Annotated in this window: 46 protein-coding genes and 1 pseudogene; 26 read left to right on the top strand and 21 right to left on the bottom strand. The window is 67.5% G+C overall.

The window, feature by feature from the left end:
• The 4 genes from K6V06_RS19545 to K6V06_RS19530 form a co-directional block, all read left to right on the top strand.
• Positions 1 to 1940 (top strand): AMP-binding protein (locus K6V06_RS19545; RefSeq protein WP_222245796.1); only part of this gene is annotated, 1940 nt, incomplete at its 5' end.
• A gap of 79 nt (positions 1941 to 2019) precedes the next feature.
• Positions 2020 to 4233, top strand: a complete 2214-nt coding sequence (locus tag K6V06_RS19540) for a TonB-dependent siderophore receptor (protein WP_255581971.1) — start codon at positions 2020 to 2022, stop codon at positions 4231 to 4233.
• A gap of 65 nt (positions 4234 to 4298) precedes the next feature.
• The gene (locus K6V06_RS19535) at positions 4299 to 5459 is read left to right on the top strand and encodes a PepSY domain-containing protein (protein ID WP_222245795.1); all 1161 of its coding nucleotides are present in this window, start codon (positions 4299 to 4301) and stop codon (positions 5457 to 5459) included.
• A complete protein-coding gene (locus K6V06_RS19530; RefSeq protein WP_222245794.1) occupies positions 5456 to 5650 on the top strand; it encodes a hypothetical protein in 195 nt (64 codons plus the stop codon). Before K6V06_RS19535 ends, K6V06_RS19530 begins: the two co-directional genes overlap by 4 nt.
• Here the strand turns inward: K6V06_RS19530 and fhuF are convergent.
• Positions 5592 to 6446 (bottom strand): siderophore-iron reductase FhuF, encoded by an 855-nt coding sequence (fhuF, locus tag K6V06_RS19525; RefSeq protein ID WP_255581970.1) that lies wholly within the window; start codon positions 6444 to 6446, stop codon positions 5592 to 5594. The genes K6V06_RS19530 and fhuF overlap by 59 nt on opposite strands.
• Before the next feature lie 157 nt (positions 6447 to 6603).
• Between fhuF and K6V06_RS19520 the strand changes: the two genes are divergently transcribed.
• From K6V06_RS19520 to K6V06_RS19505, 4 genes are all read left to right on the top strand, one after another.
• Complete coding sequence (locus K6V06_RS19520; protein ID WP_222245793.1) at positions 6604 to 8283, top strand: cyclic peptide export ABC transporter; 1680 nt, start codon at positions 6604 to 6606, stop codon at positions 8281 to 8283.
• A 24-nt stretch (positions 8284 to 8307) separates the two neighbouring features.
• Positions 8308 to 9306, top strand: coding sequence for an alpha/beta hydrolase (locus tag K6V06_RS19515; RefSeq protein ID WP_222245792.1), 999 nt, complete (start codon positions 8308 to 8310; stop codon positions 9304 to 9306).
• 103 nt (positions 9307 to 9409) lie between these two features.
• Complete coding sequence (locus K6V06_RS19510; protein WP_222245791.1) at positions 9410 to 10477, top strand: GNAT family N-acetyltransferase; 1068 nt, start codon at positions 9410 to 9412, stop codon at positions 10475 to 10477.
• 57 nt (positions 10478 to 10534) lie between these two features.
• Positions 10535 to 11902 carry a lysine N(6)-hydroxylase/L-ornithine N(5)-oxygenase family protein gene (locus K6V06_RS19505; RefSeq protein WP_222245790.1) on the top strand — a complete coding sequence of 456 codons (1368 nt, stop codon included), beginning with the start codon at positions 10535 to 10537 and terminating at the stop codon, positions 11900 to 11902.
• Here the strand turns inward: K6V06_RS19505 and K6V06_RS19500 are convergent.
• Positions 11866 to 12660 (bottom strand): 4'-phosphopantetheinyl transferase superfamily protein, encoded by a 795-nt coding sequence (locus K6V06_RS19500; protein WP_370637514.1) that lies wholly within the window; start codon positions 12658 to 12660, stop codon positions 11866 to 11868. The two genes, K6V06_RS19505 and K6V06_RS19500, sit on opposite strands and share 37 nt — an antisense overlap.
• 198 nt (positions 12661 to 12858) lie before the next feature.
• On the opposite strand from K6V06_RS19500, the gene K6V06_RS19495 reads away from it, so the two are divergent.
• Positions 12859 to 13410: an RNA polymerase factor sigma-70 gene (locus K6V06_RS19495; protein ID WP_370637513.1), complete on the top strand. Its 552-nt coding sequence runs from the start codon at positions 12859 to 12861 to the stop codon at positions 13408 to 13410.
• A 40-nt stretch (positions 13411 to 13450) separates the two neighbouring features.
• Here the strand turns inward: K6V06_RS19495 and K6V06_RS19490 are convergent, their stop codons facing one another.
• On the bottom strand, positions 13451 to 13732 hold the full coding sequence (locus K6V06_RS19490; RefSeq protein WP_222245788.1) for a type II toxin-antitoxin system Phd/YefM family antitoxin: 282 nt from the start codon (positions 13730 to 13732) through the stop codon (positions 13451 to 13453).
• Between the two features lie 159 nt (positions 13733 to 13891).
• Between K6V06_RS19490 and K6V06_RS19485 the strand changes: the two genes are divergently transcribed.
• From K6V06_RS19485 to K6V06_RS19475, 3 genes are all read left to right on the top strand, one after another.
• On the top strand, positions 13892 to 14167 hold the full coding sequence (locus K6V06_RS19485; protein WP_222245787.1) for a hypothetical protein: 276 nt from the start codon (positions 13892 to 13894) through the stop codon (positions 14165 to 14167).
• 119 nt (positions 14168 to 14286) lie between these two features.
• Positions 14287 to 15249, top strand: coding sequence for a tripartite tricarboxylate transporter substrate binding protein (locus K6V06_RS19480; protein ID WP_222245786.1), 963 nt, complete (start codon positions 14287 to 14289; stop codon positions 15247 to 15249).
• Positions 15249 to 16763 (top strand): class I adenylate-forming enzyme family protein, encoded by a 1515-nt coding sequence (locus K6V06_RS19475; protein ID WP_222245785.1) that lies wholly within the window; start codon positions 15249 to 15251, stop codon positions 16761 to 16763. Before K6V06_RS19480 ends, K6V06_RS19475 begins: the two co-directional genes overlap by 1 nt.
• A 13-nt stretch (positions 16764 to 16776) precedes the next feature.
• On the opposite strand, the gene K6V06_RS19470 is transcribed toward K6V06_RS19475, so the two are convergent.
• On the bottom strand, positions 16777 to 17679 hold the full coding sequence (locus tag K6V06_RS19470) for a LysR substrate-binding domain-containing protein (protein WP_222245784.1): 903 nt from the start codon (positions 17677 to 17679) through the stop codon (positions 16777 to 16779).
• A 165-nt stretch (positions 17680 to 17844) separates the two neighbouring features.
• On the opposite strand from K6V06_RS19470, the gene K6V06_RS19465 reads away from it, so the two are divergent.
• Positions 17845 to 18666 carry an enoyl-CoA hydratase/isomerase family protein gene (locus K6V06_RS19465; RefSeq protein WP_222245783.1) on the top strand — a complete coding sequence of 274 codons (822 nt, stop codon included), beginning with the start codon at positions 17845 to 17847 and terminating at the stop codon, positions 18664 to 18666.
• A gap of 10 nt (positions 18667 to 18676) precedes the next feature.
• On the opposite strand, the gene K6V06_RS19460 is transcribed toward K6V06_RS19465, so the two are convergent.
• Both K6V06_RS19460 and K6V06_RS19455 read right to left on the bottom strand, forming a co-directional pair.
• On the bottom strand, positions 18677 to 19663 hold the full coding sequence (locus K6V06_RS19460; RefSeq protein ID WP_222245782.1) for a tripartite tricarboxylate transporter substrate binding protein: 987 nt from the start codon (positions 19661 to 19663) through the stop codon (positions 18677 to 18679).
• On the bottom strand, positions 19660 to 21189 hold the full coding sequence (locus tag K6V06_RS19455; protein WP_222245781.1) for a class I adenylate-forming enzyme family protein: 1530 nt from the start codon (positions 21187 to 21189) through the stop codon (positions 19660 to 19662). Before K6V06_RS19455 ends, K6V06_RS19460 begins: the two co-directional genes overlap by 4 nt.
• A gap of 222 nt (positions 21190 to 21411) precedes the next feature.
• Between K6V06_RS19455 and K6V06_RS19450 the strand changes: the two genes are divergently transcribed.
• The 3 genes from K6V06_RS19450 to K6V06_RS19440 are packed head-to-tail and all read left to right on the top strand — an operon-like array spanning position 21412 to position 23949.
• Entirely contained in the window at positions 21412 to 22578 is a 1167-nt protein-coding gene (locus K6V06_RS19450) for a thiolase domain-containing protein (RefSeq protein WP_222245780.1), read from the top strand.
• A 12-nt stretch (positions 22579 to 22590) separates the two neighbouring features.
• Positions 22591 to 22989, top strand: a complete 399-nt coding sequence (locus K6V06_RS19445; protein WP_222245779.1) for a Zn-ribbon domain-containing OB-fold protein — start codon at positions 22591 to 22593, stop codon at positions 22987 to 22989.
• 54 nt (positions 22990 to 23043) lie between these two features.
• Positions 23044 to 23949 (top strand): SDR family NAD(P)-dependent oxidoreductase, encoded by a 906-nt coding sequence (locus K6V06_RS19440; RefSeq protein ID WP_370637515.1) that lies wholly within the window; start codon positions 23044 to 23046, stop codon positions 23947 to 23949.
• A 28-nt stretch (positions 23950 to 23977) separates the two neighbouring features.
• On the opposite strand, the gene nhaA is transcribed toward K6V06_RS19440, so the two are convergent.
• Positions 23978 to 25189 carry a Na+/H+ antiporter NhaA gene (gene nhaA, locus K6V06_RS19435; protein ID WP_222245777.1) on the bottom strand — a complete coding sequence of 404 codons (1212 nt, stop codon included), beginning with the start codon at positions 25187 to 25189 and terminating at the stop codon, positions 23978 to 23980.
• A 1034-nt stretch (positions 25190 to 26223) separates the two neighbouring features.
• Positions 26224 to 26880: a GntR family transcriptional regulator gene (locus tag K6V06_RS19430; RefSeq protein ID WP_222245776.1), complete on the bottom strand. Its 657-nt coding sequence runs from the start codon at positions 26878 to 26880 to the stop codon at positions 26224 to 26226.
• 80 nt (positions 26881 to 26960) lie between these two features.
• Between K6V06_RS19430 and K6V06_RS19425 the strand changes: the two genes are divergently transcribed.
• The 3 genes from K6V06_RS19425 to K6V06_RS19415 all read left to right on the top strand — a co-directional run bounded on the left by K6V06_RS19425 (position 26961) and on the right by K6V06_RS19415 (position 29960).
• Positions 26961 to 27722: an enoyl-CoA hydratase/isomerase family protein gene (locus K6V06_RS19425; protein ID WP_222245775.1), complete on the top strand. Its 762-nt coding sequence runs from the start codon at positions 26961 to 26963 to the stop codon at positions 27720 to 27722.
• 61 nt (positions 27723 to 27783) lie between these two features.
• Complete coding sequence (locus K6V06_RS19420; RefSeq protein ID WP_370637511.1) at positions 27784 to 28782, top strand: tripartite tricarboxylate transporter substrate binding protein; 999 nt, start codon at positions 27784 to 27786, stop codon at positions 28780 to 28782.
• Between the two features lie 17 nt (positions 28783 to 28799).
• Positions 28800 to 29960 (top strand): CaiB/BaiF CoA-transferase family protein, encoded by a 1161-nt coding sequence (locus K6V06_RS19415; protein ID WP_222245774.1) that lies wholly within the window; start codon positions 28800 to 28802, stop codon positions 29958 to 29960.
• A gap of 54 nt (positions 29961 to 30014) precedes the next feature.
• Here the strand turns inward: K6V06_RS19415 and K6V06_RS19410 are convergent, their stop codons facing one another.
• From K6V06_RS19410 to K6V06_RS19390, 5 genes are all read right to left on the bottom strand, one after another.
• Positions 30015 to 31028: an NAD(P)-dependent alcohol dehydrogenase gene (locus K6V06_RS19410; protein WP_222245773.1), complete on the bottom strand. Its 1014-nt coding sequence runs from the start codon at positions 31026 to 31028 to the stop codon at positions 30015 to 30017.
• Positions 31029 to 31185: 157 nt separating this feature from the next.
• Positions 31186 to 32169, bottom strand: coding sequence for a tripartite tricarboxylate transporter substrate binding protein (locus K6V06_RS19405; protein WP_222245772.1), 984 nt, complete (start codon positions 32167 to 32169; stop codon positions 31186 to 31188).
• Between the two features lie 199 nt (positions 32170 to 32368).
• Positions 32369 to 33760 (bottom strand): type II toxin-antitoxin system HipA family toxin, encoded by a 1392-nt coding sequence (locus K6V06_RS19400; RefSeq protein WP_222245771.1) that lies wholly within the window; start codon positions 33758 to 33760, stop codon positions 32369 to 32371.
• The gene (locus K6V06_RS19395) at positions 33757 to 34095 is read right to left on the bottom strand and encodes a hypothetical protein (RefSeq protein ID WP_222245770.1); all 339 of its coding nucleotides are present in this window, start codon (positions 34093 to 34095) and stop codon (positions 33757 to 33759) included. Before K6V06_RS19395 ends, K6V06_RS19400 begins: the two co-directional genes overlap by 4 nt.
• Positions 34096 to 34205: 110 nt before the next feature.
• Positions 34206 to 35207 (bottom strand): AraC family transcriptional regulator, encoded by a 1002-nt coding sequence (locus tag K6V06_RS19390; protein WP_255581968.1) that lies wholly within the window; start codon positions 35205 to 35207, stop codon positions 34206 to 34208.
• A gap of 303 nt (positions 35208 to 35510) precedes the next feature.
• On the opposite strand from K6V06_RS19390, the gene K6V06_RS19385 reads away from it, so the two are divergent.
• The 4 genes from K6V06_RS19385 to K6V06_RS19370 all read left to right on the top strand — a co-directional run bounded on the left by K6V06_RS19385 (position 35511) and on the right by K6V06_RS19370 (position 40293).
• The gene (locus K6V06_RS19385) at positions 35511 to 36110 is read left to right on the top strand and encodes a (2Fe-2S)-binding protein (protein WP_222245768.1); all 600 of its coding nucleotides are present in this window, start codon (positions 35511 to 35513) and stop codon (positions 36108 to 36110) included.
• Positions 36107 to 37084, top strand: coding sequence for a xanthine dehydrogenase family protein subunit M (locus K6V06_RS19380; RefSeq protein ID WP_222245767.1), 978 nt, complete (start codon positions 36107 to 36109; stop codon positions 37082 to 37084). The genes K6V06_RS19385 and K6V06_RS19380 overlap by 4 nt, the downstream gene beginning before the upstream one ends.
• Positions 37081 to 39198, top strand: coding sequence for a xanthine dehydrogenase family protein molybdopterin-binding subunit (locus K6V06_RS19375; protein WP_222245766.1), 2118 nt, complete (start codon positions 37081 to 37083; stop codon positions 39196 to 39198). The genes K6V06_RS19380 and K6V06_RS19375 overlap by 4 nt, the downstream gene beginning before the upstream one ends.
• 102 nt (positions 39199 to 39300) lie before the next feature.
• A complete protein-coding gene (locus K6V06_RS19370; protein ID WP_222245765.1) occupies positions 39301 to 40293 on the top strand; it encodes a chemotaxis protein CheB in 993 nt (330 codons plus the stop codon).
• 40 nt (positions 40294 to 40333) lie between these two features.
• Here K6V06_RS19370 and K6V06_RS19365 read toward each other — a convergent pair whose 3' ends face one another.
• From K6V06_RS19365 to K6V06_RS19340, 6 genes are all read right to left on the bottom strand, one after another.
• Positions 40334 to 41002 carry a GNA1162 family protein gene (locus K6V06_RS19365; protein WP_222245764.1) on the bottom strand — a complete coding sequence of 223 codons (669 nt, stop codon included), beginning with the start codon at positions 41000 to 41002 and terminating at the stop codon, positions 40334 to 40336.
• A 9-nt stretch (positions 41003 to 41011) separates the two neighbouring features.
• Positions 41012 to 41434 carry a DUF4810 domain-containing protein gene (locus K6V06_RS19360; protein ID WP_222245763.1) on the bottom strand — a complete coding sequence of 141 codons (423 nt, stop codon included), beginning with the start codon at positions 41432 to 41434 and terminating at the stop codon, positions 41012 to 41014.
• Positions 41431 to 41748, bottom strand: a complete 318-nt coding sequence (locus tag K6V06_RS19355; RefSeq protein WP_222245762.1) for a hypothetical protein — start codon at positions 41746 to 41748, stop codon at positions 41431 to 41433. Before K6V06_RS19355 ends, K6V06_RS19360 begins: the two co-directional genes overlap by 4 nt.
• Positions 41749 to 41757: 9 nt before the next feature.
• On the bottom strand, positions 41758 to 42708 hold the full coding sequence (locus K6V06_RS19350) for a CsgG/HfaB family protein (RefSeq protein WP_255581967.1): 951 nt from the start codon (positions 42706 to 42708) through the stop codon (positions 41758 to 41760).
• A gap of 178 nt (positions 42709 to 42886) precedes the next feature.
• Positions 42887 to 44134, bottom strand: coding sequence for a phosphatidylserine decarboxylase family protein (locus tag K6V06_RS19345; protein ID WP_222245761.1), 1248 nt, complete (start codon positions 44132 to 44134; stop codon positions 42887 to 42889).
• Positions 44135 to 44258: 124 nt separating this feature from the next.
• Complete coding sequence (locus K6V06_RS19340; RefSeq protein ID WP_222245760.1) at positions 44259 to 45410, bottom strand: citrate synthase family protein; 1152 nt, start codon at positions 45408 to 45410, stop codon at positions 44259 to 44261.
• A 126-nt stretch (positions 45411 to 45536) separates the two neighbouring features.
• Between K6V06_RS19340 and K6V06_RS19335 the strand changes: the two genes are divergently transcribed.
• From K6V06_RS19335 to K6V06_RS19325, 3 genes are all read left to right on the top strand, one after another.
• Entirely contained in the window at positions 45537 to 46490 is a 954-nt protein-coding gene (locus K6V06_RS19335) for an NAD(P)-dependent oxidoreductase (RefSeq protein WP_222245759.1), read from the top strand.
• 84 nt (positions 46491 to 46574) lie between these two features.
• On the top strand, positions 46575 to 47333 hold the full coding sequence (locus K6V06_RS19330; RefSeq protein WP_222245758.1) for an SDR family oxidoreductase: 759 nt from the start codon (positions 46575 to 46577) through the stop codon (positions 47331 to 47333).
• Positions 47334 to 47422: 89 nt separating this feature from the next.
• Positions 47423 to 48409 carry a tripartite tricarboxylate transporter substrate binding protein gene (locus tag K6V06_RS19325; protein ID WP_222245757.1) on the top strand — a complete coding sequence of 329 codons (987 nt, stop codon included), beginning with the start codon at positions 47423 to 47425 and terminating at the stop codon, positions 48407 to 48409.
• A 45-nt stretch (positions 48410 to 48454) separates the two neighbouring features.
• Here K6V06_RS19325 and K6V06_RS19320 read toward each other — a convergent pair whose 3' ends face one another.
• Together K6V06_RS19320 and K6V06_RS19315 are read right to left on the bottom strand one after the other, a co-directional pair.
• Complete coding sequence (locus tag K6V06_RS19320) at positions 48455 to 49498, bottom strand: DUF2235 domain-containing protein (protein ID WP_222245756.1); 1044 nt, start codon at positions 49496 to 49498, stop codon at positions 48455 to 48457.
• Between the two features lie 241 nt (positions 49499 to 49739).
• Positions 49740 to 49849: pseudogene (locus K6V06_RS19315) on the bottom strand (IS110 family transposase); the annotation flags it as partial.

Raw genomic sequence — 49849 nt, 5'->3', positions numbered from 1 at the left:
CGGCCTATCTGCGCCAGCTGGCCGAGTGGTGCGAGCAAAGCGGCCAGCGCCCCGACGTGTCGCTGTACTCGTTCGGCGGCGAGGCGATGCCGCGCGCCGTGTTCGCGCAGGCATGCCGGGCGCTGGCGCCGCGCACCTTCATCAACGGCTACGGCCCCACCGAGACCGTGGTCACGCCGATGGTGTGGAAGGTGCGCGCCGACAGCCCGCAAGCGCAGTTTGCCGGCACCTATGCGCCGATTGGCCGTCCGGTCGGGGAGCGCCGCGCCTACCTGCTCGATGCGCAGTTGAACCTGGTGCCGCCGGGCGTGGCCGGCGAGCTGTATCTGGGCGGCGACGGGCTGGCACGCGGCTACCTGAACCGGCCCGGCACCACCGCCGAGCGCTTCGTACCCGATCCGTTCTCTGACGACGGCGCGCGGCTGTACCGCACCGGCGACCTTGCGCGCTGGTTGCCCGACGGGCAGCTGGAATACCTGGGCCGCATCGACCAGCAGCTGAAGATCCGGGGCTTTCGCATCGAGCCGGGCGAGATCGAAGCCAGGATCATGGCGCAGCCCGGATGGACCAATGCGGCCGTGGTCGCAATCGAAGGCCCATCGGGTGCGCGGCTGGCGGCCTACGTGGTGCCGGCCTCCAACGCCAGCGCCGATGTCGCGCAGCTGCGCGCCGCACTGAGCGCGGAACTGCCCGACTACATGGTGCCGTCCGCCTTCGTCGTCCTCGACGCGCTGCCGCTGACGCCGAACGGCAAGCTGGACCGGCGTGCGCTGCCCGCGCCCGAGGCGGAAGCCGCCGAGCACCATATCGCGCCGCGGACGCAGGCGCAGCGCGGCCTCGCGCAGATCTGGCAGGAGGTGCTCGGCGTCGAACGGGTCGGGCTGGACGACAACTTCTTCGCACTGGGCGGCGATTCCCTGCTGAGCCTGCGGGTGATTTCACGCGTGCGCGCCGACAAGTCGCTCGGACTGGACCTGAAACTGCGCGACCTGATGCGCACGCCGACCATCGGCCAGCTGTTGCCCGACGGCGATGACAAGCCGGCGGCGGCGCCAGCGACCGCGCTGCGGGTATTGGCCCGTGGGCCGGCGGATGCTGCATTGCCGCCGATCGCGTGTATCCACGCCGCGCTTGGCACGCTGTTCGATTACGACGCCATCGTTGCCAGGCTGGGCCAGCAGCGGACCGTCTACGGCCTGCAATCGCGCGCGCTGACCGATCCGGCCTGGCGTGATGCCTCACTGGCAGCGATTGCGCGCGACTACGTCCGCGAATGGCGCGCCGCACAGCCGCAAGGGCCGTATCTGCTGCTGGGCTGGTCGCTGGGCGCGGCGCTTGCCACGCTGATGGCCCAGGAACTGGAGTCGCAGGGTCAGCAGGTGCAATGGCTCGCGCTGATCGACCCCTTCGTGCCCGCCCCCCGCGCGGCCCTCAGCCCGCCCTCGGTGAACTGGCCCGCCGGGCTCGCGGCCTTCGCCCGCCAGATGCTGCCCGGCGCCGCGCCGCTGACGCCGCCGACGCATCTGCCCGCGGAGCCCGATGCCGACACCGTACGGGCGCTGCTTGCAGGCGTCCTTGCCGCGCAAGCCTCGGGGCGGCCGCCTTCTCCCCTCGGTGCGGACGAACTGACACAGATCTTTCTCGCCGCACACCGGCTTGGGGCACTCGCGGCGGCGCAGCCCGCCTTGCCATCCGTGCAGGCGCCCCGTGCGCTCTGGTGGCGCGCCGGCAGGGATGCGGCCGCTGCACGGCTGGCGGGCTGGCAGGGCCCGCCGCAGGACGAGTCCGTGCTGCCTGACGTCGATCACTACGCAATCGTGCGGGACAGCCGGCTGGTTGCAGCGCTGGAGTCCTGTCTCCGCCGTCTCCCCTCGGTGGCGTCAGGTGATCCGACAGTCGAAAAGTGTTCGTTGCGGTTCTCCAACCAGGTGCTGTTGTAACAATTTATTTAATGCGAATAGGAATGATTGTTATTTAGAATGCTGCAGCCATCACAAAAAGACGAACACAAGGAGAAGTATGAAACGGGGTACAAGGGGAGGATCCGTCCGGGTCCAGGGGAGCCGTCATCCTTTCGCGCTGACGGCGCTGGCGCTGGCCGCATCGATGCAGGCGGCTTACGCGCAAACCGGCAGCGCCGCGCCGGCGGGCTCGACGGCGGCGAACGAAGCCCAGTTGCCCGCAGTCAGCGTGCGGGCGGACAGCATGGACGCACCGACCTATGGCGCGAGGAACGCGACGTCGGCTACCAAGAGCGATACCCCGATCGCGGAGACGCCGCAGTCGATCAGCGTGGTCACCTCGGACCAGATCCGCGCGCAGGGGGCCCAGCGCGTGGAGGAAGCGCTGCGCTACAGCGCCGGTGTCCGCACCGAGCCGATCGTCGACTCGCGCCGCGGCAACTACCAGATCCGCGGCTTCCTGGCGTCGCAGATGGGCCAGTACCTGGACGGCCTGAAGCTGCCCCACTCCGGGGGCTACGGCGGCTGGGAGGTCGATCCCTACAGCCTGCAACGCATCGACATCGTGCGCGGCCCCGCTTCCGTGCTGTACGGCCAGAGCTCGCCGGGCGGCATGATCAATCAGGTCAGCAAACGCCCGCAGCGCTACACCGAGAACGAGATCAACGTCAGCGTCGGCAACTTCGACCGCAAGGAGATCTCGGGCGACTTCACCGGCGCGCTCGACAAGGATGGCAAGGTGCTGTACCGCCTGACGGCACTGGGCCGTGACAGCGGCACGCAGACGGACCATGTCGACGATGACCGCCTGTTCCTGGCGCCGCAGATCACCTGGCGGCCCACCGACGCGACCAGCTTCACCTTCTACGCGCAGGCGTACCGCGACCGCTCCGGCAACAGCGCCAACTTCCTGCCGGCGGTCGGCACCATCTCTCCGCTGGGCAACGGCCGCAAGATTCCGGTGAGCCTGTTCACCGGCGAGCCGAACTTCGACCAGTTCGACCGCGAGCAGTACATGACCGGCTACGAGTTCTCGCACCGGCTCAACGACACCGTGACGCTGCGGCAGAACCTGCGCTATGCGCATTTGCACGTCGACTACAAGGACATCGGCGGCTCCGGTGGCCTGACCAGCTACACCACCGGACCGTACCGGCTGCGCCGCATCGGCCTGATCGCCAACGAGTCCTACGATGTCTTCACCGTCGACAACCAGGCGCAGATCAAGCTGTCGCACGGCATGTTCGACCACACCCTGCTGGTCGGCTTCGACTACCAGCGCACGTCCTTCGACCGCCTGTTCGGCCAGACCACCGTCGCGGCCCAGCCGACGCTGGACGTGTTCAATCCGGTCTACGGCAACTTCGTCGCGCCCAACTTCCAGACCGATACGCACACCTCGCGGCAGCAGGTCGGCGTGTATCTGCAGGATATGGTGAAGATCGCCGACCGCGTCGTGCTGCAGCTCGCCGGCCGCTACGACAAGGCCAAGGTCAGCGCCGACACGCGCAACCTGACCAGCGGCGCGGTGACGCGCACCGATACCGACGATGGCCGCTTCACCGGCCGCGCCGGCCTGCTGTGGCAAGGTCCGTACGGACTGTCGCCCTACGTCAGCTACTCGACGTCGTTCGAGCCGACCAACGCCATCGCGCTCTATGGCGGCGGCATGCCGAAGCCGACCACCGGCCGGCAGTACGAGACCGGTGTCAAATGGCAGCCGGCGGGCAGCCGCAGCTTCGCCCAGCTGTCGCTGTTCAACCTGACGCAGCAGAACGTGCTGACCACGTCGCCAGTGCCGGGCCAGTTCTCGCAGGTCGGCGAAGTGCGCTCGCGCGGCGTGGAACTGGAAGGCACCTGGTCGGTGACGTCCAACTTCAACGTGCTGGCGTCGTACACCTACACCGACGCCGAGGTGACCGAAGCCGGCCCGGGCGCGCCCAACGCGGGCAAGACGCCGCAGTTCGTGCCGAAGCACATGGCTTCGCTGTGGGCCGACTACCGCCTGTCCAGCGGCGTGCTGCAAGGCGTCTGGTTCGGCGGCGGCGTGCGCTATGTCGGCAAGACCTACGATCAGACCAACACCGTGGAAGTGCCGTCGTTCACGCTGTTCGATCTCGCGGCGAGCTACAGCTTCGCGAAGAACTACACGTTGCGCCTGAACGTCAACAACCTCTTCGACAAGGAGTATGTGGCAGCGTGCGACAGCGCGACCAACTGCTACTACGGCCGCAGCCGTACGGTCATCGGCACGCTGACCTACCGCTGGTGAGCGTGGCGGCCCCGTGCCCGCGCCCAAGCGCGGACACGGGGCCGCCCGCCCTTGCAGGAGACCACATGAAAGCCCCCACGCTTCGCTTCTGGTACGCCATCCACCGCTGGACCAGCCTGCTGTGCACGCTGAACCTGCTGGTGCTGTGCGTCACCGGCCTGCTGCTGATCTTCCACCACGACATCGACGCGCTGCTCGGCCAGGAACACCACGGCACGGTCGCCGCCGAGCGTGCCGTGCCCGTGCCGGCGCAACGCCCGGCGCTGCAATCGCTGGTGGACACCACCAGGGCCGCGCACCCGGGCCAGCTGCCGAAGTCGATTTCCTTCGCCGACGATGACGAGGATGCGGTCGGCGTGCGCGTCGGGCCGGCCGGCGAACCGAAACTGCGCAATGGCACCACCACCCATTTCGACGCCGCCACCGGATTGCCGCGCAAGCCGCTGCCACCCGGCGAGACCTTCAGCGGCTTCATCCTCAAGCTGCATCTGAACCTGTTCCTCGGCATGCCCGGGCAGTACTTCATCGGCTTCATCGGCGTGCTGCTGACCCTGAGCCTGATCAGCGGCCTGGTGCTGTACGGACCCTTCATGCGCAAGCTCGCCTTCGGCCTGCTGCGCTTCGGCAAGCCGGTGCGCGTGGTACAGGCGGACCTGCACAACCTGTTCGGCATCGTCGTGCTGGTATGGGCGCTGGTGGTGGGGCTGACCGGCACCTTCCTGTCGTTCTCGCCGCTGATCATCGGCCTGTGGCAGAAGACCGAACTGCAGCACCTTGTCGCGACCCTGCCCGGACAGACGCCGCCCGCGCTGGTGCCGGTGGATCGCGCGCTGGACGCCGCGCAACAGGCCGTGCCCGGCAAGGATCCGGCCTTTGTGTTCTATCCGAATACCGAGTTCTCCACGGGCCGACACTATGGCGTGGTGCTGCGCGGCCATACCGAGCTGCAAAAGCGCGTCTACGCCATCGTCTTCGTCGACGCTGGCGACGGTTCCGTTGCGGCGGTGCGCGGCATGCCCTGGTATCTGCAGGTGCTGCTGCTGTCGGCGCCCTTCCACTTCGGCGACTACGCCGGCCGTCCGCTGCAGATCCTGTGGGCGCTGCTGACGCTGATCACCACCGGCGCCACCGTCACCGGCTTCATCTTCTGGCTGAAGCGGCCGCGGCGCGCGGGCGAGGCGGCGCGTACGCCGGTCCCGCCGCACTTGTCGGGAGACCAGGCATGACGCGAATGGAAGATACGTGGCCGATGCCGATCCTGCTCGCGCTGCTCTCGCTCGGTGGACTCGCCGCTGGCATCTTCGGCGACGGCGCGTGGGACGCGCTGTGCTGGCTCGGGCTCGGCATTCCGGTCGCCGTCACGGCACGGCTGCTGTGGCGCCACTGGCGCCGCCGTAGGGTAGCACGCCCGGACTGAGCCGGTTGCGCGGACACGTGCCGCACAGCCCGCCCGCCGGCAAGCGGTAATTGAGGCAGCAGATGCGCCGCACCGGCGCCACGCCGGGCACGCCCGGTTCGGCACCGGGCCGAAAGGCGCCATGAAAGGGATTGCGCAAGCCGTCGGCCGACCGCGGCTCGCGCATCCAGGCCCATATCTCGGCGCGCGCGGCTTCACCCAGGGCCGGATGCGCCGCCAGATGCCGCGCCACCCCATCCGCCGCCACCCCTGCCGTACACCACAACAGCCGCGGCGCGACACGTGCCGCGTCCGCCAAGGCCGCCGCCACGATCGGCAAGTGCATGCCCAGCAGCGGCGACAGCAGCGCCGGCAGGCGCGGCCGCATCGCTGCACGCAGCCCTTCCCCTGCTCCGGCCCCGTCATGCGGCAGCACGATCCGCAGCAGTCGCCCGTCTTCGTCGCCCTGCCATCGCAGCTGCGCGGCGTCGAACGGCAAGCTGTGCCGATGCCGGGCGGCCGCCACCAGTGCGCTCGGCAGCAACGCCAGCGTGTAGTCGCGAAACCAGGCCGCAGCAAGGGCTGGCGCGTCGCTGCACGCGCGTGCCTGCCCGAACCGATGCAGACAGGCGCTTGCCCACTGTCGATCGAGTCCTGACTGCTGCATGTCCAGGGCTGGCGACACAGCAGCCAAGTACGGCGCATTCGCGAGGGACACCCGCTCGCCGTACGGCCGCAGCGGGCCGGAGAAGAACGGCGCCAGCAAAGGGATCATTGGGCTCCTGACGGTCGCACCGCCACAGGCGACGGTTTCCATGACGGATGACGAACCGGCTGCTGAAGAACTTACGCCACGGCGGCCGCGTGAATGCGCAAGCGCTACGGCATTGCCCTAACTTTCCCGCCGGGCCGCGCGTCTTCCAGGCAGTGCTCCCTTCGCGCAGTGCCGACCCACACCTCCCTCGCCCATCCGCATGACGCTTATCGCCTCCCTGCCGCGCAAGCTGCGGCTCACCATTGCTTTGGCCGCCGTGGCAAGCCTTGCCGCGGGCCTGTGTTCGGTCGGCATGGTGGCGCTGATCAACCGCGTGCTCGCCACGCAGGGCGCGGACGCGCCAACGCTCGCGCTGCCGTTCGCCGCGCTGGCCCTCGCCGTGCTGGGCTGCCGCACGCTCGCTTCCACGCTGTTCGTGCAGGTCAGCCAGAGCGCGCTGGCGCGCATCCGCGCGCAGATCTGCGAGCGCTTCATCGGCGCGCCCTATCCGCATATCGAGCAGACCGGCAATGCGCGGGTTCAGGCGGCGCTGGCCGACGACAGCACCCATGTCGCCAACGGTCTGTCCGTCATTCCGGTCGTGCTGACCAACGCGATGGTGGTGCTCGGTTGCCTCGGCTATCTCGCCTGGCTGTCGCTGCCCACGTTCGCCATCGCCTGCGCCATCCTCGGCATCGGCTCGTGGTTCTATCACCTGAACCACCGGCGCGCGCTGGTGCATCTGAAGCAGGCCGGCATCGCGCAGGACGCGCTGCACGGCCACTTCAAGGCGCTGGTATCGGGTGCGCGCGAATTGAAGCTGCATCACGACAAGCAGCGCAGCTTCCTGCGCGACACGCTGGGCGTCTCGCTCGAAGCGGTCCGCAGCGCGCGCACGCGCGGGCTGTCCATCTTCTTCATCGCACTGGGCTTCGGCAGCTTCCTGTTCTTCGCGGTGATCGGCGGCGTGCTGTTCGCCCCGCGCGCCACGCCGCTGGATCCGGCCGTAATGACGGGCTTCACCATCATGTTCCTGTACATCATGTCGCCATTGGAGTCGCTGCTCAATGCGCTGCCGGCGCTGAGCATGGGCCGGCTTGCCTACGCGCGCATCGTGGCGCTGGGCGCCGATGCCGAACCCGACGCCCCGCCGCGTCCGTTGCCCGCCGTGCCGTTCCGCTCCGTTGCGCTGCATGGCGCCAGCCATCGCTACTTCCACGAAGCGGAGAACAGCTTCTTCGCGCTCGGCCCGCTGGACCTGGAGCTGCGCGCCGGCGAAATCGTCTTCCTGGTTGGGGGCAATGGCAGCGGCAAGACCACGCTGGCCAAGCTGCTTGCCGGCCTGTATCCGCCGCTGGATGGAAACCTTTTGCACAACGGCGAGCCAGCCGATCCTGCCCATCTTGCCGACTACCGCGCGCTGTTCTCCGCCGTGTTCTCCGACTTCCACCTGTTCGATACGCTGCTTGCGCATGATGCACGCGACGAAGCACTGGCCAATCGATTGATCGAACGCTTCCAGCTCGACCACAAGGTCAGCGTGCGCGACGGCCGCTTCTCCACCCAGGCGCTGTCGCAAGGCCAACGAAAGCGGCTGGCGCTGATCGTCGCGTGCCTCGAACGCCGGCCGGTGCTGATCCTCGACGAGTGGGCCGCCGACCAGGACCCGCTGTTCAAGGACATCTTCTATCGCGAGGTGCTGCCCGAGCTGCGCGCGCAAGGCAAGTCGGTGCTGGTGATCTCGCACGACGACCGCTACTTCGCGCTGGCAGACCGCATCGTCAAGATCGAGAACGGGCAGATCGTGAGCGGGCCTGCCGAGCTCGTTCGAAAATCCTCCGCGCCTCTGCCGCTGCGCGATGAGTCCACCGAGATTTCCCCACAGGCCTCCGCCGCCTGAACCCTCCACTGCCCGACTGCGCCCATGCCCCTGCACCCCGACCTCGAAGCGCTGCTCGACATGGTGGAGATTGCCACCGCGACCGGCAAGCGCCCCCTCATCCATCAGCTCACGCCGGAGCAGGCGCGGCGCGAATTCGATCAGGCGTCGGCCGCGCTGGACCTGCCGCCGGTACCGCTGCCGCGTGTCGAAGCGCTGCTGATTCCCACGCGCGATGGTGCGCGCATCGATGCCAGGCTCTACGCGCCCGAACCGCGCGGCGCTGGCGGGCTGTTGCCGGTGCTGCTGCACTTTCATAGCGGCGGCTTCACCGTGGGCAGCCTTGACTCGCATGCCGCCCTGTGCAGCGCGCTGGCGTCGCGTACGCCCTGTGCGGTGCTGTCAGTGGCCTACCGGCTTGCGCCCGAACACCGGTTTCCCACCGCCGCCAACGACGCCGTCGATGCCCTCGCCTGGCTGGGCGCACATGCCCACGCGCTGGGACTGGACCCGAACCGCATCGCCGTCGGCGGCGACAGTGCGGGCGGCACGCTCAGCGCCATGCTGGCGCTCGCCGCGCGCGACGATCCGGCCCTGCCTCAGCCATGCCTGCAAATCCTCTGCTACGCCGGCCTGAGCGGGCGCACCGACACGGATTCGCACCGGCGCTATGGCGAGGGCTACCTGCTCGATACCGTGACGATCGAATGGTTCTACGCGCAGACGCTGCGCAATGAAGCGGACCGCACCGACTGGCGCTTCGCGCCGCTGCTGGCGCCCGACCATCGCGGCGTGGCGCCCGCGCTGGTCGTGCTGGCCGAATGCGATCCGCTGTACGACGAAGGGTTGGCGTATGCAACGCGGCTTGCCGACGCCGGCGTCGAGGTGTCCGTACTGGAATACGCGGGCATGGTCCACGAGTTCCTGCGCATGGGCAATATCGTCGACGACGCGCAGCTTGCGCACGGCGACATTGCACAAGCCCTCGCCAGGCGCTTCGCCGCACTCGGCGTCGGGACCGAGGCTTTCGGCCGGGCTGCCTGAGACCCGCCCCGTAGCCCCGAGCCGCCGCAGTAAATTCGCCACGCCAGTCCACGTCTGCACAAGGAACACAGGCGCTCCGCCTGGCCGACCGACAGGAACTCCGATGCCGAACCCGCTCTCCGCCTTTTCGCGCCACGTCTCGTTCGCTGCGCGCCCCGACCTGCGTTGCGAAAGCCGGTTCGACGGCGCGCAGCTGACCGTCGAGCGCGACGGACAGCGGCTTGCCACCTTCGCCCCCGACGATGGCGGCTTGCGCCTGCTCGACAGCCGGCTGGACAGCGCCGGTCTGGCCCACGCCACCATGGCGGCGCTGGACGCCGTATTCGCGCGCGGCGGACCGTACACGTTGCGCGTGCAGGTGGAATCGCGCGAGGCGCAGCGCCATCTGCTGGAAACGGGCGTGTTGCTCAGCAGCGAGCCCGGGCATCAGCGCCACACCGTCGCGCGCGCCGATCTGCTGTGGCAGCGTCCCGAGCTGTACGTCGCGTCTTCCGCGGTCTATCCGCTGACCTATGCGATGACCGCAGGCAAACGGCATCCGCTGCGTCCGCCCCAGCCGCGCGGCGTGGTCTATGCCCGCTACATTCCCTGGCTCGATCGCACCCTGACGCTGCGCGCCGCTGAAGTCGAATCGGACCTGCCGCTGCTGCACCGCTGGATGAACGATCCCGAGGTCGCATACTTCTGGAACGAGGAAGGCGATGAAGCGAAGCACCGCGCCTATCTGCAGGGACTGGTCGACGACCCGCATATGCTGCCGCTGATCGCCGCGTTCGACGACACGCCTTTCGGCTACTTCGAAGTCTACTGGGCCAGGGAAAACCGCATTGCGCCGTTCTACGACGCGCAGGACCACGACCGCGGCTGGCATGTGCTGATCGGCGAGCCGGCGTTTCGGGGCAAGGCGTTCCTCACTGCATGGTTCCCGGCCATCCAGCACTTCCAGTTTCTCGACGATCCGCGCACGCAGCGCATCGTCGGCGAACCGCGCGCCGACCATGTGCGCCAGATCGCCAATCTCGACAAGGCGGGCTTCTCGAAGATCAAGGAGTTCGATTTCCCGCACAAGCGCGCCATGCTGGTGATGCTGCTGCGCGAACGCTTCTTCGGAGAGCGCCTGCTGTTTCCCGTGCCGGCCCTGAACCCGGTCGCTGGCCCTGCCGCTGCCTGACGCGGACACCGCGCCGCGCACCCTTCTTTCCCTGATTGCTCTGCAAGGACCGACCTCATGACGCTACGCGATCTTCCCCCAGCCACCCATGACCTGATCGGCATCGGTTTCGGGCCGTCCAACCTGGCGCTGGCCATCGCGCTGCAGGAACTGGCCAGCGCTGGCCGGCCGCTCGACGCGCATTTCCTCGAGAAGCAGCAGGACTACCACTGGCACGGCAATACGCTGGTGTCGCAGAGCGAGATGCAGATCTCCTTCCTGAAGGACCTGGTGTCGATGCGCAATCCGACCAGCCCCTACAGCTTCGTCAATTACCTGCACCGCCACGGACGGCTGGTCGACTTCATCAATCTGCGCACCTTCTACCCCAGCCGGATGGAATACAACGACTACCTGCGCTGGGCCGCCGCACACTTCGCCGGGCAGTGCAGCCACGGCGAGGAAGTTGTCGCGATCGAGCCCGATGGACGTGAGGGCCCCGGCGGCCGCATCGATCGGGTGAGGGTGCGCTCGGCCGACGCGCAGGGCCGCGAGCGCGTACGCATGGCCCGCGCCATCGTGCTGTCCACCGGCGGCACGCCGCGCATTCCGCAGCCCTTCGCCGGCCTGCAAGGCGATAGCCGCGTCACCCACCATGGTGGCTACCTGAACTGGATCACGCGCCAGCCCTGCGCCAGCGGCAAGCCCATGCGCATCGCCGTGATCGGCGCGGGCCAGAGCGGCGCGGAGGCCTTCATCGATCTGCACGACTGCTATCCGTCCGCGAAGGTCGACTGGATCGTGCGCGGCGCGGCGCTCAAGCCCGCCGATGACAGCCCCTTCGTCAACGAAATCTTCGCGCCGGCCTACACCGATGTCGTGTTCGAACAGGCGCAGGCCGGCCGCGACCGCCTCATCGAGGAGTACCTGAATACCAACTATTCGGTGATCGATGCCGACCTGATCGAGCGCATCTACGCGATGCTGTACCGCCAGAAGGTCAGCGGACAATTCCGCGTCAACCTGCTGACGCGCAAGTCGGTGCAGGCCGCTCAAGCGGTGACGAACGGCATCGAACTGACCATCACCAGTGCCTCGCCGGGCGACGACGCTTCCACCGAATCGCGCCGCTATGACGCCGTGGTGCTGGCAACCGGCTACGAACGGGAGAACCATCGGCGCCTGCTCGCGCCGCTGGCGTCCTATCTCGGGGACTTCTCCGTCGATCGGGACTATCGCGTAAGGGCCCGCTCCGAGCTCGCGGTGCCGGTGTACCTGCAGGGCTTCTGCCAGAGCAGCCATGGGTTGAGCGACACGCTGCTGTCCGTGCTGCCGGCACGCGCGGAGGAGATCGCCAGTTCCGTCCACGACGCATTGACCGCGCAACGCCGCTGGACCGCGCAGCCGGCTCAGGCCGGTGGCACCCAGGCCATCGCCGCGACGTAGCCAGCCGGCGCCTGCAAGCCGTGCAGGCGGATTCGCGCCAGCTCGCCCGCAGTGATGGCGAGCCGCGCCGATTCGCTCCGTACGGTATCCCCGCTGCGGTTGCCCCTCCCTTCCCCTTCGCTGGCGATGGCCACCGACACATGCTGAAGGTGGTCGGCGATGCCCAGGCCAAGGGCCTTCAGCAACGCCTCCTTTCTGCTCCACAGCGTGTGGAACGCGCCCGGCCACTCTTGCGGTGCGTGCCCCTCCAGCCAGCCGCGCTCGCGCCGTGTGAAGCAATGCGCGGCCATCGCGCGCAGCTCTTGCTGCGCCAGATCGGTATTGACGCGTTCGATGTCGATGCCCACGTCCCCGCTGTCCGCGATCGCAATGGCGGCACAGCCTCCCGCGTGCGATACGTTGAAGCGCGGCGCGCCGGGTTTTGCAAGCAAAGGCTTGCCAAACGCGCTGGTGGCGAAGGCCAGCGACGTCGCGCTGCAATCCATCCGTTCCGCCAGCAAACGCCGTAGCGCCGAGCGCGTAGCGGCGAAGCGAACCCGGTCGGCGGGCCGCTTCAGCGCTGCGCATCGCGCCAGCTCGTCCGCGCTCAACGTAGAAGCTGCCGCGAACACCGTCGCCTCTGCCGTGGCGGCGTCGGCATCCTCCCGCAGCTCAAGCAACCACAGGCCGACCTGCGGCACAGGTGACGGCAACGGCTCGGTCGACCCGAACGCGGTGTGGTTTCGGATTTCCATCCCGGTACCGACGAGTGGCGCCACGGAAAAATTAACAGCACGGTGAGGTTACGCACCGCCGCCAGGACGAATAGCAAGGCGAGAAATTTAATGCTGCCGCCGTGACGATTCGCTGAACAAAATTTCGATGGAATGCAGATCGCCGTTATGTTTTATTTATTTGCAAATCGTTCTCATTATTATTAACTTAGCGACTCTCCCTGACGATGAGGAGCCGCGCCCGTGATGTCCGCCACCCAAACCGGCATCTGTTCCGCCCCGCAACTGCCCGGGGAAACGCTCCTCGAACTATTCCTGCAGAACCGCAGAGCCTTGGTCGGCGCGGCAGCGCGCATCGTCGGCTCGCGGGACCAGGCCGAGGATGTCGTGCAGGATGCGTATCTGCGTCTGTGCAGTGTCGGTGACAATCCGTCGATCCGATGCCGCCTCAGCTACCTGTTCCAGGTCGTGCGCAATCTGGCCATCGACTACTGCCGCCGGCAGACTCTGGAACAGCGCTGGATGGCGCCGGAGGACGACGGCATCAACGTGTCGTCCCCCGGCACGTCGCCTGATGTGATTGCGATGGACCGTCAGGCGTTGTGCGCGCTCGCTGGTGCGCTGGCCGAACTGCCGGAGCGCACGCAGCGCGCCTTCCAGATGTGCCGGCTGCAGGGCATGACCCAGAAGGAAATCGCCACCGCGCTGGGCGTCTCGCCGACGCTGGTCAACTTCATGGTGCGCGACGCCTGCATTCATTGCCGGGCAAGGCTGACGCGGCAGAAGGCGATTTGAGGGGGTGAACTGGGCGGTCCAGATTCGTGTCAGCCAATCACTAGGAAGACGGCGCGTCATTTCGCGTGCCCAGCTCGCCAATTGAACGCGCCGCCAGGTCGCACCGCCGCAACTGCTCGATGGAATCCATGAGATGCGCTGCGTTGGCCGGATTGCCGAGCAGATACATGGTTTCCATCAAGCCGTCGTACTGTTTCTGTGACATGAGGATGGCGTTTCGCCCATCGCGGCGCGTTATCAGGACAGCATCATGATGGTGGAATGCCTGATCAATGACCGCCTCCAGGCTCTTGCGAGCAACCGAGAAGGCAACGGCATGCATGTGTTCCTCTGAAGAACTCGTGAGTGGATGGGCGAGTATGGCCCACGGCGCTCGGATAGACCATCCCCGGCCCTCGGGTATGTCTCTTGCGTCCTCCCGAACGACCCGTCCGCCAACGCGGACACCAGTCTTTCCACAGACCACCAGACGGAGGCCCCCATGAAGCATCAGGAAACGAGCATCAACAATCCCGCGCCGAAGCCGACCACCTCCGAGCGCGGCCAGAACCCAGCGGCGGAAGCGGACACCATGCCGGCTCAGGGCGGCGAAGGTGCAACGCAGCCGTCCGGTCAACAAGGCGGCCAAGGTTCGCAAGGCAAGCAAGGCACGGGCAAGGCCCATCCCACGGCGAACGAGATCATGAACGAGCAGGTGTCTCCGCCGGACGAGCAAGGCAACCGCGACCAGTCGGACAAGCCGCATATCGGAGGGTAAGGTTCCGGGCCGCGGTATTCATTCCTCGAAGCCCACCTTAAAAAAAGGAAAATTGCCTGCCCGGCGGGCGTGCAGCAAAGTCTTCCCCACAAGAACCCGTCCGGGTACAGGAGGAGACCATGCTGCGAATGATGCTCGCCGGCGCAATGCTTGCGCTGATCCAGGGAGCGGCTTCGGCCGAGACCTACCCATCGCGCCCCGTCAAGCTGCTGGTCGGCTACGCACCGGGCGGACCGGTCGATACGGCCGCGCGCATTTATGCCGACTACCTTGGCCGCGTGCTGAAGCAGCCCGTGGTGGTCGAAAACCGGGCCGGCGCCAGCGGCGCCATCGCGGCCGGCATGACCTCGAGCGCCAAGCCGGACGGCTACACGCTCTATTTCGTCGCCAGTCCGACCATGACGATGACGCCGTTGATCCAGAAATCGGTCAGCTTCAAGCCGACGCAGGACTTCAGCTACATCGGGTTGATTACCGACTACACCAACGTGCTGTTGATCAACCGGGACTTTCCGGCGAAGACGGTACAGGAACTGGTGACCTACGCGCGCCAGCATCCGGGCGAAGTCAGCTTCGGCTCGGCCGGCGTCGGCGCTTCCAACCATCTGTCCGCCGAACTGCTGGCGCAGATGAGCGGCGTCAGGATGCTGCACGTGCCCTACAAGGGCAACGCGCCGGCGATGGCGGATGTGATCAGCGGCAAGGTGACCTTCATGTTCGACATCACCGGGACCGCGATCGGCCACATCCACGGCGGCAAGGTGCGGGCGCTGGCAGTCACCTCGAAGACCCGCAACCCGGCGCTGCCGGAGGTGCCGACGCTGGTCGAGTCGGGGCTGAAGCAGTACGACCTGACCGGCTGGTATGCGCTGATCGGGCCGCGCGGCATCCCGGCCGACGTCACCGAGCGTCTGGTCCAGGCGCAGCGGACCGTCGGTCAGGATGCGTCGTTTCGCAACCGCATGTCCGAGGTCGGCTACGACCTGAACATCACGGGTCCCGCTCCGCTGCAGGAGCGCATCGGCAAGGAGCTGGCGCTGTGGGGCAATGTGGTCAAGACGGCGAACATCGCGGTGGAGTGATGCTGGAGCGGATCAGCGATATTCCCCGCTGCTGGGCAGCCCGCGCCCCCGACCACATCGCGGTGATCGAGCGCGGCCGCACGGTCACGTATGCGCAGCTATGGGATCAGGTGCGGCAGGCGCGGCACTACCTGCAGTCGCAGGGCGTGGCAAGCGGCGACCGCGTGCAGATCGTCGCCGAGAATACGCTGGCCGTGATCACGCTGATCTTCGCGCTCGCCGAGCTGGAAGCGTGGCCGGTCGTGACCAATGCGCGCATGACGGCCCGCGAGATCGAGGAGATCCGCGTCCACTGCCAGCCGCGGCTGCTGCTGTTTACCCACGCGGCGTCGCCGGACGCCTTGCGCCATGGCTTGCGCTATCGCGCCCGGGAGATCGAGGCGCCCGGCCTCGGTCCCCTGATGGCAGCCGACGTCGATGAAGCGGGCGAGCGCGAGCCGGCGGCGCTCGCGCGCGAGGTCGCGGCGCTGATCTACACCTCCGGCACCACCGGGCAGCGCAAGGGCGTGATGGTGACTCATCGCGGGCTGCTGCACTATGCCCGCATCACGGTGCAAAGCCGGCGCATGACGCCCGAGGACTGCGCCTATGCGGTGATGCCGCTCTCCCACATCTTCGGCCTGGCCACCCTGCTGCTGGCGACGCTGCACGCGGGCGGCAGCCTCTATCTCGTGGCACGGTTCAATCCCGACGATGCCTGTGCCGCGTTGCAGCGCGAGACCATCTCCATCCTGCAGGGCGTGCCGGCGATGTTCAGCCGGATCCTCGCGCACCTGCAGCGGCAGAACATCTCCACACTGCGCGCGCAGCGGCTGCGCTACCTTTACACCGGCGGCGGGCCGCTGGAAGCGACGCTCAAGCGCAATGTCGAGACCGTGTTCGGCCAGCCGCTGCACCACGGCTATGGCATGACCGAATACGCGGGTTCGCTGTTCATCACGCGCATGGACCGGCCGCGCCAGGACTGTGCCGCCGGCGAGATCGTCGAGGGCGCGCAACTGCGGCTGGTGGGACCCGACGGAGAACCGGCACCGCCAGGCATGCCGGGCGAGCTGTGGGTCAAGGGTCCGGGCGTGATGCACGGCTACTACCGGGCGCCGGCATTGACGGCCGAAGCGCTGCGTCCCGACGGATGGCTCAATACGGGCGACATTGGCCGGCTCGGCCCGGACGGCGCGCTGTTCATCGTCGGCAGGACCCGCGATGTGATCCTGCGCTCGGGATTCAGCGTCTATCCGATCGAGGTGGAGTCGGTGATCAACTCCCATCCCGCGGTGCGGCTGTCGGCGGTGGTCGGCAAGCCGGCCGATGACGGCAATGAAGAGGTGATCGCCTTCGTCGAATTGCGCGAAGGCCAGCCGCTCGACGTGGACGACCTGCAGGCCTTCCTTGCCGAACGGCTGTCGCCGTACAAGCGCCCGGCGCGCCTTGTCCGCGTGCCGCTGATTCCGACCACGGCCAGCGGCAAGCTGCACAAGCACCGGCTGCGCAGCATGCTGGCCGAACTGGACTGAGTGCGCCGGCCGGTCAGGACGGATGGCCGATGCCATCCTCGACCAGCAGGTCGACCAGCTTGCGGGCGAACACCGGCAGCGCGCTCAGGTCCGCCACGCAGATCTGCAGCTTGCGCTCGGCCCAGTCGTCCTCGATCTGCACGATGCTCAGGGCCATGGTCTGAGCATGGCGCCGGGCCGTGCTTTCCGGCAGCACGCCGATGCCGACGTTGGCCTCGATCATGCGCGCGGCGGTCTCGAAGTTGCTCACCTGGATGCGCCAGTGCAGGGTGTGCTGCAGGTCGGCGGCCGCGCGCTTCAGGAAGTTGTGGATCGCGCTTTCCTCGGGCAGCCCAATGAAGTCCTGGTCCAGCGTCTCGACGAAACGCACGCGCTTGCGCTGCGCGAGCGGGTGGCTCAGGGCCGTTGCCAGCACCAGCCGGTCCAGCCGGTACGGCATCACTTCGAGCCCTTCGGTGTGGACGCCGCCGGCGGCAATGCCGATATCGACGATGCCCTCCTGCACGGCCCTGACGATATCGGGACTGAGCCGCTCGCGAATATCCACGGTCACATTGGGATGGTTGACCAGATAGGTGCGCAGTACCCCCGGCAGGAACTCGCTCATCGCGGTGGTATTGGCGAACACGCGCAGATGCCCCTTGATGCCCGACGCATATTCCTGCAGGTCGCCGCTCAGCTGCTCGATCTGCCGCAGCACGCGCCGGGCATGCGACAGCAGCGTTTCGCCGGCCGGCGTCACCTTGACGCCCTGGCTGCTGCGGCTGAGCAGCTTGACGCCGACCTGCTCCTCCAGATTCTTGATCCGGGTGCTTGCCGCCGGCAACGACAGATGACAGCGCTCCGCGCCGCGCGTAAGGCTGCTGGCTTCCGCGATATGGGTGAAGAGATTCAGGTCCACCAGATCGAAGCGCATGACATCGTCTCCCGAGTAATCGGGAATTATCCCGCGATTGCCCTGCCCTTCCCATTGTGGCAATCACGGGGGCTTCGGTGGTGGCGAATGGCGGTTTCAGAACATCCAAATAGGCGCGCGGCCGCGCATGGGCCAAGCTGTGCGCAACGAACGGAGGGACCGCCGATGGAGAACGAGATCAAGGACGGGATCGGTAGCGAACCGACATTGCTGGTGGATCTGGTAGACGGCATCGCCACGCTGACCCTGAACCGGCCCCGGCAGAAGAACGCGCTGGACACCACCATCCGCGACGCGCTGCGCGACGCGGTGCAGCGCATCCGTGCCGACCGGACGGTCCTTGCGGTGGTGCTGCGCGGCGCGGGGAGCGACTTCTGCTCCGGCGGCGACATCCGCGGCATGAACGTGACCGAGGCCGAGGCAGGCCGCAACCGGATGGACGATCTGCATGGCTGGATCGCCATGCTGGCCGACCTGGACCGGCCGGTGGTCGCCGCGGTGGACGGCGTGGCCTATGGCGCCGGCTTCAGCCTGGCGCTGCTGGCCGACTTCATCGTCGCGTCGCCCCGTGCGCGCTTCTGCATGCCGTTCATCAAGGTCGGGCTGGTGCCGGACTGCGGGGCGTTGTACACCTTGCCGCGCGTGGTCGGCATGGCGCGGGCGCGCGCGCTGATCTTCAGCGCGCGCGAAGTCGGTGCAGAGGAAGCCAGGCAGATCGGCGTAGTGGCCGAGATCGCGCCGCCGGAGCGGCTGCATGAGCGCGCAGACGCGCTGGCGCGCGGCCTGGCCAGCGCCTCGCCGGTGGCCTTCGCGCTGACCAAGCGGGCGCTGAGCCAGTCGCTGGGCAGCGACGTGCGGGCGATGCTGGAACTCGAATCACTTGGGCAGGGCATCGCCTTCACGACCGGCTACCATCGCGAGGCGGTGCGGCGCTTCAAGGAAAAGGAGCCGCCGCTGTATCGCTGGCCCGACCCGCTGCCCGACTGACCCTGCCGTATCAGCCCGCCGTGATGCCGGCGGTCTGGATCACCCGCCGCCATTTGCCGATCTCGGCGTGCAGCCGCTCGCGCATCTGCTGCTGGCTGCACGGATCGGCCTCGGCGCCCGCCTGCTGCAGGCGTTGCCGCACGCCGGCATCGTTCAGCACGCCGTTGAAGTCGGCGTTGATCCTGTCCAGCAGTGCCTGCGGCGTGCGGGCGGGCGCGAACAGCGCCGCCCACGAGTACGCCTCGTAGCCCCGCAAGCCCGATTCGTCGATGGTCGGCACCTCTGGCAGCAGCGACGAGCGGGTCTTGCCGGCGACCCCGAGCACCTTGATCCGGCCGCCGCGGATGTGCTGCAGCGCGGTCGGTGCATCGCTGAACATCAGCTGCACCTGGCCGCCCAGCAGGTCGTTCATCGCCGGTCCGCTGCCCTTGTAGGGCACGTGCTGCAGCTTCGTTCCTGCTTCCATGTTGAACAGCTCGCCCGCCAGGTGCGTGCCGCCGCCATTGCCGGACGAGCCATAGGCCAGGGCCCGCCCGCCCTGCTTCGCATAGGCGATCAGCTCGCGGACGTTGCTGGCGGGCACCGAGGGATGCGCGACGAGGAAGACCGGGAACAAGGCCGCGAAGCTGACCGGCGCGAAGTCCTTCTCGATGTCATACGGCAGCTTGCCCATCAGCGACGGGTTGACCGCATGATGGATGGAGCCAAGGAACAGCGTGTAGCCATCGGGCGCTTCCCTGGCCGCGGCCGCCGCGCCGATGGTGCCGCCCGCACCTGGGCGGTTGTCGATCACGACGGATTGGCGCCAGGCCTCGCCCAGCTTCTGGGTGACGATGCGCGCGGTGCTGTCGACCGGCCCGCCGGGCGGGAACGGCACGATGAGCCGCACCGGCCGCGCCGGCCAGGGGTCGGCCGCGAGGCTGCGCAGCGGATGTGCCGCGATGCCGAGCAGGCCGGCCGCGAGCAGCCGCCTGCGGATTGCGGAAGAACACGTCATCTGGGGTCTCCTTCGGTCGATGTCGGGCAGGCCTGCTCCTTCAGCACGCGCTTGAGGACCTTGCCATTGTTGTTGGTGGGCAGCTCGGGCAGCGCGACGATCCGGGCGGGCCGCTTGTACGGCGAGAGGCGGTCGCGCAGATGCGCGCGCAGCGCGCCGGTGTCGAGCGTGGCGCCGGGCCGAAGTTCGACGAAGGCGACGATCTCCTCGTTGCCGTCGTCTTCGGGACAACCGACCACCGCCGAGCGCTGTATGCTCGGGTGGCTGTTCAGCGCCGTCTCGACCTCGGCCGGATAGACGTTGAACCCGGAACGGATGATCATCTCCTTGAGCCGGCCCAGCACGAACAGCGCACCGTCGGCATGCATCTCGCCGAGATCGCCGCTGGCGTACCAGCCGCCCGGACGCATCACCGCCGCGGTGGCAACGGGATCGCGGAAGTAGCCCGGCATCAGCCCGCGCCCGCGCAGCCACAGTTCCCCGCGCTGGCCATGCGGCAGTGGGGCCCCGGTGACCGGGTCGGTGACCTGGACCTGCGCCTCGGCCACGGCATGTCCCGCGCTGGTATCGGTGCGCCGGTCGTGCAGGCGGGTCACGTGCACCGAGCCGGCGTACTCGGACAGGCCATAGCCGTGATGCAGCGTCAGGCCGAAGACCGCTTCCACGCGCTGCTTCAGCGCCAGATCGAGCGGCCCCGCGCCGGTGTAGAGATAGCGCAGTGCCGGCGCGTCGGGCCGCTCGATGCCCTGCTGCTGCAGATAGGCAAGCAGCCGGGAGAACAGCGTGGGCGGTCCCTGCAACTGCGAAACGCCGTGATGGGCGAGCGCGTCGAGCAGATCGGCCGGGTCGAAGTGCGGCCGCATCACAAGCTGCGCGCCGGAGAACAGCGAACTGAGCAGCACGGTGCCGAGGCCGAAGATATGCGTCATCGGCACGAAGGCATAGCTGCGGTCCCGCGGGGTCAGCGCACGGGCGTCCCGGGTGACCCTGGCGAAGTGGATCAGCGCATCGTGCGTCAGCATCACGCCCTTGGGCTCGCCGGTCGTGCCCGAGGTGAAGATCAACGCCGCCACCCGGTCGGCGAGCGGTTGCGGTTCGGGCACTGCCTGCTGGCGCACGGCGCTGCGCGACATGCCGGGCAGCGCCGAGGGCACCGCGCCAAGCCGCTCGGCGTGCGCCGCCGCCGAGCGCGAGGCGGCCTCAGTGAAATAGATCAGCCGCACGTCGGCCCTGGTTGCAAAGGCATCGATCTCTGCTGGCGCCATGCGCGCATTGACACCGCAGGACCAGGCACCGGCGCGGCTGCAGGCGAGGATCAACGCCGCATGCTCCGGGCAGTTCTCGGCGACCACCATCACGCGGTCGCCGGGCCGGACGTCAAGCGCCAGCAACTCCGAGTGCGCCCGGTCGGTCAGCGCGCCCAGTTCGGCGAAGGTCACCCGGCTGCCGTCCGGCAAATGAATGAACGGATGGTCGGGTGATTCGCTCAACCAGTGGTCGAGCAGTTGATGGATACGCGTGGGCACGCTGGCCGTCCTCCAGTGCGGATAGAGTGGGCGCAGCATCGCGCCAAAGCCGGCGCGGCGCCATTCGTAAATGGCAAGGGGCGGGTTCGATGGCCTGGAAGCGCCTATGCTGAGTCGCGGAGCGCTTGCATTTGCCAAAGGGCCGGTTCGCCATAGCGGAACCGCGGCGCGCGCCACCCCCCTAAAATCGTTGCACCGCCGCATCCGTGGAGACGAGGATCGATGAGCATCAACAGCAAGGCTTACATCGTCGGTGCCTGGGAGCATCCGACCCGCAAGGCGCCCGACAAGACGGTCGCGCAGCTGCACGCGGAAAGCGCCAGGGGCGCGCTGGAGGATGCCGGCCTGACGCTGGCCGATGTCGACGGCTACTTCTGCGCGGGCGACGCGCCGGGTCTGGGCATGGTCAACATGGTCGACTACCTCGGTCTGAACGTGCGCCACGTCGATTCGAGCGAGATGGGAGGCTCCTCCTACATTGCCCACGTCTCCCACGCTGCGCAGGCGATCGCCGCGGGCAAGTGCGACGTGGCGCTGATCACGCTGGCCGGCCGCCCGCGTTCGGAAGGGTCGAGCGGCACGCAGGCGCGCAACTGGGGCGCGAACCTGCCGGACCAGCCGTTCGAGGCGCCCTATGGACCCGTCACGGTGAACCTGTATGCGATGGTGGCGCAGCGCCATATGCACGAGTTCGGCACCACGCCGGAACAGCTGGCTTGGGTCAAGGTCGCGGCGTCGCATCACGCCCAGCACAATCCCAACGCCATGCTGCGCGATGTGGTGACCGTCGAGCAGGTGCTCGCGTCGCCGATGATCGCCGACCCCCTGCACCGGCTCGACTGCTGCGTGGTGTCGGACGGCGGCGGCGCGCTGGTGGTCGCCCGTCCGGAAATCGCCGCCACGCTGCGCCGGCCGAAGATCAAGGTGCTTGGCGCTGGCGAGCACGTGAAGGGACTGCTGGCCGGACAGGTGGACCTGTCATGGTCGGCGGCTCGCATCTCCGGTGCCGCGGCCTTCGCCGAAGCGGGCGTCACGCCCGCGGACATCCAGTACGCGTCGATCTACGACAGCTTCACCATCACGGTGGTGATGCAACTCGAGGACCTCGGCTTCTGTGAAAAGGGACAGGGCGGCAGGTTCGTGATGGACGGCAACCTGATCGCCGGCGTCGGCAAGCTGCCGATCAATACCGACGGCGGCGGACTGTGCAACAACCACCCCGCCAACCGCGGCGGCATCACCAAGGTGATCGAGGCCGTGCGGCAGTTGCGCGGCGAGGCCCATCCCGCCGTGCAGGTGAAGGACTGCCGGCTGGCGCTGGCCCAGGGCACCGGCGGCTACATGGGGTCGCGCCACGGCTCGGCCACCCTGATCCTCGAACGCGAATAAGGAGCGCCTGCCATGACGACGCCCTACGTCCCTACCCCGCTGAAGGCGCCTGACGAGCTGCCGGACAACGCCGCGTTCTGGAAGGCCGCGCGCGAAGGCCGGCTGCTGCTGCGCCATTGCACCGCCTGCGGCCGCCCGCACTGGTATCCGCGTGCGCTGTGCCCGTTCTGCCTGGGCGATACCGAGTGGAAAGCCGCCAGCGGCCTTGGCGAGATCTACTCGTACAGCGTCACCCGGCGCGCCGGGCCCGATCCCTACTGCATTGCCTATGTTCGGCTGGATGAAGGCGTCACCATGATGACGCATATCGTCGATACGGATCTGGACACCGTGCGGATCGGCCAGCGCGTCAAGGTCCGCTTCGCGCAGACCGACGGCGGCCCGCCGGTACCGGTCTTTGCGCCGGCATGAGAATCGATTGGCGACACCGACGGATCAATCAAAGGAAGCGATGAGATGACGCAGATGATGAATGGAAAGGTGGTGGTGGTAACCGGCGCGGGCGGCGGCATCGGCCGCGAGATCGCGCGGGCAATGGCCGCCGAAGGCGCTGCCGTGGTGGTCAACGACATCGGCACTTCCACTTCCGGCGAGGGACAGGACGCCGGTCCCGCCGACACCGTGGTACGCGAAATCCGCGAGGCGGGCGGGCAGGCCGTGGCGAACACCGACAGCGTCGCCGATGCCGCCGGTGCCGCGCGCATCGTCGCCTGCGCGGTCGACACTTTCGGCCGCATCGATGGCGTGGTCAACAACGCCGGCATCCTGCGCGACCGCTTCTTCCACAAGATGAGCCAGGACGAGTGGGATGCCGTGATCCGCGTGCACCTGTACGGCAGCTACTACGTCAGCCGCGCCGCCGCCCTGCATTTCAAGGAGCAGGAATCCGGCGCCTTCGTCCACATGACCTCGACCTCGGGGCTGATCGGCAATTTTGGCCAGGCCAACTACAGCGCCGCCAAGCTGGGCCTGGTGGCGCTGTCCAAGAGCATCGCGCTGGACATGCAGAAGTTCCAGGTGCGCTCCAACTGTATCGCGCCGTTCGCCTGGAGCCGGATGATCGGCTCCATTCCCACCGACACGCCCGAGCAGCAGGCGCGCGTGGCCAAGATCCAGCAGATGACGCCGGACAAGATCGCACCGCTGGCGGTATATCTGCTGTCCGACGCCGCCCGCGACGTCAACGCGCAGGTCTTCGCCGTGCGCAACAACGAGATCTTCGTGATGAGCCAGCCGCGCCCGTTGCGCTCCGTGCATCGCGGCGAAGGCTGGACGCCGGCCTTCATCGCCGAGCATGGCATGCCGGCCCTGAAGTCGTCGTTCGTGCCGATGGAGCGCTCGGCCGACGTGTTCTCCTGGGACCCGGTGTAGCGCGCCAGCCCTGCCCCGCCGCGCGCCCTCAGCGCGGCGCGGGCGCCTGGAAGTCCATGGTATCCATATCGGTATCCGACGCCACCGGCTGCCCGAACAGCTTCAGCCAGACGTAACCGAGCACGCCGGCGGTCAGCGACGCCAGCAGGATCGCCATCTTCGAGGCATTGATCACGCCCGGCTCGCCGGCAAAGGCCAGGTTGGTGATGAAGATGGACATGGTGAAGCCGATGCCGCCCAGCAGCCCGGCGCCAAACACGTGGCGCCAGCGCAGATCCAGCGGCAGCTTGCACAGGCCGACCGCCACCGCCAGGAAGCTGACCAGCGTGATGCCCAGCGGCTTGCCAAGCACCAGCCCGGCAAGGATGCCCAGGCTGTTGGCCGATGCCAGTTCCTGCGCCCAGTCGGCGCCGATCACGATGCCGGTATTGGCCAGCGCGAAGATCGGCAGGATCACGAAGGCGACCGGCCAGTGCAGCTGATGCTCCAGCCGGTGCGACGGCGATGGCTCGGTTTCGCTGCGTGCCGAGAACGGAATCGCAAAGGCCAGCAGCACGCCGGCGATGGTGGCATGCACGCCGGACTTCAGCATCAGCACCCACATCACCGCCCCTCCCAGCAGATACGGGACCAGCGACATCACGCGCAACCGGTTCAGGACCACCAGCACCACGAACACCGCCAGCGCGCCAAGCAGGTACAGGAACGACAGTTCGGCGGTGTAGAACAGCGCGATGACGATGATGGCGCCGAGGTCGTCCATCACGGCCAGCGCGGTCAGGAACACCTTCAGCGACGCCGGTACCCGGCTGCCCAGCAGCGCCAGCGCACCGAGCGCAAAGGCAATGTCGGTGGCCATCGGGATGCCGATGCCCGCCTGCGTCGGCGTGCCGCCATTGAAGCCGAAGTGAATCAGCGCCGGCACTGCGATGCCGCCGATGGCGGCGACGATGGGCAGCAGCGCATTGCGGAAACTCGACAGCTCGCCGTCGTACAGCTCGCGCTCGAGCTCCAGCCCGATCAGCAGGAAGAAGATTGCCATCAAGGCGTCGTTGATCCAGTGCTCGACGCTGAGACCGCCCACCTGGGCATGCCACAGTTGCAGGTACTGCGGGCCGAGCGGCGAGTTTGCCAGCGCCATCGACACGATGGTGCAGGCGATCAGCAGGATGCCGCCTGCCTTCTCGGATTCGAAGAAGCGCTTGAAGGTGTGGGAGAGTCTTTTTTCTACGACGGCCATATTGCTCCTCGTGCCGGAGATGCGGGTGGAAGGAAGCCGCGGCGCTGCATGCGCCCACGCGAAAGCGCTTCCGGCGCGGGACAGGCGCGGAAGGAAAGCATGGCAGTGCCGGGGAGACAGGAGTGGGCCAGCGAGTGGCCACAAGGCGTGAGGTGCATGCATCGGTCGCGTGAAAGCCGCGTGGCGGCCCGACCGACGCAAATCCTGCCACCCGTGGAGGGTGGGCACCCGGCGCGAGTATAACGCAAGCGAACGCCGCGACAGCCCCGTCGTGCCCGCGCAGGCGGGGACCCAGCGGCTTTCGTTCCGGGTTATCGCCGCTTCAAAGCCACTGGGTCCCCGCTTTCGCGGGGACGACAATCGGGGATCCAGCGGCGCGTCTATCCGTCGTCCCCGCGCAGGCGGGGACCCAGCGGCTCTCGTTCCGGGTTATCGCCGCTTTAAAGCCACTGGGTCCCCGCTTTCGCGGGGACGACAATCGGTGATCCAGCGGCGCGTCTATCCGTCGTGCCCGCGCAGGCGGGGACCCAGTGGCTTTCGTTCCGGGATATCGCCGCTTTAAAGCCACTGGGTCCCCGCTTTCGCGGGGACGACAACCGGTGATCCAGCGGCACGCCTGTCCGTCGTCCCCGCTTTCGCGGGGACGACAATCGGTGATCCAGCGGCGCGTCTATCCGTCGTCCCCGCGCAGGCGGGGACCCAGCGGCTTTCGTTCCGCGATATCGCCGCTTCAAAGCCACTGGGTCCCCGCTTTCGCGGGGACGACAATCGGGGATCCAGCGGCGCGCCTGTCCGTCGTCCCCGCGCAGGCGGGGACCCAGCGGCTCTCATTCCGGGTTATCGCCGCTTTAAAGCCACTGGGTCCCCGCTTTCGCGGGGACGACAATCGGTGATCCAGCGGCGCGTCTATCCGTCGTCCCCGCGCAGGCGGGGACCCAGCGGCTCTCGTTCCGGGTTATCGCCGCTTCAAAGCCGCTGGGGCCCTGCTCTCGCGGGGACGACATGGGAAGCGATTGGTCGTGGGACCGCACCGTTCACTGATTCGCCGCGTTCGCCAGCAGCACCAGATCCGCAATCGCCTTGCCGCCGGCGGAGACGTGCATGCGCATCGCTTCCGCTGCAGCATCGGGCGCCCCGGCGAGCACGGCTTCCACCACGGCGCCGTGCTCCCGATGTGAACTGGGCACCCGTGCCGCGCTGATCAGCCCCTTCTGCCGCCAGTAGATGGCCAGCCGCCGGCGCAGGTGCACGATCTGCTCGCGCAGGAAGGGGTTGGCCGCGGCCTGGTACAGCACCTCGTGGAAATCGCGGTTGGCCTCGATATAGCCCGCGGTATCGCCCAGATCGGCCACGCGCCCGGCTTGCTCGTGGGCATGCGCCAGCGCCTGCCGCCCCGCGTTGTCGATCCGCTGCGTCGCGAGCCGGGCGACGACCCCTTCCATCTCGGCCAGTGTCTCGAACATCGCCACCAGCTCTGCCGCGCTCGGCTTGTGCACGAAGATGCCGGCGCGCGGCACGATGGTGACCAGTCCCTGCGCCGCCAGCATCAATAGCGCTTCCCGCACCGGCGTGCGCGAGCTGTCGAACTCGTCGGACAGCGCTTTCTCGTCGATTTGCGCCCCAGGCGGCAAGGCGCCGGTCTGGATCGCGGCCACGACCGACTCGCGGATGCGGTCTTGAATCGATTGCACGGGTTTTCCCTCGTTGGTGTCTTGCCGAAAATATCTATAGGCTGGATAAATATACTACAGAGCCGAGGAGATATATCACGATGGAAGACCAAACGCCGCAACTGCATGTGGAGGGACGGACGGCAACCATTGCGCTGCGTCGCCCTTCGGTCGCCAACCGGCTAAGTCCCGAGGATCTGCGGGTGCTGCAGGCCCATCTGGAGGCGGTCAACGGCCGGGAGGAGGTACTGGTGCTGCGCTTCGTCGCCACCGGCAAGTACTTCTGCAGCGGTTATGACATCGGTGCACTGGGCGGCAACGCCGAGGAAGGGGCGGTCAACTTCGGCGAGGTGATGGACGCCATCGAGAACGCGCGGCCGGTCACCATCGCGGCCGTCAACGGCGGCGTGTATGGCGGTGCCACCGACCTGTGCCTCGCCTGCGATTTCCGTATCGGCGTGCCCCATTGCGACATGTTCATGCCGGCGGCGCGGCTGGGCCTGCATTTCTATCGCGGCGGGCTGGAGCGCTATGTGTCCCGGCTGGGCTTGAACGCCGCCAAGCGGCTGTTCCTGACTGCGGACAGGATCGACGCCGCGATGATGCTCGAGATCGGCTTCCTGACCGAGATCGTGGCCGAGGACGAGCTGCCGCTGCGCGTCGACAGCCTGAGCCAGCAACTCGCCGGCATGGCGCCCATTGCGCTGCTCGGCATGAAGCAACACCTGAACGCCATCTCCCGTGGCGCGCTGGACGGCGCTGCCCTCGCGCGCGACATGGCGCGCTCCGAAGCATCGGGGGATCTGCGGGAGGGTGCGGCGGCATGGAAGGAGAAACGCCAGCCCCGGTTCACCGGGAAGTAGCGCATGCAGTAGCCCAACCAGTAGCGAACCTCACAGACACAGCTACGGAGGAGACACCGATATGAAGACGCGCACAAAAGCAGCCGCCGCATGGCCCGCCCTCGCGGCCGTGATGGCCACCCTCGGCGGCATGGGGACGGCCCTGGCGGAATCGGAGGGCGCCTACCCCAGCCGCCCGATCCGCATCGTGATCGGCTTTCCCGCCGGTGGCGGCGCGGACAATACCGCCCGCCTGTATGGCGAGGCCCTCGGCAAGGAGTTGCGCCAGCCGGTCATCATCGACAACAAGCCCGGTGCGGGCACCACCATCGCGGCCGAGACGGTCGCGCGCGCGGCGCCGGACGGCTATACGTTGTACCTGGCCACCGCCAGCGTGATGGGCAGCGACAAGGTGCTCTACAAGACCATCAAGTACGAGCCGTCGGATTTCATTCCCATCACGCGCCTGGTGTCGGCGCCGCTGGTGCTCGCGGTCAACAAGGACAGCGGCATCCGCAGCGTCGCCGACCTGATTGCGCGCGCGAAGGCAAAGCCCGGCGCGCTCAATTACTCCTCCTCGGGCAATGGCGTGATCACGCATCTGGCTGGCGTCCACTTCAGCAAGCTGGCCGGCGTGCAGATGACGCACGTTCCCTACAAGGGCGGCGCGCCCTCGGCGCAGGCGGTGGCCGCGGGCGATGTGCAGCTGACCTTCGCTACCGCACCGTCGATCAAGCCGATGATCGAGACCGGCAAGGTGATACCCATCGCGGTGACATCGGCAGAGCGCTCGCCGGCCAACCCCGACTATCCGACCATCGCCGAGAGCGGCGTCAAGGGCTATGACCTGAGCGCCTGGTATGGCTTGTTCGCCCCCGCAAAGACGCCGCCGGAGATTGTCGACAAGCTGTTTGCCGCGACCGTCAAGGTGATGGCAAACCCGGACCTGAAGCGCAAGTTCCTCGCGCAGGGCGACGAGGTCGCGGTCTCCTCCTCGGTGGCGGAGTTCAAGCAATATGCGGAGCGGGAAGGCAAGATCGGCATCGATCTGGTGCTGTCCAGCGGCGCCAAACTGGATTGACGATGCAGGCAAGCCTTATGAACAACACCTCCGCCCTGCCCCTGGCCGGCATCACCGTGGTCGACCTGACGCGCGTGCTGTCCGGCCCCTACTGCACCATGATGCTGGCCGACCTCGGCGCGCGCGTGATCAAGGTCGAGCATCCGGAGGGCGGCGACGATTCCCGCCAGGTCGGCCCGTTCGTCGACGGGCAGTCGGCGTACTTCGCCTCGATCAACCGTAACAAGGAGTCGATCGCGCTGGACCTGAAGAACCCGGAAGACCGCGCGGTGCTGGACGCCATGCTGGCCAGCGCCGACGTGCTGGTGGAGAACTTTCGCGCCGGCGTGATGGACAAGCTCGGCTACAGCTGGGAAGCGCTGCACGCGCGCTTTCCGCGGCTGATCTATGCGTCGATTTCCGGCTTTGGCCAGACCGGCCCCTATCGCAACCGTCCGGCCTATGACATGGTGGTGCAGGCGATGGGCGGCCTGATGAGCGTGACCGGCGAGCTGGGCGGCAATCCCTCACGGGTTGGGGTGTCGATCGGCGACATTGGCGCCGGCCTCTATGCCACCATCGGCATCCAGTCCGCACTGATCCAGCGCATGCGCAGCGGCAGCGGCGAACGGGTCGACATCTCCATGCTCGACTGCCAGGTCGCGTTGCTGGAGAACCCCATCGCTCGCTACTCCGCCACCGGGCAGATACCGGCGCCGCTGGGCACGCGGCATCCGTCCATCACGCCGTTCGATCTGTTCGCCACGCGCGACGGCTTTATCGTCGTCGCGGTCGGCAACGACAGCCTGTTTGCACGGATGTGCGAAGCGATGGAACGGCCGGAGTGGATCGACGATCCGCGCTTTGCCACCGTGGCGGGGCGCAACGAGCATCATCTCGAACTGAAGGCAAGCATCGAGGCGCGGCTGGCGGACCGCACCACCGCCGAGTGGGCCGCGATCCTGGAGCGCGCCGGCGTGCCGCATGGCCCGCTGAACAACGTGCCGCAGTTGCTGGACAACCCGCACGTACACGCGCGCGGCATGCTGGTCGACATCGACATTGGCCAGGGCAAGTCCCTTCGCGTGGCCGGCAATCCGATCAAGCTGGGCGAAAATGCGGCGCCGCTGCCGGTGCGCAACCCTCCCGTGCTGGACCAGCACGGCGCGGCATTGAAGGCGGAATTCGAGGGCCGCTAGGGACGGCTGCCGGCAGCGATGCAGAGGTGGCGCCCGGCCCTGCGGGCGCAATCGTCACCACTCGACGACCACCTTGCCGAAGTGCCCGCCACCTTGCTGGAAGCGGAAGGCCTCGGCCAGTTGCTCCAGCCCGAAGCTGCGGTCGATCACTGGCCGGATGCCGGTCTGCTCCAGCGCGCGCACATAGTCCTGCTGCTCGCGGCGGTTGCCGACGATCAGGCCCTGCAGGCGGGCCTGCCTTGCCATCAGCACGGCGGTCGGGACATCGCCCTGGCGTCCGGTCAGCACGCCGATCAGCGCGATATGGCCGCCCACCCGCACCGCCTGGATCGACTGCGCCAGCGTGCCTGGCCCGCCCACCTCGACCACGTGGTCCACGCCGGCGCCTCCGGTCAGCTCGAGCACCCGCTTGCCCCACTCCGGCGTGGTCTTGTAGTTGATGACATCGTCCGCGCCCAGTTGCTGCGCCCGTGCCAGCTTGTCGTCCGAGGACGAGGTCGCGATGACCCGCGCGCCCATGGCCTTGGCAATCTGCAGCGCGGCGATCGACACGCCACCGGTGCCCAATACCAGCACGGTGCTGCCGGCCTTGAGCTGCCCGTCGACCACCAGCGCGCGCCAGGCGGTCAGTCCCGCGGTGGTGATGGTCGCCGCTTCGGCGTGGCTCCATCCGCGGGGCGCAAGCGTGAAATCGGTGGCGGCGCGCACGGCGTATTCGGTCGCAAAGCCGTCCGTGCCGTCGCCCGGCGTGCCGCGGAAGTTGCCGACCGGACCGGAAGGCAGGCCGTCGGGCCACTGCGGGAAGAAGCAGGACACCACCTGGTCGCCGCGCCTGAACTGCGTCACCCCTTCGCCCACCGCTTCGACCACGCCGGCGCCATCGGCCATCGGCACGCGCCGGTCCGCGGTGGGAATGCGCCCGTCCGCCACCTGCAGGTCGTGGTAGTTCAGCGAGGTCGCATGCAGCGCCACCCGGATCTGCCCGGGGCCGGGCTGGCCCGGATCGGGCAGCTCGGCAAGCTCCAGCTTGTCCAGTCCGCCGGGGGATCGCACGATGATCGCCTTCATGGTCGTTTCTCCTGTTCGGTCGTTGGTCGGGCCAGTCGTCCAGTTGACTGTCCGATCGGCCGCACGTTCCGCACGGTACGCCAACGACACCGCAAGCGACAGCGCCGAACAACGTACGGTGCCCGGCCATCCGGTCCCCCTGCCCGCTATGGCGTCGTCATTGCTTCTTCATCGCCTCGGCCAGCCGGGCGATGATCTCTCCCTCGCTCTTGAAGGCCTTCTGCGCATACGCGGTGTACTGTTCCGGCCCCATGTAATTGGTCGACATGCCGTACTGCTGCGTGACCGTCAGCAGCCTCTTGTCCTTCAGGGCGTTGCGAAAGGCGGTATCGAGCTTTCGCACGACTTCCGGCTTCATGCCGGCCGGCCCGACGATGCCGAACGGCGAGTTAGACCAGACCGGATAGCCGACTTCCTTGAGCGTGGGCGCATCGGGAAAATCCGGGGCGCGCTTCTCGGACAGCACCGCCAGCACGCGCAACTGGCCGTTCTTCACGTACGGCAGCAGCGTGTTGGTCAGCATCGCCACGTCGCATTGGCCGCCCAGCAGCGCGGTAATGGCCTCGGCGTCGCCCTTGTAGGGGACATGGGTCCAGTTCGACTGGGTGATGCGCGCCAGTTCCGAGATGGTCAGATGCTGGCTGCCATAGATACCGGTGGTGCCGTACGAGATGCCTCGGCTGGACGCCTTGGCCTCGGCTACCAGTTCTTCCATCGTCTTCCACTTCGCATCGGTGCGCACCGCCACCGCGAAGTTGTAGTCGGCGATCATGGAGATGTAGGTCAGGTCCTTCAGCGGGTCGTAGCGCATCTTCTGCACGTGCGGCAGGCGGAAGATCACTACCGGCGCCATTGACAGCGTATAGCCGTCGGGCTCGCTGGTTGCCATCTGGGTGGCCCCGAGCGTGCCGCTCACGCCCGGCTTGTTCTCCACCACGATGGACTGGCCAAGCTCGCGCCCGGCCGCGTCCGCCAGTGCCCGGCCGATCTGGTCGGTGATGCCGCCCGCGCCATAGGGCACGATCAGCCGGATGGGACGGTTGGGAAACTCGTCCGCGGCGAACAGGCGCGTGGCGGTCATTCCGCCGGCGCTCGCCACGCAGGCGGCGCCGGCAAGGCGCAGGATCTGGCGTCGTTGCATGTTGTCTCCTTTGTATGCTGTCGATCAGGCGTGGCCAGCCGACAGGTTCGTCAGGACGTCGGCACGGTGCGTCCGGCGTGCCACGGCGCCCTGGCCGTGGCGGGACAGTATGCAACGGCATGTGCATCGCGGGGGCGGCGGGACGGGTTTGTCCCTAGCGGGCAACGGCAAGCGCCAGTCGCCAACCGCCGGAAAGCGGCTAGGCCCGGGCCGACGCGCTCCTTTTGCGCCTTAGCAGCGACTCCACCAGCGGATGGCTCTCGAAATGCGCGAGCAGCCGGGTCTTCTGCTGCACGGTCAGCAGGGAGTCGGCGATCATCGCCGGCCAGGTGGCGGCTGCTGCGGCAACGGTGTCGCGCAGCACCTTCGCGGCGGGCTTTTCGGGGATCGCCAGCTCGGCGCAGAACCGCCGCAGCACCAGCGGGCCGAGGCCCGGCTTGGCCGCATTGCCCTCGCGCGCCTCGCGGACGGGCATCTTTGGCTTGCCGGACGACTGCGCCGGCAGGATATGCAGCGCATGACCGACGCGCCGGTTGTAGGCCGCATAGCCGACGATGTCGTAGGCCGGCGGCAGTTGCGGCGTCACGCCATCCGGATACCAGAGCCCGATGTTCTTCAGGTGCATGTCGGGGTTGCCCAGCATTTCGTTGACGACGATCCGGCGCAGCAATTCGTGCACGGCCGGCTCGCCCAGCGAGGGCGCGGCCATCATCACCGAGGCGACATCCAGGTACGACCCGCCCACATACTTCTGTTCCGGCGCGACCCCGAGCACCTGGGCGAAGTCCTCGGTATGGACACGCCTGCCACCCGGCGCGCGGTCATAGCGGGTCACCGCCAGGAAGTTGGTCCTGCGGTCGGCATCGCCCAGGTCATAACCATGCTCGACGGCCAGCTGCTCCAGCGGCGCCAGCCGCGCTTGCGTGACGGTCGCGCCGGCGGCAGCGGCAAGCCGCAGCGACAGTTCCTCCAGCTCCGGCAGCAGCGGCTGGCCGACCACCGGCAGCTTGGCGATGATGTGGGTGTCCTGCATTCGCGTGCGCCCGACATAGCGGCCGCCCTCGTAGATCACCCCGACCTTGGGCTGGACGCCCGACAGCGATACCCCGCTCTCCATCGGCTCGGCCGTCACCGACATCTCCAGCGAATCCGCGTCCTGGGTGACGTAGTGCGCCAGTTCGTCGCGGCTCAGCTGCAGCGGCAGTGCGTAGAGGTTGCCGGGCAGATCCCGGCCGCAGGCCGCCAGCATCTCGAAATGGTCCTTCGGATCACAGTGCCGCTGCGCGGCGACATGGTCGCGGAACACGCCTTCGGGCAGCAGGTTCTGGAAGAACGGCGGCAGCAGCCAGCCGTTGGCCGGGCTGTATGCGCCATTGAACAGCACCGAGCCGACGTCGCCCCACAGCGCCTTCTGGTGGGCAGGGTCGGCAGCGCGCATCGACAGCGACAGCGTCGGCGCGCCCGCCAGGTTGGCAAACGCATCGTCGGCGACGAAACGATTGACGATCTGCGTGTCGCCGAGCCGGTACTGGAACAGCACGCCGACCCGCTGGGCCTGACCGATGAAGATGCCGAGGGCCTTGACGTTCATTGCTGCGACGACCCCTGGTCGGAGGAGGAAGGCGCCGTCTGCTGCAGGCGCTCGCGCGCGGAGGCGACCACGGTCTTGACTGCCGGCTGCGTCGGCTGGAAGCCGGGCGGCGCGGCGAGTCCGGCGGCAGCGTCCTTGGGGACAATGGCGATCTCGTAGCCAAGGCGGTCGAGCACCGAGAGCAGCGTGGACACCTTGTAGTCAGCCTGGCCGCTCAACACGGCGGTCAGGGTGCGGCGGGCGATGCCGGCCTCCTCCCCAAGTACCCGTTGCGTGACTCTTGAGACGTGGAGCCGGTCCCGAAGGAAGCTGGCAATGTCGGCGAGACTTCGCATAGCATCATAGTAGGATAACTTACAATAATCATACTTTATTGCGCATCGATGGCCAAGCGAACACGTCGTTCATGGCGCAATAATCTGCGCAACTCTGGCTATATCCTACTTTATTGCTCGCGCCTGACGAAGTTTTCCCACTGCGGAGGGACTACCGCCCCGAATGTGGCGGGCCGCCATCCCTGTGGCAAGGCCGGTCCCTCCGGCGGTCCTTTCCGACCGGCCCAGGGTTCCCGCTGCCCATATTCGCGCGGGGAGCAGCCGAAATATCGGCGAAATCGCCGGCCGAAGTGGGACTGATCGGCAAAGCCCAGCTGCGCGGCGATCGACGCCACCGAATACTCCCCGCTCAGCAGCAGCTCTCGCGCCCGCAGCAAGCGGATCCGCTCGAGGTAAGCCATCGCCGTTTCGCCGGTGCTCAACTTGAACATGCGGGCAAAGTGAAAGCGGCTGACCTGTGCAATGTCGGCCATGTCCTGCAGGGAGACGGCGCCGGTCGACTCGTGCAGAAAGTCGAGCACCCGGCCCAGCGCGCGCGGATGCAGTCCTTTGACGGACGCGCAGGCGTTGGCGTGCCGCACATTGAACCGATACACCAGATGCGCTGCCAGCGCACAGGATAGCGATTCGGCGATCAACCGTTGCGCGGGATGGGCGTCCAGCTGGATCTCCCGCGCCAGCGTGAAGAGCACGGTTTCCGCGAACGCGTCGCGCACCCCGAAGCAATTGCACAGCACATGCTGTTCACCGGGTTGCCGCAGCACAACCTCGGCCGCCTCGATCAGCAGGCTCTGTGGAATCCGCGAGACCACGATCGAACCTGGCCGATCCCAGCTCCAGCGGGATTCCACGTGGCGAGGATGCAGCCCAAGGTTGCCCGGCACTACCAGGCTGCGATGGATCTTGCCCAGGCGCCGCTGCTCCAGTGCGGCATGGCCGGCCAGCCGCATGGCGAGGATGTCGTGGTCCAGCGCAGGGGAGATCACCGACCCTGCCGCGCGCCAATGGTGAATCTGAACGGTGACGCCGCCCCACGGCCTGCCGATGCTGCTCACATCCGGCGGGACCGGAAGCTGGGTGTCGATCTGGGGAGAGTTGGTTGCCAATCGCATCGAAAGTCCCCCATCGGCTCGTGCTCGCGGTGAGTTCCGTCCCAGCCTCCGCTCGCTTCGCATGCCAGCATATGAAGCGCTTCCCTCGTTGTAAACGACCCGCTAGAGGGGGACCGCACGTCAAGCGTCCCTGGTGAAGCGGATTCGAGGCGAAGCAAGATCGGCAGACCCGCAGCAATCCTGTTCTATCGGCCGGGCCGTGCGCCTCCTACTGTCAGGACGAGCGCCGCCTCCCCTGCGCCCGCTCGTGTCCATTGACGCCAATCGGCACCGGAATCCCGGGCCAACCAGAGAGGAACGTCCATGTCCAGTCCAGAGCTTCCCGACGCGGTCCCGCTGCGGCCCGAGGCCGCCGGTTCGCTTCACCTCGACGCCCCTTCTTCCACGTCCCCCCCGTCTGCGCCGGTCCACGGCACCCCCCACACTCCCGCCACGCTGTCGCTGCGGATGACGGTCAACGGCGCCCGCCACCAGATGGAAATCGATCCGCGTGAATCCTTGCTTGACGTCATCCGCGACCGGCTTGGCCTGACCGGCACCAAGAAGGGTTGCAACCAGGGCGCCTGCGGGGCCTGCACCGTGCTGGTCGAAGGCCGGCGCATCAATAGCTGCCTGGCATTGGCGGGCCTCTACGCGGACGCCGACGTGACCACCATCGAGGGCCTGGCGCAGCCCGACGGCGAGCTGCACCCGTTGCAGGCGGCGTTCATCGCCCACGACGGCTTCCAGTGCGGCTTCTGCACGGCGGGTCAGATCCTCTCCGGGGTGGCGTGCATCGGCGAAGGGCATGCAGGCTGTGCCGAGGATGTGCGCTGGTGGATGAGCGGAAATATCTGCCGCTGCGGCGCATATCCAGGCATCGTGGCCGCCATCACCGAGGTCGGCGGGAGGAAGCTGCCATGATGCCCTTCACGCTGGAGACCGCCCGCTCCGAGGCCGACGCGTTGCGCGCGGCGGCACAGGGCGCCCGCTTCATTGCCGGCGGCACCACACTGGTGGACCTGATGCGAGAGCACGTCGAACAGCCGGTGCGGCTGGTCGACATCAATGCCCTGCCGCTGTCGCAGATCGGCATCGACGCAGACGTGCTGGCCATTGGCGCACTCGCACGGATGGCCGACGTGGCAGCCCACCCCCTCGTCACCCGGCTGCATCCGCTCATCGCCGAATCCATCGTCGAGGGCGCCACGCCACAGCTGCGCAATATGGCAAGCATCGGCGGCAATCTGCTGCAGCGGGTACGGTGCCCCTACTTCCGGATGCTCGACGCCGCCTGCAACAAGCGCGATCCCGGCTCCGGTTGCGCGGCCAACGAAGGGCGGCACGGCGGCCATGCCATCCTGGGGCGCAGCGAACACTGTTGTGCCGCGCATCCCTCCGATCTCGCCGTCGCCCTCGTGGCACTGGACGCGACGGTGCGGGTACGAGGCGCTCACGGCGAGCGCGAATTTCCCGTCGAGGCGCTCTACCGGCTGCCCGGCGATACGCCGCACCTGGAGCACACCCTGGAGCCGGGCGAGATGATCGTCGAGATCCGCGTGCCACCGCTGCCGTGGTCGACCACCGGACGCTACCTGAAGGTGCGCGACCGCGAATCCTACGAGTTCGCGCTGGTCTCGGCTGCCGCTGCCTTGCAGGTGCGAGATGGCGTCATCGCCGGCGCACGGCTGGCCTGCGGGGGTGTCGGTACCCGCCCCTGGCGCATGCGCGCGGCCGAAACCTGGCTGCGCGGACATCCCGCCAACCGGTCGAGCTTCGAGGCCGCCGCGGCGATCTGCATTGCCGACGCGTCTCCCTTGCCCGGCAACCGGTTCAAGGTCGAGTTGTTGCGGCGAACGGTGATTCGGACACTTGAGCTCGCGGGAGAACGGTCATGAGCGCAATCCATATCGGCCAGCCCATCGCGCGCGTGGACGGCCGCGAAAAGGTGACGGGCACCGCCCGCTACGCCGCCGATTTCGATCAGCCAGGGCAGGCCTACGCCGTCATCGTCGGCGCATCGGTGGGAAGGGGCCGCGTACTCGAGATCGATGACGGCGCGGCGCGCCAGCTGCAAGGGGTGCTGACGATCCTCACGTACCGGAACGCGCCTCGCCTCGCCTATGCGCCTCACAAGGGCTTCATCGATCCAGCCGGCGGCGAGCGGTTGCATGTCCTGCAGGACGACGTGGTGCGCTTCTATGGACAGCCGATTGCACTCGTGGTGGCGCAAAGCCAGGCCCAGGCCGAGCTCGCCGCCGCGCTGGTACGGGTGCGGTACGCCGCGCAGGGCCCGGTCTGCGATCCGCTGGATCCGCGCGCCGAAGCGGTGGTCCCCCAGGCCCTGCGCGAACCGGGGCCACACGCCGCGGACCGCCAACGCGGGGAAGCGATGGCCGCACTCGCCGAGGCGGCAGTGAAGGTCGATGTTGCCTTCGATACCGCGCGCGAGAACCACTACCCGATCGAGCCCAACGCCACCATCGCCGCCTGGAATGGCGACCGGCTGACGTTATGGAGCAAGAGCCAGTTCGTGGTCAACGAGCAGGCCGAGATCGCCGCCATCTTCGGCATTCCGGTCGATCACGTCCGCGTCGTTTGCCCCTTCGTCGGCGGCGCCTTCGGCACCAGCCTGCGGACGTGGCCCCACGTGACGCTGGCCGCGGTCGCGGCGCGGGAAGTGGATCGTCCGGTCAAGCTGGTGCTGGCGCGGCGCCAGATGTTCCACCTGACCGGACACCGCCCCCGCACGCTGCAGCGGATTGCGCTGGGCGCAACCGCACAGGGCCGACTGACCGCCATCGTTCATGAGGGCAGCGGGGAGACCAGCCGGCACGAAGAATACGTCGAGGCACTGACCTCGGCGACCTCCTATCTTTACAGTTGCCCCAACGTGCAGACCCGCTATCGAGTGGTGCCGCTGGACACCGGCACCCCGACCTTCATGCGCGGCCCCGGCGAGGCGACCGGCCTCTTCGCCCTCGAGTGCGCCATGGACGAACTGGCCTGCGCACTGGGCATGGACCCGCTGGCGCTGCGCCGGATCAACGAGCCTCAGGTCGATGAAGGCAGGCAACTGCCGTTCTCCAGCCGCTCCATGCTTGCCTGCTACGAACGTGGCGCGCAGGCGTTCGGCTGGTCACGCCGCTCCCATCCTCCCGGCTCGATGCGCGACGGCCGCATGCAGATCGGCTGGGGGATGGCGGCGGCCACCTACCCGGTGTTTCACGCCCAGGCCAGTGCCCGCGTGCGCCTGCTCGCCGATGGAACGGCGGAGGTGGAAACGGCCGCCAGCGACATGGGGCCGGGCACCTACACGTCCATGACGCAGATCGCGGCGCAGACGCTCGGTCTTTCGCTTGCCAGCGTGCGACTGCGGCTGGGCGCGAGCGACTTCCCCCCCACCCCGCCGCACGGCGGCTCGATGACGCTGGCCTCGGTCGGGTCGGCAGTACGAAATGCGTGCCTTGCCGCCCTGGACCAGCGGCGCGCCGGCAGCAGCGGCGCGCAAGCGATCGAGGCCGTCGCCACGGCGGGACCCGACGCGGCCCTGCACCAGCGGTTCTCGATGCACGCCTTCGGCGCGGTGTTCGTCGAAGTCGCGGTCGACCCCGATGTGGGGACGATCCGGGTGCGGCGCGTCGTGGGCGCCTACGCCGCCGGGCGCATCGTCAATCCAAGGCTGGCGGCCAGCCAATGCAGCGGCGGCATGGTGGGCGGCATCGGCATGGCACTGATGGAACGCACGGCGCTGGACCCGCGTGATGGCCGGCCGGTGAACGCTCACATGGCGGACTACCTGGTGCCGGTCAATCTCGACATCCCGATGCTCGAGGTGCATTTCGTCGACGAAGTAGACCCACATGTGAACGACCTCGGCGTCAAGGGCCTTGGCGAGATCGCGCTGGTGGGCGTCGCCCCCGCGGTCGCCAATGCGGTGTATCACGCCACCGGGAAGCGGGTGCGAGAGCTGCCCATCCGCATCGAGCACATGATTGAAACCGGCCCGTGAGATCGGTAGTGGCGCCGTTGGCGAGGGAGAGAGATGGCGGCGGGCCCTTCCAGCGGGCCCGCAACTTGCGTGAGTCAAACTCCCGCAAGCACAGGAGCGTCCATGCCGCAACGCGACATCATTGCCCTCGCCAGTTCCTCCGGCGGGCTGGATGTACTTCGCACCGTGCTTGGCGGATTGCCGGCCGACCTGCCGGCGGCAGTACTGCTGGTCCATCATATCGGGGCGTACGAAAGCATCCTTCCGCAGATCCTGTCGCGCCACACCGCGCTCCAGGTCCGCCATGGTGCGCAGGGTGAGCCGGTCGTCCCGGGATCGGTCTACATTGCGCCGCCCGACCACCACATGCTGGTGCGCAACGGCCGCATCGAGTTGTCGCACGGGCCCAAGGAGAACTTCACACGGCCGGCCGCCGACCCCTTGTTTCGCGCAGTCGCCGTGGAGTACGGCAAGCGGGCCGTGGGTGTCGTGCTGACCGGAGAACTGGACGATGGCGCTGCGGGGCTGGTTGCCATCAGGGCCTGCGGCGGCTACGCGATCGTGCAGGAGCCCCTGGACGCCGTGGCCCCGTCGATGCCTTCCAGCGCGATGCATGCGACCGCCGTCGACGCCGTCGCGCCAGCCGCCGAACTGGCATCGGCGATCGTCGCGGCACTATCGGCAAGCGTATTGCAGGGAGAGCCAGCCATGGCAACGCGCAGGCAGATCGAATGGGAAACCGACATGACAAGGTATGGCGCCGCGCCCATCGCCCAACTGGACGAGATGGGCAAGCGCTCCACGCTGACGTGCCCCGAATGCGGCGGCACGCTCTGGTCGGTGGCGGGCAAACCCGCGCGGTACCGTTGCCATACCGGCCATGGCTATACCCGGATGGCGCTGCAGGAACACCAGGAAGAGGTGCTGGAGACGGCGCTGTGGGCCACGATCCGGCGGCTGCACGAGCGGATGGCGACCGCGCAGGCGGCCCTTGCCGCCGCGAACCAGGCGGGCGATGTCGGCCTCGCCCTGGAACAGCAGCGCCTGGTGGGGCGCTGCGAGGCGCTGGAGGCGGAGCTGCATCGCTTCGTCGAACAGGCGAGCGGGGGTGACTGAAGCCCCCTGGAGCCCGCCGCGCGACGCTTGCCACTCCGGATCAGAACTCGGCGATGTCCGCCTTGAACTTCGGATCGTACGGTCCTGCCGGAAGCCCAAGCCCGACACGCCCCACCGCATTGAAGTTCGCGGTTTGCGCCAACGGAATGTAGTTCGGCTTTGCCTTCTCGATCGCGGCTGCGACAGCGGCAACGATAAGGCCGGCAAGCCCGCCGCCTGAATTGTTGTTGGGCGAGTACGCGAGTTGCTCGTGGTGCGTCCACAGGGTCTGGCCGTCCTTCCCGCTCTTGAGCGTGTAGTCCAGCTCTACCGTCGTCGTGGTCTGGACCACCATGTAGCGCGAGTCCCAGCGATCGATCCGTATGTACATGACGGTGTCGGCCCCGAACATATTGGCCAGCACCACAGGATCATTGCTGTGCACCAGATCGGCGTCCGACAAGCCCTCGTCTTCCATGATCCGCTTGGTCAGGTGCACGGGGAACACGTAATAGCCGCGTTCGGCAATGGGACGAGAGATGGTGGACAGGAAGTAGTCCGGCGCATCGACTTCCACGCTACGGTTGACCACCGGCACAACCAGGACCGAACGCGGATGCTCCGCGCGGAATGCCGTGTAATCCGACCGCTTGGGAGTGGGCACGCAGGCAGCGAGGGTGGCAGCCAGCGCCAGCAAGGCAGGCAAGCGAAAGAACTGAAGATTCACCATATCCGTTCCTTACTGTCCTTTGCCGCCCTGGGCGGACGCATCGCCGACCGCCGCGGAAACATGGCTCGCGGCGCCCTTGTCACGCTGATCCAGCGTCTGCGCGCTTTGCAGCATCCGGTTCATGAAGCGGGCTGATTCCGGCCATGCGGACCTTTCCTTCTCGAAAAAGGCGACAGCCTCCTTGCCTTTTCCCTGCTCCAGCAGCATGTATCCGTATTCGGCATACATGCCGGGAGGAACCCTGGCGCCCGACTCTTCAGCCGTGGCAATGGACTGGTTCAACTGCTCGGCAAATGCCGCAGCAGCACCCGGGGTCTTGTAGTACGCATACAGTGCAGGCTCGTACGAGCCCCAGGCGTATTTCGACTGTGGTGCGCAAGCCGCGAGTGCGGACATGGCAGAAAGCAGGAGTACGGAACGCGTCAACGTCATGGCTGCTGCCCCGACGAGACTTCAATGCTGACCAACTCCCCGCCCGAGGCAAAGACACTACGGGTCAGGAGCGGACGGCCGCCTTGCATGATATCGATACGATGCGGACCTTCTTCGATCTTCAGCACCGACTGGACGCCGTCGTAGGCGCCGGCCTCGCCCATCGGCATACCATCGACGAAGAGCACCGCTTGCGCAGGGGCGCCAATGACGCGCAAGGTTGGGCGCCCTTGACCACTATGGACAGAGGAGTTGGGCAGCGCACAGGCGGCCAGGATCAGCGGCACGCATGCCGCCAGCAGAACGCGTTTCATTGAAGTACCTTATTCGGCGACGAACAGATTGGCGGTGGACTTTGGCAGGGTGCCCGAAACCAGCTCGGCGACCGAGCCCTCGTTGGTCTCGCTGTCCCCGAAAGAGGATTGCACCCGAAGCTTCGCCACCGGCCTCGGCGGCAGCGAGATCTGGAACCCGGTCTGTGCGCTCTTGACCTGCTCTCCAGCCTCGTACACCTGCAATTGATCGCCGACACGGATGCCCTGACGGGCGCCGCCGGAGATATACACCGTGCGAGCATCAGCCTTCAGAATATCGGTCTTCCATTGGCGCTCCTCGAGCTTCGTCATCAGACGGCCGAGTACATCCGAGATGGCGGCGGCGATGGCCTTGTCGTTTAGGGTGCCGTCGTAATCGGCCTTGCTGCCAAAGCCCGCAATCTGGCCCGACTCGGTGGACGCCTCGCCGGCGCCGGTGGCGGAGAAGAAGGCATGACCGGTCTTTACGTCGACCAGTCGAAGCTCAACCTTCGCATGCGCGGTCTGTATCTTGGTGCCGCTCAGGAAACCGTCCTTGCCAGTCGTGGCACGCCCGAACTCCGTGACCGAACCGAGGATGAGGGTATCGACGCCGATCAGCTGGCTATCCTTCTGCACGGACTGTTCCGCCTGGATGCGCCCCAGATCCGGACGCTCGAATACCAGAAACCGCTTGGATGCCACCAGTCGGCTGGCAAGAATGTCACTCGCCTGCTTGCCCAACGGATCACCGGCCTTGTCCGTGAAGAACGTCCGGCCATATCGGGTTTCGTTAGAGAAGCGCCCAATGGCGATCTTTCGCTTCAGTTGGCGCACGGGGGGCAGCGACGCTGCTTCCTGGGCAGCAATTTGCTGCTGCCGGGGCGCCGTGGCTTCTGCCGCCTTGGGCGGCGTCGTGACCGTGGCACAGGCCCCCAATGCCAGACAGAGTCCGGCAACCGATATGCTCCGCAACTTCATGACCTCTCCGTACCTTACAAATTGTTACTTTATGTACAAATGGTAACAGAGAGGCATTCGAAGCGGCGGCTGGGACGCACACCGTCACAGTTTTGCAACAGCAAACGTTGAAGCCCTTTGGTCCAGTTTTCCATGACTTTCGGACCGAGCGAAAGAACCCAATATCCCGCCGGGCGCCCTACACCGACGCGAGCCGCGTATTGACCTTGACGATCGGCGGATCCTCGATCCGATTCGGGTCGCAAGCGATGTCGGGCACCTTGTCCGGTTCGAACAGCACGCAGATCGTCGAGCCGCCGTACTGGAAGTAGCCCAGTTCCTCGCCCTTCTGGATCCGTTGGCCGGGCACTACTTCCACCACGCAGGACGAGACGTCGCCCATGCCGACGAAGACGCAGCCGATCTGCCCAACGGCGGGATTGCCGGTATCGATCACGATCACTGCCCGGGTCGCCATCGCCGTGATGTAGCCCTGCGAGTCGTTCAGCCCGTCCGGGTCGCGGCCCTGCGCTTCCGAGCAGGAGAAGTAGGTTCCCGCGATGTTGTAGGCCCGGACCACCGTGCCGCTGACCGGCGCATGCCAGCGGTGGTAGCTGTACGCGTTGAGGTACGCCTGGTAGACGGTTCCGCCGACATAGCGGCGCGCCAGTTCCTCCTCGGCGTGGCCGAGCATGTCGCGCAGCGAGTACGGCTGGCTCTTGATCCAGAAGTCGTCGACCAGCGCGACATCGCGGCGCAACGCGTAGGGCTTGGCCTCGCACGGGCTGACGATCACGCCGTCATCGCCGGCGCCCTCCACCGGCCGCTGGCCGTGCCGGAAGCGGCGGGTGAAGAAGTCGTTCCAGGACTGGAACCCCCAGTACGGCAGATCCGGGTGCGTCAGGAACTGCGACAGCCCGATCTTCTTGTCCGCTTCGGGGCTGAACCAGCCGTTGGGCGGCTCGGTGTTCAGATGGCCGCGCGAATGCGGGCCGCTGAGGAAGGCGGACCACGAGTCCAGCACATGCCGCAAATGCGCATTGAAGGCCGGGTGGCGGAACACCTGGTACCCGGAAGGCATGCACATCGGCCAGTCCACCACCGCGTTGAACGGGCAGACCACCATGCTGCTGTCGCTGAACGGGGGCGAATACGACATCAGGTAGTCGAGGATTCGCACCAGCCCGTCGATGTCCCGATAGCCGAGCGTATAGCCACAGTCCAGCGCCTCGTCGATGGCATTGGTCATGCCAAGCCGCAGCGCGGCGTCGTTGCGCAGCAGGTCGTGCAGGCCGCGCACGGCCTGTGCCTTCGGGTCGCCGCTGTGTTGCGCCGCCTCGCTCAGGCGCGCGCGGAATTCGGCGGCGGCCGACTCGTCCGGAGGGAGCCAGCCTCCCAGGCGCTTGTGCCGGGTCTTGCCCGGCGATTGCTCGGAGGATTGCGTCATCAGGTTCGCTGCACGCCGGCAACGCGGCGTGGATCGGTTGCGGAATGGCCCAGTATGGAAGGACCCCCCGCGCACCGTCATCCGTCCGAGTCTGACATCGGCACCGCTCAGGCGGTTTTCCCTTTCAGCGTGCCGGCACCGCCGCAGGCAGGATGCCGACATAGCGCCCGCGCGGGCGAATCACCTGCCCGACTCCCAATTGCTCCAGGCTATGGGCGAGCAGCCCGATGCTGCGCGCGGTGGCGAACATGGCGAAGGCGGCATCGTCGGGCAGGCCGCAATGGGCAACCAATGCCGCCAGCGCGACATCGATGTTGGGCTTGAGCCCGGTCAAGCCGGACGCCTGGTCGATGAATCGCGCAATGATCTCCGGCGGCTCGAAGCGCGCCAGCAGCGCCTCGGCGCGCGGATCGCCTTCCGGGTAGAGATGGTGGCCGAAGCCGGGCAACGGCATGCCGGTCGACAGATAGTGCGCGATGACCTGGTCCCCGCCCTGCCGTTCCACGTCGTTGAAGAGCGCCCGCACGCGCACCGAGGCATCGCCGTGCAACGGACCGGACAAGGTGGTGAGCCCAGCCAGCAGGCAGGCGGGCAACGAGGCTCCGGTCGATGCGGCGATGCGGGCGGCAAAGGCGGAACTGGTCAGCTCGTGGTCGACGAGCAGCACCATCGCCATGCGCAGCAGCTCCGCGACGCGCCCCGGTTGCTTCCACCCATGGGCGAAGCGCAGATGCAGCGGCTGCTGCCCGGGCTGCGCACCGAACGCGTTGGCAAGCTGTCCCACCAGCCCCTGCCCTTCGAGCTGCAGCACGCTGGTCATCCTGCCATGGGTGGAATGGCCCGAGGCGGCCAGCGTGCCGAGCGCACGGAATGCCGCCACGCGCCCCGGCGAGGCGGTGCGCGCGGACGAAGAGAAGTCGACCGGCTGCGCGGCGTCCCACAGCAGGCGGGCCACCTCTTCCAGCGTGGCCGAGCCAGCCAGCGCCACCGCATCCTGGCCGCGGTAATACAGACGCTCGCGCACGAAGGTGGAGAGCGCGGTGGGAATGCTCGGTTCGGCGCCGAACAGCGTGTTGGTGGCCAGCGTCTCGTGCTTGCGACCCGCCTGCTTGCGTCGGGCCAGCGTCGCGATGTCCTCGGCGCGATACAGGCTGCGCCGGGTGTCGCCGGGGTCGGGCGAGACTTCGATCTTGCCCCGGCTGACATAGGCGTAGAGGGTCTGGGGCCGCACGCCAAGGCGCTGGCAGGCCTCTTCCATCGATATCCAGGAACGCATGACAAGGCTCGTCGAATTTATTTTATGTTGATTCTATATATCAATATTGCCTTGTCAATCAATGGTTCATACCATGCAGCCATCCACACCATCCACAACGCCGAACAACGCCACGGGCAAGCCGACATGAAGCCGAAGATCCTGCAGCTCAATCCCATCCTGATTCCCGCCGCCAATGAAGAGCTCGCCGCGCTGTACGAGGTGCACCGGCTGTTCGAGATCGCCGATCCGGCGGCATGGCTGCGCGAGCACGGGCCGTCCATCGAAGCCGTGATTACCGGCGGGCATACCGGCATCTCGCGGGCGATGCTGGAGCAGTTGCCGGCATTGAAAGTGGTAGCCGTCAACGGTGTGGGCACCGATGCGGTCGATCTTGCCTATTGCCGGGAGCGGCGCCTGCCCGTCACCGCCACCCTCGGTGCATTGACCGAGGATGTCGCCGACCTGGCGATCGGCCTGCTGATCGCGGCGTGCCGCAACCTGTGCGCGGGCGACCGCTTCGTGCGCGACGGCCAGTGGGAGCGCTTCCCGCAGCCGAGCGCGATTCCGCTGGCACGCCGCTTCAGCGGCATGAAGGTGGGCATCGTCGGCATGGGACGGGTCGGCCGGGCGGTGGCGGTGCGCGCCGCCGCGTTTGGCTGCACGATCCGCTATATCGACCTCGCACCGATGGCCGATCTACCGCATGAATTCGTGCCGGATCTGGTACAACTGGCGCGCGTCAGCGATGCGCTGGTGCTCTGCGCGGCCGCCGACAAGGCCGAGGGGATCGTCGATGCCGCGGTACTGGACGCGCTCGGGCCGCGCGGCTTCCTCGTCAACGTGGCGCGGGGCCGGCTGGTCAACGAAGCGGACCTGGAAGCGGCGATCGCCGCCGGCAGCATCGCCGGTGCGGGGCTGGATGTCTTCGTCGACGAGCCGCGCGTGCCGCTGGCGCTGCGCCAGTCCGACCGCACTACGCTGCAGGCCCACCGCGCCAGCGCGACCTGGGAGACGCGCGAGGCGATGGCGCGCATGGTGCTGGACAGCGTGGCGCAGGCCCTGGCCGGTGACCGCCCCACCATGAGCCTGACCACCTGACAGGTCGAACCGGCACGGCGCGGCCAGGCGCCATGTGCGACACGGCCCGTACCGAACCCGAACCGATTACCGGAGGAGACCAGCTTGAGCACTACCGAACGAATCGCCCTTGTCACCGGCGCCGGCAGCGGCGTGGGCCGCCTGTCCGCCCTGGCGCTGCTGGCAGACGGCTGGACCGTCGTGCTGGCCGGCCGGCGCCCCGAGCCCCTGCAGGCGCTGGCCGCGGAAGCGGCCGCACAGGGCTGGCGCGCCGTCGCCATGCCGGCCGACGTGTCCGACCCCGACAGCGTGCAGACGCTGTTCGATACCATCGAACGCGAGTTCGGCCGCCTGGACCTGCTGTTCAACAACGCCGGCATCAACGCCCCCGCGGTGCCGATGGACGAGCTGCCGCTGCAGACCTGGTTCAATGTCATCAACATCAACCTGAACGGCGCCTTCCTCTGTGCGCGCGCCGCCTTCGGGCTGATGCGGCGCCAGTCGCCGCAGGGCGGGCGCATCATCAACAACGGCTCGATTTCCGCGCACACGCCGCGCCCGTTCACCGCCCCCTATACCGCCAGCAAGCACGCCATCACCGGGCTGACCAAGTCGATCGCGCTGGACGGCCGCGCCTTCAACATCGCCGCAGGCCAGATCGACATCGGCAATGCACTGACCGAACTGTCCGAACGGATGACGCGGGGCGTGCTGCAGGCCAACGGCACCGTTGCGCCGGAACCGATGATGGACGCCCGCCATGTCGCCGATGCGGTGCGGCATATGGCCTCGCTGCCGCTGCAGACCAACGTGCTGAACATGACCGTGATGGCGACCAATATGCCGTTCGTCGGTCGCGGATAACGCGCGCCGGGGACTGCCCCTCGCAGAGTCGACCCGAGTCGACCGAAGGGCCCCCGCGCCGACCACCGAAGGATTCACAGGAGACAACCATGCGCATCACCCGCACCATACAGACCATACAGGCCGCGCTGGCCATCCCCGCCGCCCTGCTGATCGCCGCCGGCGCGGCCTCCGCGCAGACCTGGCCGGCGCGCCCGGTCACCATCATTGTTCCCGCGCCGGCCGGCGGCGGCATCGACCTGATCGCCCGCGTCGTGGGCGAGAAGCTGTCGGTCAAGCTGGGCCAGCCCTTCGTGGTGGAGAATCGCCCCGGCGCGTCCAACAATCTCGGCACCGCCGTGCTGGCCAATGCGAAGCCGGACGGCTACACCATCGGCATCGTCGGCGGCAGCCACAACATCAACAAGTACCTGTTCAAGAACCTGGGCTGGGACCCGCAGAAGAGCTTCCAGCCGATCGTCTACACGCACGAGATTCCGCTGGTGTTCGCCGTCACGCCGAAGCTGCCCGTCAAGACGGTGCCGGAGCTGGTCAGCTGGATGAAGGCCAATCCCGCCGAGGCCAAGGTCGCCACGTCCGGCCGCGGCAGCGCGCAGGAAATGGCGGCGGAAATGTTCCGCATGGTCAGCGGCGCACCGATGGTGCTGGTTCCCTACAAGGGCTCGTCCGCGGCGCACCCCGACCTGATTGCCGGGCGCACCGTGCTGTTCATCGACACCATCAGCGCGATCAAGCAGCAGGCCGCCTCTGGCAACGTGCGCGCGGTGGCGGTGTCCAGCCGCAACCGCTCCCGCGCCCTGCCCGAGGTACCCACCGCCCAGGAACAGGGGCTGAAGGGCTATGACGCGGCGACCAACGGCGGCTTCCTTGCCCCGGCCGGCACGCCGAAGGAAGTGGTGGCCCGGCTCAACACCGAGATCAATGCGGTGCTCAAGCAGCCGGAGGTACGCGCCAAGCTGGAAGCGGCAGGCATCGAGATCCAGGGTGGCACGCCGCAGGAGTACGCCGAGCTGATCGCGTCGGACCTGGCCAAATGGGGCAAGGTCGTCAAGGAAGCCCGCATCGAGGCCGAGTAGCGGCGACGGCCGGCCCCCCGCTGGCGGGCTGGCCTCTCCTGCCATTCATGCCGGCACCGTGTCCCCGTCCGGCAACTCGAGAATGCGCTTGCGCAACTGCGGCTCGTTCTGCAGCAGATCCGAGTCCTGCAGGCGCTGGCGCAACCGGGGGTCGCATTGCAGACCGAGCGCGGTCCCGTCCCAGTGGCGGGCCTCGCGCTCGACAAAAAAGCGCGCGATGGCGTTGAACTCTCCCCAGGAGTCGTGGGGCACGCAGCGGTCGTAGTCCATGGCGATGGTGGCGGTCGGATCGAACTGCATGCCGGCCTGCATCGCCTTCCATTGCAGCCATCGCCCGGGCAGCGTGGCCAGCGCGCCGTCCTCGTAGCCGCCGCCCACGTCGGAATGCGCGCCGACGAACCAGCGCTGCTCGACGGGCCGGTCGGCCGGGCGCGGCGTCGACGCCGGCTTGCGAGTCCAGTAGGTCGGCGCATAGGGCTTGCGGAACTCGTTGGTCGCAAGCGCCTGATAGGCGTGCACCACGTGGTTGCTCAGTTCGGCATCGTGGAAGCGATAGAAGGACGAAAAGCCGGGCACGCTGATGCCGTCGACCGGAATGCCAAGCCGCCCCACCGTGTCCCAGACGCCAAGGAAATGAATGTCGGTCTCGTGCGAGCGCGCCTGCCGGAAGCGCAGCGCGCCCGGCGCGTCCGGGCCGTCGTCGTCGCGGTATAGCGCATAGGCCTCCGCCACGCCGTCGCGGTCCGGCTCGCGCAGCAGTCCACAGTTGCGGATCATGCCAGCGAGGCTTCTGGCCGAATAGGCGCCCCGGCTGAAACCGAACAGGAAAAGCCGGTCCCCTGGCGCATAGCGCTGGCACAGCCATTGATACCCTTCGCGGATATTGGCCGACAGGCCCGCGCCGAAGGCGCCTCCAGCGAGGCGGTCGATGGCCGACCACAGGCCCTGCCCCTTGGTGCCCACGCCCTCGATATAGCGGGTGTCCTGATGGTCGTTGTCGGTCGCGGCGCGATAGAGCGCATGGACATTGGTGCGGTCGTTCGGCTCGTTCCAGGTGCCATCGAAAAATACCGCCAGGTTCTTCGGCATGTTGCCCCCCTCTGCTGGCGCCGGCGCTGCCGCGCGGCGGCATCTCGCGTTTGTGGATGCCAGAATAGGAGGCCGAACCGGTTTTGCCAATCGATCGCCTGGCCAGGGTTGGCGTGTCAGGGGGCGCCCGCTGGCCCTTTCTCCCGGCCCCTCTCCCACCATGTGGGAGAGGGGAGCGAACCGCTGGTCTGCGCCATGACACGGTGTTCTCCCCTCTCCCGCTTGCGGGAGAGCAACCGTGTCAAGCGGGCGTGTTGTCCTGCCATGGCTGCCCGGATTTCATCATGGCGTTCAGCACGGTGAGCAGCTTGCGCATGCAGGCGGTAACGGCCACCTTGAACGGCTTGCCGG

Origin of the sequence: Cupriavidus sp. AU9028 (assembly GCF_019795295.1) — a bacterium.
Lineage (GTDB): Bacteria > Pseudomonadota > Gammaproteobacteria > Burkholderiales > Burkholderiaceae > Cupriavidus.
Note: the sequence above shows the minus strand (reverse complement) of the source record. Positions and strands in the feature narration are given on the sequence as shown.

What these genes read in the sequence shown, in the direction of transcription:
- K6V06_RS19390 (WP_255581968.1), bottom strand. Translation starts at nt 35,207, where the DNA reads ATGCGATTGGCAACCAACTCTCCCCAGATCGACACCCAGCTTCCGGTC.
- K6V06_RS19530 (WP_222245794.1), top strand. Translation starts at nt 5,456, where the DNA reads ATGACGCGAATGGAAGATACGTGGCCGATGCCGATCCTGCTCGCGCTG.
- K6V06_RS19470 (WP_222245784.1), bottom strand. Translation starts at nt 17,679, where the DNA reads ATGCGCTTCGATCTGGTGGACCTGAATCTCTTCACCCATATCGCGGAA.
- K6V06_RS19415 (WP_222245774.1), top strand. Translation starts at nt 28,800, where the DNA reads ATGAACAACACCTCCGCCCTGCCCCTGGCCGGCATCACCGTGGTCGAC.
- K6V06_RS19380 (WP_222245767.1), top strand. Translation starts at nt 36,107, where the DNA reads ATGATGCCCTTCACGCTGGAGACCGCCCGCTCCGAGGCCGACGCGTTG.
- K6V06_RS19535 (WP_222245795.1), top strand. Translation starts at nt 4,299, where the DNA reads ATGAAAGCCCCCACGCTTCGCTTCTGGTACGCCATCCACCGCTGGACC.
- K6V06_RS19475 (WP_222245785.1), top strand. Translation starts at nt 15,249, where the DNA reads ATGCTGGAGCGGATCAGCGATATTCCCCGCTGCTGGGCAGCCCGCGCC.
- K6V06_RS19450 (WP_222245780.1), top strand. Translation starts at nt 21,412, where the DNA reads ATGAGCATCAACAGCAAGGCTTACATCGTCGGTGCCTGGGAGCATCCG.
- nhaA (WP_222245777.1), bottom strand. Translation starts at nt 25,189, where the DNA reads ATGGCCGTCGTAGAAAAAAGACTCTCCCACACCTTCAAGCGCTTCTTC.
- K6V06_RS19440 (WP_370637515.1), top strand. Translation starts at nt 23,044, where the DNA reads ATGATGAATGGAAAGGTGGTGGTGGTAACCGGCGCGGGCGGCGGCATC.
- K6V06_RS19350 (WP_255581967.1), bottom strand. Translation starts at nt 42,708, where the DNA reads ATGAAGTTGCGGAGCATATCGGTTGCCGGACTCTGTCTGGCATTGGGG.
- K6V06_RS19320 (WP_222245756.1), bottom strand. Translation starts at nt 49,498, where the DNA reads ATGCCGAAGAACCTGGCGGTATTTTTCGATGGCACCTGGAACGAGCCG.
- K6V06_RS19465 (WP_222245783.1), top strand. Translation starts at nt 17,845, where the DNA reads ATGGAGAACGAGATCAAGGACGGGATCGGTAGCGAACCGACATTGCTG.
- K6V06_RS19335 (WP_222245759.1), top strand. Translation starts at nt 45,537, where the DNA reads ATGAAGCCGAAGATCCTGCAGCTCAATCCCATCCTGATTCCCGCCGCC.
- K6V06_RS19345 (WP_222245761.1), bottom strand. Translation starts at nt 44,134, where the DNA reads ATGACGCAATCCTCCGAGCAATCGCCGGGCAAGACCCGGCACAAGCGC.
- K6V06_RS19395 (WP_222245770.1), bottom strand. Translation starts at nt 34,095, where the DNA reads ATGCGAAGTCTCGCCGACATTGCCAGCTTCCTTCGGGACCGGCTCCAC.
- K6V06_RS19460 (WP_222245782.1), bottom strand. Translation starts at nt 19,663, where the DNA reads ATGACGTGTTCTTCCGCAATCCGCAGGCGGCTGCTCGCGGCCGGCCTG.
- K6V06_RS19385 (WP_222245768.1), top strand. Translation starts at nt 35,511, where the DNA reads ATGTCCAGTCCAGAGCTTCCCGACGCGGTCCCGCTGCGGCCCGAGGCC.
- K6V06_RS19420 (WP_370637511.1), top strand. Translation starts at nt 27,784, where the DNA reads ATGAAGACGCGCACAAAAGCAGCCGCCGCATGGCCCGCCCTCGCGGCC.
- K6V06_RS19485 (WP_222245787.1), top strand. Translation starts at nt 13,892, where the DNA reads ATGAAGCATCAGGAAACGAGCATCAACAATCCCGCGCCGAAGCCGACC.
- K6V06_RS19365 (WP_222245764.1), bottom strand. Translation starts at nt 41,002, where the DNA reads ATGGTGAATCTTCAGTTCTTTCGCTTGCCTGCCTTGCTGGCGCTGGCT.
- K6V06_RS19480 (WP_222245786.1), top strand. Translation starts at nt 14,287, where the DNA reads ATGCTGCGAATGATGCTCGCCGGCGCAATGCTTGCGCTGATCCAGGGA.
- K6V06_RS19370 (WP_222245765.1), top strand. Translation starts at nt 39,301, where the DNA reads ATGCCGCAACGCGACATCATTGCCCTCGCCAGTTCCTCCGGCGGGCTG.
- K6V06_RS19340 (WP_222245760.1), bottom strand. Translation starts at nt 45,410, where the DNA reads ATGCGTTCCTGGATATCGATGGAAGAGGCCTGCCAGCGCCTTGGCGTG.
- K6V06_RS19405 (WP_222245772.1), bottom strand. Translation starts at nt 32,169, where the DNA reads ATGCAACGACGCCAGATCCTGCGCCTTGCCGGCGCCGCCTGCGTGGCG.
- K6V06_RS19360 (WP_222245763.1), bottom strand. Translation starts at nt 41,434, where the DNA reads ATGACGTTGACGCGTTCCGTACTCCTGCTTTCTGCCATGTCCGCACTC.
- K6V06_RS19540 (WP_255581971.1), top strand. Translation starts at nt 2,020, where the DNA reads ATGAAACGGGGTACAAGGGGAGGATCCGTCCGGGTCCAGGGGAGCCGT.
- K6V06_RS19510 (WP_222245791.1), top strand. Translation starts at nt 9,410, where the DNA reads ATGCCGAACCCGCTCTCCGCCTTTTCGCGCCACGTCTCGTTCGCTGCG.
- K6V06_RS19490 (WP_222245788.1), bottom strand. Translation starts at nt 13,732, where the DNA reads ATGCATGCCGTTGCCTTCTCGGTTGCTCGCAAGAGCCTGGAGGCGGTC.
- K6V06_RS19520 (WP_222245793.1), top strand. Translation starts at nt 6,604, where the DNA reads ATGACGCTTATCGCCTCCCTGCCGCGCAAGCTGCGGCTCACCATTGCT.
- K6V06_RS19325 (WP_222245757.1), top strand. Translation starts at nt 47,423, where the DNA reads ATGCGCATCACCCGCACCATACAGACCATACAGGCCGCGCTGGCCATC.
- K6V06_RS19515 (WP_222245792.1), top strand. Translation starts at nt 8,308, where the DNA reads ATGCCCCTGCACCCCGACCTCGAAGCGCTGCTCGACATGGTGGAGATT.
- K6V06_RS19425 (WP_222245775.1), top strand. Translation starts at nt 26,961, where the DNA reads ATGGAAGACCAAACGCCGCAACTGCATGTGGAGGGACGGACGGCAACC.
- K6V06_RS19410 (WP_222245773.1), bottom strand. Translation starts at nt 31,028, where the DNA reads ATGAAGGCGATCATCGTGCGATCCCCCGGCGGACTGGACAAGCTGGAG.
- K6V06_RS19445 (WP_222245779.1), top strand. Translation starts at nt 22,591, where the DNA reads ATGACGACGCCCTACGTCCCTACCCCGCTGAAGGCGCCTGACGAGCTG.
- K6V06_RS19400 (WP_222245771.1), bottom strand. Translation starts at nt 33,760, where the DNA reads ATGAACGTCAAGGCCCTCGGCATCTTCATCGGTCAGGCCCAGCGGGTC.
- fhuF (WP_255581970.1), bottom strand. Translation starts at nt 6,446, where the DNA reads ATGGAAACCGTCGCCTGTGGCGGTGCGACCGTCAGGAGCCCAATGATC.
- K6V06_RS19355 (WP_222245762.1), bottom strand. Translation starts at nt 41,748, where the DNA reads ATGAAACGCGTTCTGCTGGCGGCATGCGTGCCGCTGATCCTGGCCGCC.
- K6V06_RS19505 (WP_222245790.1), top strand. Translation starts at nt 10,535, where the DNA reads ATGACGCTACGCGATCTTCCCCCAGCCACCCATGACCTGATCGGCATC.
- K6V06_RS19375 (WP_222245766.1), top strand. Translation starts at nt 37,081, where the DNA reads ATGAGCGCAATCCATATCGGCCAGCCCATCGCGCGCGTGGACGGCCGC.